The sequence below is a fragment of the Roseofilum sp. Guam genome (genome assembly GCF_017746735.1).
GTDB lineage: Bacteria > Cyanobacteriota > Cyanobacteriia > Cyanobacteriales > Desertifilaceae > Roseofilum > Roseofilum reptotaenium.
On record NZ_JAGHZN010000002.1, the window covers coordinates 57,505 to 114,788 of the forward strand.

Annotated in this window: 58 protein-coding genes and 2 pseudogenes (2 of these 60 only partly in view); 37 read left to right on the forward strand and 23 right to left on the reverse strand. The window is 44.7% G+C overall.

Features of this window, described 5'->3' with window-relative positions; all coding sequences use genetic code 11:
* The 5 genes and pseudogenes from J7529_RS00860 to J7529_RS00875 form a co-directional block, all read left to right on the forward strand.
* On the forward strand, window positions 1–774 hold the 3' portion of the coding sequence (locus J7529_RS00860) for a hypothetical protein (protein WP_318727427.1). It extends 810 nt beyond the left edge of the window; the window shows 774 of its 1,584 coding nt (coding positions 811–1,584); the start codon falls outside the window, past its left edge; it ends in the stop codon at window positions 772–774.
* 19 nt (window positions 775–793) lie between these two features.
* Window positions 794–883: pseudogene (locus J7529_RS24590) on the forward strand (signal peptidase I); the annotation flags it as partial.
* Window positions 884–1,006: a hypothetical protein gene (locus tag J7529_RS00865; protein ID WP_318727428.1), complete on the forward strand. Its 123-nt coding sequence runs from the start codon at window positions 884–886 to the stop codon at window positions 1,004–1,006.
* 53 nt (window positions 1,007–1,059) lie between these two features.
* Complete coding sequence (locus J7529_RS00870; RefSeq protein ID WP_318727429.1) at window positions 1,060–1,287, forward strand: hypothetical protein; 228 nt, start codon at window positions 1,060–1,062, stop codon at window positions 1,285–1,287.
* A complete protein-coding gene (locus tag J7529_RS00875) occupies window positions 1,284–1,706 on the forward strand; it encodes a type II toxin-antitoxin system VapC family toxin (RefSeq protein WP_318727430.1) in 423 nt (140 codons plus the stop codon). The genes J7529_RS00870 and J7529_RS00875 overlap by 4 nt, the downstream gene beginning before the upstream one ends.
* Before the next feature lie 131 nt (window positions 1,707–1,837).
* On the opposite strand, the gene J7529_RS00880 is transcribed toward J7529_RS00875, so the two are convergent.
* Window positions 1,838–2,392 carry a Uma2 family endonuclease gene (locus tag J7529_RS00880; protein WP_318727431.1) on the reverse strand — a complete coding sequence of 185 codons (555 nt, stop codon included), beginning with the start codon at window positions 2,390–2,392 and terminating at the stop codon, window positions 1,838–1,840.
* 134 nt (window positions 2,393–2,526) lie between these two features.
* Between J7529_RS00880 and J7529_RS00885 the strand changes: the two genes are divergently transcribed.
* The 6 genes from J7529_RS00885 to J7529_RS00910 all read left to right on the forward strand — a co-directional run bounded on the left by J7529_RS00885 (window position 2,527) and on the right by J7529_RS00910 (window position 6,923).
* Window positions 2,527–2,931 (forward strand): DUF3119 family protein, encoded by a 405-nt coding sequence (locus J7529_RS00885; protein ID WP_318727432.1) that lies wholly within the window; start codon window positions 2,527–2,529, stop codon window positions 2,929–2,931.
* A 25-nt stretch (window positions 2,932–2,956) separates the two neighbouring features.
* Entirely contained in the window at window positions 2,957–4,270 is a 1,314-nt protein-coding gene (locus J7529_RS00890; RefSeq protein WP_318727433.1) for a DUF3086 domain-containing protein, read from the forward strand.
* Between the two features lie 83 nt (window positions 4,271–4,353).
* A complete protein-coding gene (plsY, locus tag J7529_RS00895; RefSeq protein WP_413038789.1) occupies window positions 4,354–5,082 on the forward strand; it encodes a glycerol-3-phosphate 1-O-acyltransferase PlsY in 729 nt (242 codons plus the stop codon).
* Between the two features lie 28 nt (window positions 5,083–5,110).
* Complete coding sequence (gene gshB, locus J7529_RS00900) at window positions 5,111–6,085, forward strand: glutathione synthase (protein WP_318727435.1); 975 nt, start codon at window positions 5,111–5,113, stop codon at window positions 6,083–6,085.
* A gap of 16 nt (window positions 6,086–6,101) precedes the next feature.
* Window positions 6,102–6,242, forward strand: coding sequence for a hypothetical protein (locus J7529_RS00905; protein WP_318727436.1), 141 nt, complete (start codon window positions 6,102–6,104; stop codon window positions 6,240–6,242).
* A gap of 15 nt (window positions 6,243–6,257) precedes the next feature.
* Window positions 6,258–6,923: a GNAT family protein gene (locus tag J7529_RS00910; RefSeq protein ID WP_318727437.1), complete on the forward strand. Its 666-nt coding sequence runs from the start codon at window positions 6,258–6,260 to the stop codon at window positions 6,921–6,923.
* 155 nt (window positions 6,924–7,078) lie between these two features.
* Here J7529_RS00910 and menA read toward each other — a convergent pair whose 3' ends face one another.
* Window positions 7,079–7,978 (reverse strand): 2-carboxy-1,4-naphthoquinone phytyltransferase, encoded by a 900-nt coding sequence (menA, locus tag J7529_RS00915; RefSeq protein ID WP_318727438.1) that lies wholly within the window; start codon window positions 7,976–7,978, stop codon window positions 7,079–7,081.
* Between the two features lie 250 nt (window positions 7,979–8,228).
* Between menA and J7529_RS00920 the strand changes: the two genes are divergently transcribed.
* From J7529_RS00920 to J7529_RS00975, 12 genes are all read left to right on the forward strand, one after another.
* Complete coding sequence (locus J7529_RS00920) at window positions 8,229–8,564, forward strand: cation:proton antiporter subunit C (protein WP_271939536.1); 336 nt, start codon at window positions 8,229–8,231, stop codon at window positions 8,562–8,564.
* The gene (locus J7529_RS00925; RefSeq protein ID WP_318727439.1) at window positions 8,561–10,000 is read left to right on the forward strand and encodes a cation:proton antiporter; all 1,440 of its coding nucleotides are present in this window, start codon (window positions 8,561–8,563) and stop codon (window positions 9,998–10,000) included. The genes J7529_RS00920 and J7529_RS00925 overlap by 4 nt, the downstream gene beginning before the upstream one ends.
* A complete protein-coding gene (locus tag J7529_RS00930; protein WP_271939531.1) occupies window positions 9,997–10,407 on the forward strand; it encodes a Na+/H+ antiporter subunit E in 411 nt (136 codons plus the stop codon). Before J7529_RS00925 ends, J7529_RS00930 begins: the two co-directional genes overlap by 4 nt.
* A 70-nt stretch (window positions 10,408–10,477) precedes the next feature.
* Window positions 10,478–10,729, forward strand: coding sequence for a hypothetical protein (locus J7529_RS00935; protein ID WP_271939528.1), 252 nt, complete (start codon window positions 10,478–10,480; stop codon window positions 10,727–10,729).
* The gene (locus J7529_RS00940; protein ID WP_271939526.1) at window positions 10,726–11,004 is read left to right on the forward strand and encodes a monovalent cation/H(+) antiporter subunit G; all 279 of its coding nucleotides are present in this window, start codon (window positions 10,726–10,728) and stop codon (window positions 11,002–11,004) included. The genes J7529_RS00935 and J7529_RS00940 overlap by 4 nt, the downstream gene beginning before the upstream one ends.
* Before the next feature lie 132 nt (window positions 11,005–11,136).
* Window positions 11,137–12,576, forward strand: coding sequence for a cation:proton antiporter (locus J7529_RS00945; protein WP_318727440.1), 1,440 nt, complete (start codon window positions 11,137–11,139; stop codon window positions 12,574–12,576).
* 76 nt (window positions 12,577–12,652) lie between these two features.
* Window positions 12,653–13,192, forward strand: coding sequence for a DUF4040 domain-containing protein (locus tag J7529_RS00950; RefSeq protein WP_318727441.1), 540 nt, complete (start codon window positions 12,653–12,655; stop codon window positions 13,190–13,192).
* A gap of 87 nt (window positions 13,193–13,279) precedes the next feature.
* Entirely contained in the window at window positions 13,280–13,942 is a 663-nt protein-coding gene (locus J7529_RS00955; RefSeq protein ID WP_318727442.1) for a Na(+)/H(+) antiporter subunit B, read from the forward strand.
* A gap of 139 nt (window positions 13,943–14,081) precedes the next feature.
* Window positions 14,082–14,333 (forward strand): hypothetical protein, encoded by a 252-nt coding sequence (locus J7529_RS00960; protein WP_318727443.1) that lies wholly within the window; start codon window positions 14,082–14,084, stop codon window positions 14,331–14,333.
* Complete coding sequence (locus J7529_RS00965; protein WP_318727444.1) at window positions 14,330–14,518, forward strand: PIN domain-containing protein; 189 nt, start codon at window positions 14,330–14,332, stop codon at window positions 14,516–14,518. The genes J7529_RS00960 and J7529_RS00965 overlap by 4 nt, the downstream gene beginning before the upstream one ends.
* Window positions 14,519–14,814: 296 nt before the next feature.
* Window positions 14,815–16,275, forward strand: coding sequence for a cysteine--tRNA ligase (gene cysS / locus J7529_RS00970; RefSeq protein WP_318727445.1), 1,461 nt, complete (start codon window positions 14,815–14,817; stop codon window positions 16,273–16,275).
* 83 nt (window positions 16,276–16,358) lie between these two features.
* Window positions 16,359–17,453, forward strand: coding sequence for an AI-2E family transporter (locus J7529_RS00975; protein WP_318727446.1), 1,095 nt, complete (start codon window positions 16,359–16,361; stop codon window positions 17,451–17,453).
* Window positions 17,454–17,494: 41 nt separating this feature from the next.
* Here J7529_RS00975 and J7529_RS00980 read toward each other — a convergent pair.
* Window positions 17,495–17,710 (reverse strand): annotated as a pseudogene (locus J7529_RS00980) (hypothetical protein); the annotation flags it as partial.
* A 233-nt stretch (window positions 17,711–17,943) separates the two neighbouring features.
* On the opposite strand from J7529_RS00980, the gene J7529_RS00985 reads away from it, so the two are divergent.
* The 3 genes from J7529_RS00985 to J7529_RS00995 all read left to right on the forward strand — a co-directional run bounded on the left by J7529_RS00985 (window position 17,944) and on the right by J7529_RS00995 (window position 20,221).
* The gene (locus J7529_RS00985) at window positions 17,944–18,801 is read left to right on the forward strand and encodes a D-alanyl-D-alanine carboxypeptidase family protein (protein ID WP_318727448.1); all 858 of its coding nucleotides are present in this window, start codon (window positions 17,944–17,946) and stop codon (window positions 18,799–18,801) included.
* A gap of 30 nt (window positions 18,802–18,831) precedes the next feature.
* Window positions 18,832–19,554, forward strand: a complete 723-nt coding sequence (locus tag J7529_RS00990; RefSeq protein ID WP_318727449.1) for an ATP-dependent Zn protease — start codon at window positions 18,832–18,834, stop codon at window positions 19,552–19,554.
* Window positions 19,555–19,627: 73 nt separating this feature from the next.
* Window positions 19,628–20,221, forward strand: coding sequence for an Npun_F5749 family FMN-dependent PPOX-type flavoprotein (locus J7529_RS00995; RefSeq protein WP_318727450.1), 594 nt, complete (start codon window positions 19,628–19,630; stop codon window positions 20,219–20,221).
* A 23-nt stretch (window positions 20,222–20,244) separates the two neighbouring features.
* Here J7529_RS00995 and cysE read toward each other — a convergent pair whose 3' ends face one another.
* Window positions 20,245–21,048: a serine O-acetyltransferase gene (gene cysE / locus J7529_RS01000; protein ID WP_413038786.1), complete on the reverse strand. Its 804-nt coding sequence runs from the start codon at window positions 21,046–21,048 to the stop codon at window positions 20,245–20,247.
* A gap of 131 nt (window positions 21,049–21,179) precedes the next feature.
* Between cysE and J7529_RS01005 the strand changes: the two genes are divergently transcribed.
* Window positions 21,180–21,338: a hypothetical protein gene (locus J7529_RS01005; RefSeq protein WP_271939856.1), complete on the forward strand. Its 159-nt coding sequence runs from the start codon at window positions 21,180–21,182 to the stop codon at window positions 21,336–21,338.
* 49 nt (window positions 21,339–21,387) lie between these two features.
* Here J7529_RS01005 and J7529_RS01010 read toward each other — a convergent pair whose 3' ends face one another.
* Window positions 21,388–21,810: an anti-sigma regulatory factor gene (locus J7529_RS01010; protein ID WP_318727451.1), complete on the reverse strand. Its 423-nt coding sequence runs from the start codon at window positions 21,808–21,810 to the stop codon at window positions 21,388–21,390.
* 652 nt (window positions 21,811–22,462) lie between these two features.
* Between J7529_RS01010 and J7529_RS01015 the strand changes: the two genes are divergently transcribed.
* Window positions 22,463–23,599 (forward strand): PP2C family protein-serine/threonine phosphatase, encoded by a 1,137-nt coding sequence (locus J7529_RS01015; RefSeq protein WP_318727452.1) that lies wholly within the window; start codon window positions 22,463–22,465, stop codon window positions 23,597–23,599.
* An 11-nt stretch (window positions 23,600–23,610) separates the two neighbouring features.
* Here J7529_RS01015 and J7529_RS01020 read toward each other — a convergent pair whose 3' ends face one another.
* On the reverse strand, window positions 23,611–23,934 hold the full coding sequence (locus tag J7529_RS01020) for an STAS domain-containing protein (protein ID WP_271939859.1): 324 nt from the start codon (window positions 23,932–23,934) through the stop codon (window positions 23,611–23,613).
* Window positions 23,935–24,290: 356 nt separating this feature from the next.
* On the opposite strand from J7529_RS01020, the gene J7529_RS01025 reads away from it, so the two are divergent.
* The 3 genes from J7529_RS01025 (at window position 24,291) to recR (ending at window position 26,737) form a co-directional block, all read left to right on the forward strand.
* A complete protein-coding gene (locus tag J7529_RS01025) occupies window positions 24,291–24,761 on the forward strand; it encodes a glucosyl transferase (RefSeq protein WP_271939860.1) in 471 nt (156 codons plus the stop codon).
* 81 nt (window positions 24,762–24,842) lie between these two features.
* Window positions 24,843–25,838 carry an anti-sigma factor antagonist gene (locus J7529_RS01030; protein WP_318727453.1) on the forward strand — a complete coding sequence of 332 codons (996 nt, stop codon included), beginning with the start codon at window positions 24,843–24,845 and terminating at the stop codon, window positions 25,836–25,838.
* 287 nt (window positions 25,839–26,125) lie between these two features.
* Window positions 26,126–26,737, forward strand: a complete 612-nt coding sequence (gene recR / locus J7529_RS01035; RefSeq protein WP_318727480.1) for a recombination mediator RecR — start codon at window positions 26,126–26,128, stop codon at window positions 26,735–26,737.
* Window positions 26,738–26,744: 7 nt separating this feature from the next.
* Here the strand turns inward: recR and J7529_RS01040 are convergent, their stop codons facing one another.
* Window positions 26,745–27,353, reverse strand: coding sequence for a response regulator (locus tag J7529_RS01040; RefSeq protein WP_271939963.1), 609 nt, complete (start codon window positions 27,351–27,353; stop codon window positions 26,745–26,747).
* A gap of 233 nt (window positions 27,354–27,586) precedes the next feature.
* Here J7529_RS01040 and lipA point away from each other — a divergent pair, with 233 nt between their 5' ends.
* Window positions 27,587–28,510, forward strand: a complete 924-nt coding sequence (gene lipA, locus J7529_RS01045) for a lipoyl synthase (protein ID WP_318727454.1) — start codon at window positions 27,587–27,589, stop codon at window positions 28,508–28,510.
* Between the two features lie 231 nt (window positions 28,511–28,741).
* Here lipA and J7529_RS01050 read toward each other — a convergent pair whose 3' ends face one another.
* From J7529_RS01050 to J7529_RS01060, 3 genes are read right to left on the reverse strand one after another with little or no spacing between them, the layout of a single operon-like run.
* Window positions 28,742–34,513 carry a DEAD/DEAH box helicase gene (locus J7529_RS01050; protein ID WP_318727455.1) on the reverse strand — a complete coding sequence of 1,924 codons (5,772 nt, stop codon included), beginning with the start codon at window positions 34,511–34,513 and terminating at the stop codon, window positions 28,742–28,744.
* Between the two features lie 3 nt (window positions 34,514–34,516).
* A complete protein-coding gene (locus tag J7529_RS01055) occupies window positions 34,517–35,893 on the reverse strand; it encodes a hypothetical protein (RefSeq protein WP_318727456.1) in 1,377 nt (458 codons plus the stop codon).
* A 28-nt stretch (window positions 35,894–35,921) separates the two neighbouring features.
* Complete coding sequence (locus J7529_RS01060) at window positions 35,922–37,616, reverse strand: hypothetical protein (protein ID WP_318727457.1); 1,695 nt, start codon at window positions 37,614–37,616, stop codon at window positions 35,922–35,924.
* Window positions 37,617–37,789: 173 nt separating this feature from the next.
* On the opposite strand from J7529_RS01060, the gene J7529_RS01065 reads away from it, so the two are divergent.
* Complete coding sequence (locus tag J7529_RS01065) at window positions 37,790–38,173, forward strand: GxxExxY protein (RefSeq protein WP_318727458.1); 384 nt, start codon at window positions 37,790–37,792, stop codon at window positions 38,171–38,173.
* A gap of 34 nt (window positions 38,174–38,207) precedes the next feature.
* On the opposite strand, the gene J7529_RS01070 is transcribed toward J7529_RS01065, so the two are convergent.
* From J7529_RS01070 to J7529_RS01090, 5 genes are all read right to left on the reverse strand, one after another.
* Window positions 38,208–38,390, reverse strand: a complete 183-nt coding sequence (locus tag J7529_RS01070) for a hypothetical protein (protein WP_271939864.1) — start codon at window positions 38,388–38,390, stop codon at window positions 38,208–38,210.
* Between the two features lie 90 nt (window positions 38,391–38,480).
* Window positions 38,481–38,741, reverse strand: coding sequence for a MoaD/ThiS family protein (locus J7529_RS01075; RefSeq protein WP_318727459.1), 261 nt, complete (start codon window positions 38,739–38,741; stop codon window positions 38,481–38,483).
* Window positions 38,742–38,746: 5 nt separating this feature from the next.
* A complete protein-coding gene (locus J7529_RS01080) occupies window positions 38,747–39,514 on the reverse strand; it encodes a YebC/PmpR family DNA-binding transcriptional regulator (protein WP_318727460.1) in 768 nt (255 codons plus the stop codon).
* An 84-nt stretch (window positions 39,515–39,598) separates the two neighbouring features.
* On the reverse strand, window positions 39,599–40,252 hold the full coding sequence (locus J7529_RS01085) for an HAD-IA family hydrolase (RefSeq protein ID WP_318727461.1): 654 nt from the start codon (window positions 40,250–40,252) through the stop codon (window positions 39,599–39,601).
* 55 nt (window positions 40,253–40,307) lie between these two features.
* Window positions 40,308–40,835: a hypothetical protein gene (locus tag J7529_RS01090; RefSeq protein WP_271939868.1), complete on the reverse strand. Its 528-nt coding sequence runs from the start codon at window positions 40,833–40,835 to the stop codon at window positions 40,308–40,310.
* Window positions 40,836–41,087: 252 nt separating this feature from the next.
* Here J7529_RS01090 and purN point away from each other — a divergent pair, with 252 nt between their 5' ends.
* Both purN and J7529_RS01100 read left to right on the forward strand, forming a co-directional pair.
* Window positions 41,088–41,738 carry a phosphoribosylglycinamide formyltransferase gene (gene purN, locus J7529_RS01095; RefSeq protein ID WP_318727462.1) on the forward strand — a complete coding sequence of 217 codons (651 nt, stop codon included), beginning with the start codon at window positions 41,088–41,090 and terminating at the stop codon, window positions 41,736–41,738.
* 89 nt (window positions 41,739–41,827) lie between these two features.
* Complete coding sequence (locus tag J7529_RS01100; RefSeq protein WP_318727463.1) at window positions 41,828–43,315, forward strand: GAF domain-containing sensor histidine kinase; 1,488 nt, start codon at window positions 41,828–41,830, stop codon at window positions 43,313–43,315.
* Window positions 43,316–43,419: 104 nt separating this feature from the next.
* On the opposite strand, the gene J7529_RS01105 is transcribed toward J7529_RS01100, so the two are convergent.
* The 7 genes from J7529_RS01105 to J7529_RS01135 form a co-directional block, all read right to left on the reverse strand.
* Complete coding sequence (locus J7529_RS01105; RefSeq protein WP_271939871.1) at window positions 43,420–44,451, reverse strand: SGNH/GDSL hydrolase family protein; 1,032 nt, start codon at window positions 44,449–44,451, stop codon at window positions 43,420–43,422.
* A gap of 17 nt (window positions 44,452–44,468) precedes the next feature.
* Window positions 44,469–46,307, reverse strand: a complete 1,839-nt coding sequence (locus J7529_RS01110) for a serine/threonine-protein kinase (RefSeq protein ID WP_318727464.1) — start codon at window positions 46,305–46,307, stop codon at window positions 44,469–44,471.
* 71 nt (window positions 46,308–46,378) lie between these two features.
* Window positions 46,379–48,073: a methyl-accepting chemotaxis protein gene (locus J7529_RS01115; RefSeq protein ID WP_318727465.1), complete on the reverse strand. Its 1,695-nt coding sequence runs from the start codon at window positions 48,071–48,073 to the stop codon at window positions 46,379–46,381.
* A gap of 589 nt (window positions 48,074–48,662) precedes the next feature.
* A complete protein-coding gene (locus J7529_RS01120) occupies window positions 48,663–48,866 on the reverse strand; it encodes a hypothetical protein (RefSeq protein ID WP_318727466.1) in 204 nt (67 codons plus the stop codon).
* 201 nt (window positions 48,867–49,067) lie between these two features.
* The gene (locus tag J7529_RS01125; protein ID WP_318727467.1) at window positions 49,068–51,815 is read right to left on the reverse strand and encodes a zinc-dependent metalloprotease; all 2,748 of its coding nucleotides are present in this window, start codon (window positions 51,813–51,815) and stop codon (window positions 49,068–49,070) included.
* A 50-nt stretch (window positions 51,816–51,865) separates the two neighbouring features.
* Complete coding sequence (locus J7529_RS01130) at window positions 51,866–54,370, reverse strand: GH116 family glycosyl hydrolase (protein ID WP_318727468.1); 2,505 nt, start codon at window positions 54,368–54,370, stop codon at window positions 51,866–51,868.
* Between the two features lie 10 nt (window positions 54,371–54,380).
* Entirely contained in the window at window positions 54,381–54,845 is a 465-nt protein-coding gene (locus J7529_RS01135) for a GUN4 domain-containing protein (protein ID WP_271939877.1), read from the reverse strand.
* Between the two features lie 136 nt (window positions 54,846–54,981).
* On the opposite strand from J7529_RS01135, the gene J7529_RS01140 reads away from it, so the two are divergent.
* Window positions 54,982–55,521: a GIY-YIG nuclease family protein gene (locus tag J7529_RS01140; RefSeq protein WP_271939878.1), complete on the forward strand. Its 540-nt coding sequence runs from the start codon at window positions 54,982–54,984 to the stop codon at window positions 55,519–55,521.
* 166 nt (window positions 55,522–55,687) lie between these two features.
* Here the strand turns inward: J7529_RS01140 and J7529_RS01145 are convergent, their stop codons facing one another.
* Window positions 55,688–56,203, reverse strand: coding sequence for a 2TM domain-containing protein (locus J7529_RS01145; protein WP_318727469.1), 516 nt, complete (start codon window positions 56,201–56,203; stop codon window positions 55,688–55,690).
* Between the two features lie 309 nt (window positions 56,204–56,512).
* Here J7529_RS01145 and J7529_RS01150 point away from each other — a divergent pair, with 309 nt between their 5' ends.
* On the forward strand, window positions 56,513–57,284 hold the 5' portion of the coding sequence (locus tag J7529_RS01150; RefSeq protein ID WP_271939880.1) for a site-2 protease family protein. It continues 359 nt past the right edge of the window; only the first 772 of its 1,131 coding nucleotides appear in the window; it begins with the start codon at window positions 56,513–56,515; its stop codon lies beyond the right edge, outside the window.

A 57,284-nucleotide genomic window follows, 5' to 3' on the forward strand; every position in this document is an offset into this window, starting at 1 on the left:
CTAATTCTGGGACTAACCGGGGGGCTAATCGGGGGGCTAATCGAGGGACTAACCGGGGGACTACTTTGGGTTCTAATTGGGGGACTAATAGGGGGGCTAACTTTTGCTCTAATTTGGGTTATCAGTAAGATTATGGGTGCTATAGAATGTCCATATATTATATTAGAAGATCCAATAAGATTTTCGCGCCAAAAAATAAATAATAATCTTATTTCCTCCTTAATGATAGCACTAATATCAGGAATGATCTGGGATGTGTCGATCCTAATAGCCTCGTTAATTTCTGGGGTAACTACATATAAGAGTATGGGGCTGATTTGGGCACCCATTCTAGGGCTGATTTGGGCTATTATTCGGGGTATAAGTTCTGATTTTGTCTACCGATCAAAACCCAATCAAGGTATTCTAGAATCAGGTAAAAAAGCTGTGATTTTATTTCCGATTACGCTCCCCGCAACGATGCTGATGTTTGTTTTTTCTTACTTGGGTACTGGAGTATCAATAAACTTAACTGATGTCCTGATTGGAGGTTTAGGAATGAGTACATTTATAAGTCTCTACTTTGGGGGAGCAGCTTGCATTCAACATTTGCTCTTGCGGGTGATGCTGTGGCAAAAGGGAGTCATTCCCTGGAATTATAGCCGGTTTCTCACCTATGCAGCAGAGCTACGACTGTTAAACCAAGTGGGAGGAAGATATCGATTTCTGCATGATAAACTGCGCGAACATTTTGTGGGCAGTGAACCTGTTCTGGAACCGCTCTCCATAGAATGAATTTGCAATTCGGCGAATAATTGCATTACCAGGTGATTTTGTTGCGTTCCCACAAGGTCAGTTATATGTTAACGATACTCCGGTAGGATGGCCCATAGAAAAATCGGTGATGGCAGAAAACCCGGAGTACGATAACCTAGGGGCAGCCTGGTCTTTAGTGGAGCAAGATCAATTTCGCGGAGTGGTGTTTTTCCATCTTTATCCGTTTAGTCGCATGGGAGGGATCAATTAACAATTATATTCTCGCTAAGTAGTGTCTCCGTGTCAATCATCTTAAACCCCATCATGGTTATCCCAGAACTCGAACAACAACTCTTACAGCTTTCGCTTAACGATAAACTGTATATTATCCAACTGCTCGCCCAAAGCCTTACAGCACCTAATCATAAAACCTACCCAGATGAACCCAGTAAACTCTCAGCATTTTTCCGCCAATCCCCTCTAACCGAATTAAGCGACGAGTTGGACTTTAGCCGCGATCGCAGCCTACCCCGCGATACCTTTACCCTATGACTTATCTCCTTGATACTTGCCTGATTTCTGAACTTGTTGCTAAACACCCAAATCAACAGGTTCTAGATTGGCTAGATGCCCAATTCCCAGAAACACTTTACATCAGCACTATTACCATTGGCGAAATTGCTAAAGGAATCAGTAAAATTACTTCCTCTAAGCGAAAAGAATCTTTAACGAAATGGCTAAATGAAAGCCTACCCAGTCGTTTTCAAAACAGAATCTTAAGTATAGATTTTTCAACAATGGTATTGTGGGGAAACTTAGTAGGACAATTAGAACAGAATGGGCGACCTATACCTGCTATGGATTCTCTGATTGCAGCGATCGCAATTCATAATTCTCTATCACTTGTCACCCGCAATGAAAAAGACTTTGCCGGGACAGGGGTTATCATTATTAATCCTTGGTCTTTTTAACCGGACTTGATATAGCAGAGAAAGAGTCGGTTAGGACTCCGGTTCAATACTGAAACCTGGCTACCATAACCTATTCCCTATTCCCCATTCCCTATTCCCTAGCGCGCAGCGCTATATAACCAGCTTCAGGATTATCCCAGAATTTCCTCAACTGAAAACTGGATATCGGGAAACAATTGCACCGCAACTTCTCCTTCTTCTAAGCGTTGCACCTGCTGATAGCCTTCTAGAGTCGGTTGTCGATAGACTTCTAAACACCGTTCGGGAATATTCAGCAGCCAAACTTCCGGAATTTGGGCTTGTGCATACAGGGGAATTTTGATGTCGCGATCGCCCCGAAGCGTTGTATCCGCCACCTCTACCAGTAAAAAAATATTCTCCGGTTGCGGATGTCCCCCCTGATAAAAATCAGCACGGGGATGCGCCAGGCATAAATCTGGTTCTGGCTCAGAAGTGTTATCTAACATGACTGGATCTTGTACTCTCACCAATACTCGTTTGCCGAATTGCAATATAAATAACTGAGTCAGGCGAGTGACATAAGAGGCATGAATTGGGCCAATAGGTGACATTTGAATAATTTCTCCTCGGATTAGTTCTGTACGATCGCCTTCAGACAGAATCCCAGTCGTGCCCATCCTATGGTACTCTTCCACCGTAAACAACCGCTTCAATAAGACTGACATCGCTCCCTCCTAAACCTCAATCTCAGGCTAAATTCAATTTTACTGGGGATAGGGAGATGGAGAGATGGAGAGATCGGGCATTACCAGCCACGGCACGATAAAATAGTCAACCATAGGTGATTTAGAACTTCGTGATGACCTCAACTCCCTTTTCATCTTCAACCTCAAGCACTACCCTAGAAACGGTTACCCTGAAGCCCAGTTACCGGATACCCTTAGTGCTGGTGCTATTGGCGATTCCTCTAGCAGCCGTGCAAATTGGATTAAGTGTGGCGATCGCCCTCTTTGGGTTATTCTTAACCATACAAACCACCACTATCCGGCTCACCTTTACCCCAACGGCTCTTGAGGTTTACCGTTCAGGTAAAAAGTTTCGTCAATTTCCTTACCAAGAATGGCAAAATTGGATAATCCTCTGGGAAAAATTCCCCGTCTGGTTTTATTTCAAAGAAGTTAACAGTATCCATTCTCTGCCCATTATCTTTGAATATTCAACCTTCAAGCGTTGTCTGGAAGAACGTTGTCCCCGTTCTCGTTAATACCTGTAGAACTGATGAATAACTGATGAATACCGATCCATTGAATCCTTGGGACTCCAACCCCGAAACCCCTTCAACTCCCGTTCCTGAATCTGACGTTCCTCAACCCTCAGCCTCTCAAGAGACGGGGGAAAATGGCGATCACCATGGCGATCGGAAAACAGAAGATGAAACCATAGAAAATCAAAATAGTGAAACGGGAGATAGCTTACTTCCACTTCAGCTTGATACCAAAACCCCCGATCATCCCGAACCCCGTGAAGAAAGGGCAGCTACAGACGGAGGACTAGATCGGGAGGAAGGAGTGGAGGAACAAGACTCGGAACCTCCCAGGGATGAAGAAGTGGATGAATGGCAAGCGCGGATTGAGGATCTACGGTTTACCGAGCAAGCGCTGCAAAACCAGGTGGAGGAACTGCGACAGGAAGTCGAAACCCTGCAAGAGCAACTGACAGCCCAGCAATCAGCCATGGGACAATTGGTACAAGCAGGTTTAAGTGAGCTAGAACATCGCAAACATAAGCTAGAAGTTACGATCGAAAAACTGGAAAGACGTGCAGAGCGCATCCGTGCGGAAATGCGGACAAGCTTTGCGGGTGTTTCCCAGGATCTCGCTATCCGCGTTCAAGGCTTTAAGGATTATTTGGTCGGTAGCTTGCAGGATTTGGCCAGTGCGGCGGAAAATATAGAGTTAGGGGCAGATGCTCGCGAACCCGTCGCTCCAGTGGAAGTGCCGATCATGCGTTCCCGTCGAGAACCAGAACGCCCCCCAGAATTAGAAAATCCCCAATTTACCAAATCCAAGTTTGGCGATCAAGTGCGCCAAATTCGCCATCTATTGGATCAGTATCGCACCCGTCCCGATTATTATGGCCCAGCTTGGCAATTGCGGCGCACGTTTGAACCCATCCATGCAGAACGGGTATCCCAATGGTTCTTTACCCAAGGGGGACGGGGTGCAGTGCGTACCATGGGATCTCGCCTACAAAATATTTTGGTATCCTCGGCAGTAATTTCAGTCGTCTATAGTTTATATGGCGATCGCCTCAGACCGTTGATTTTAGTCAATACTCCAGAGCGCTTGGGCGAATGGCGACGGGGTTTACAAGATTGTTTGGGTATCTCTCGCATGGATTTTAGCTCGGACAGAGGGATTACTATGTTTGAAGCACCTGAACCCTTAGCCGTAAAAGCAGACCGAATTACCCAACAGAAGCAACTACCTCTCATTATTATTGATGAGTCTGAGGATAAGGTGAGTGTGTCCATGTTGCAGTTTCCCCTATGGTTGGCGTTTGCACCGAATCCAGAAGCACCCCCGATGATTGATAATTGGTAAGGTTTCCCTGTTCCCTTCGACTCCGCTCAGGGAACAGTGGGATGAGAACGTTAGATAAAGTAGATCGAGAAAGAGGTGAAGGTATGCAAGGGGCGATCGCCGTTGGTGTCTTGATTGGGGCTTATTTATTGGGTTCTATTCCGACAGGATATTGGTTAACCAAAGCACTCAAAGGCATTGATATTCGCGAGTCGGGTTCGGGTTCCACCGGTGCAACCAATGTGTTGCGAACAGTAGGCAAAGGTGCGGCGTTAACGGTGCTATTGGTGGACGTTCTTAAAGGAGTAGCAGCTATTTTTCTGGTGCGCTTTGCCTATCAATGGGGTTGGCTCACTTCGACTCCGCTCACTTCGACTTCGCTCAGTGAGCATTTCCAAGATGGGATAGTGGTGTTAGCCGGATTTTTAGCCCTGTTTGGCCATAGTTTATCGGTTTGGTTAATTTGGAATCAACCCGAAGGAAAATCCTTGAATAAAGGAGGAAAATCGGCCGCCACCAGTTTAGGGGTATTGTTAGCTTTATATTGGCCGGTGGGTTTGCTCACCTTTGCCGTATTTGGCAGCGTCATCGGCATTACCCGAATTGTATCACTCGGCTCGATGAGTGCGGCGATCGCCGTTTCTGCTCTCATGGCAGCCTTCCATCAACCCCTAGCCTACGAGATCTTTGGCATTATCGGCGGCTTATACGTCATTTGGCGACACCGCAGCAATATCGAACGCCTCCTAGCCGGAACCGAACCCAAAATTGGCACTTCGGCTCCGCTCAGTGACTCCCAAATTAACCCCAAAGTCTCCGAACCCTCCAACTAACCCCATTTTTAATGATTAATTGAAAACCATGGATTTTGCCTTTATTATCGACCCCATTCACCGCCTCGATCCTTGCCATGATACCAGTGTGGCGATGATGGAAGCCGCTCAAAAACTAGGCCATCAGGTTTGGATTACTGAAGCTCAAGACTTAGAAGTCAGATCCGGTAAAGCTTGGGCAAAACTGTCTCCGCTTCACTTAACCCCAGTCGAATTAAAAGAAGACCATTGGGTAGCTACCCATCCCTGGTTTCAAGTCGAAAACCCAGTTATTCGCCCCCTAGAAGAGATGGATGCGGTGTTTATGCGCACCGATCCACCGGTGACGATTTCCTATTTATATGCCACCTATATTTTAGATTATGTTGACCCGCAAAAAACTCTGGTGTTGAATAATCCCAAAGCCTTGCGCAATGCCAATGAAAAAATGTATGCGCTCCAGTTTCCCCAATTGATCCCCGAAACCCAGGTAACAGCAGATAAAACCACCATTCGCGAGTTTGTCCAAACTCACGGAAAAGCAATCATGAAACCCCTGGGAGGCAAAGCGGGGGAGGGAATTCTGATATTGGAGCCTGGCGATCGCAATTTCAACTCCCTCATTGAACTCAGTACCCAAAACGGGACATTACCGGTGATGGTACAGCAATTTTTACCCGCAGCCAAGGACGGAGATAAACGAATTATTCTCCTCAATGGAGAGCCAATTGGTGCAGTCAATCGGGTGTCCAGAACTGAAGAATTCCGCAACAATATGGCCGTTGGTGGAGATGTAGAAAAAACAGAAATCACCGACCGAGAACAAGAGATTTGTTCCCAATTAGCCCCAATTTTACAGAAAAATGCCCTCTATTTTGTTGGCTTAGATGTCATTGGTGGCTATTTGACGGAAATTAATGTCACCAGTCCCACCGGTATTCGCGAAATTGACCGCTTAAATGACGTGCGCTTAGGAGAAGAAGTGATTGCTTGGTTAAGCGATTATGTGAAGTTTAGTTTATAACGATTAAAACAACAGTTTGTCGATTACCCAAATTTTAAAAGTGACGCAACAGAAAATGCAAGAATATCTAGACAATGGTACTCGTTTAGCCTGGCTTATTATTCCTTCATCGCGGAAAGTGGCAGTTTATTGTCTGAATCAAGAGATTGAAGTGTGAGAGTTTCCAGGTTGGGTGTCTGGAGAGTCCATTTTACCGGGATTTATATTCAAGCTGGAATCAATTTGGCAAACGAAAATTTTTGTGATGAATGAAATAGCTTGGGATCTGACGATCCAGACTAAACGCCTTATCCTACGTCCTCAAAAACCTAAGGACTATCAATCTTGGTATGTTGCGTTATCAGAACGACTGCCTCAGCAGTACCCATATGACGAAGGACAGATTAATTTAGATGACTATGAAGCTAACCGTTTTGCCGATATATGTAATAGCCATCAGGAACAAGCTTTCAATGATTACGCATATATTTGGGGCGTATTTTGTCGGCAAACGAATCAACATCTGGGTAACCTTGACTTATCTACTATTCAACGAGAGGAAAAACAGTGGGCTAACTTGGGCTACAGTATCCATAATCAACACTGGGGACAAGGATTTGGGAAAGAATCTGTAAGAGCCGCCGTTATTGCTGGGTTTGAGCAGCTTGGGTATCATCGTATCGAGGCCGCTATCAATCTTGATAATTATCCTTCGATTGCACTCGTTGAAAGTATTGGCTTGCAGAAGGAGTGTATTCGTTATGGCTTTTATTACGAAAACGATCAATGGGTCGATCATGTAATTTATGTAGCATTCCCTAGGGATTTCGGGCTGGATGAAAAGCCACCAACCTCCTGATGAAACAGTAGATTGCGCCAGTCTAACGCTCAATAAAAACGTATTATACTTAACTAAATATTGTTTAAAAGCTATATCAAACGATGGCTTATGCTCAATCAAAGCTTTTGTCCATTTCTAGCGTCTTTATTGCTTAGGAAAAACTGCTATATAACCTATCCTAAAATAAATCCTAAACCCAATAAAAATCCACTAATAAAGTGAAAGTTAACGGCGATAAACTTACAGTTTTTTACTTGTTCCGGTTGGTCATGATACATCAGAACATGGTAGCATAGTTGCACCGCAACAGGGATACTGAGGAAACTTAAGGCTGTCCATTGGGGGAAATAGCCTTCAATAGTGAAAAGGGTGATCGCCGCAAAAACAGCTACACAAGCAGTCAAAAGCAGTTGAGCGCCTTTTGTTGTGCCAATACGGACAATGGGAGAGCGTTTTCCAGCGGCGATATCATCTTCCACTTGATGGAAATGGGAGCACAGTAAAATAATACTGGTGGTAAGGCCAATAATAATGGATGCCTTCAGGCTAGTAGTTGACCAAGTGGGGTTTTGGGAGTAGTATGCAGCAGAAACAGCTAAGGGACCAAACGTAATGAAACAGATGATTTCTCCTAAACCTAAATAACCCAAACGAAAGGGTGGACCTTGATAGGTATAGCCCAGAAAAACTGCTAAGGCAATCAGTTCTAGAATCATCGGACTATGTTGCCACCAGGCAATCAAGATCAATTCTAGAGCAGCGATCGCTAAGAGTCCATTGGCAATCCAAAAAACTAAGGTTTTATTGCCAGTTAAATTAACAACAGAATGGTGTTTATTAACGTCGATTCCCGTTTCAGAGTCAAATACATCATTAGTTAAATTCAGCCAGGCTATAATGAGGATAGCTGCCGTAATGAAAGTGCTAAAAATTGCCCAATTGAAGCTTTCTGTTTCCGCAAAAGCAACGGCACTGCCTACTCCAATGGGAATGACCGCAACACTATACATGGGTGGCTTAATGGCGGCTAACCATAGCTTTTTTCGCGAAATAGGAAGGGTGGGCGTAGTCATGGAAAAGCTTCAATATTGAGAAGTAATTAGTTTATAGAGTTTACCTTAAAAGGGTTTTGTCCTGGTAATCGGTACAGCGATCATATTGCCTCTAGTGTAAGCTGAGGCGATCGGTACATCAATGATAACCAATGGTTTTCCTTACGAATAACTTAAGTCCCTAATGGTTCTCAACGACCGGAAATTGTGTATTCTTATTAAAAAGCTTTCCAGAGCATAGCCCATTCCCCTGACCCCCTAAGCCCTGTCGATGTTACAAGCCTGCATCCTAATCACCCTATTATTCGGATTTTTCGGAATTATCCTGAAAAAGAACCTTGTCATGAAGATCATCTCTATGGACGTGATGAGTACCGGAGTGATCGCCTATTATATCTTCATTGCCTCACGAGAAGGGCTGTTTACCCCCATTCTCGATCCCACCAAAACTGTTGAATATGCCGATCCTGTGCCACAAGCAGTGATTTTAACGGCGATTGTGATTGGCTTTTCGATTCAAGCGCTAATGCTTGTGGGAGTGATGAAGCTGGCAAAAGATAACCCCACATTAGAAACTAAGGCGATCGAGAAAAACTATACACCATGACCTTTTTAACTATCGCCTGGCTTGCACTTCCCTTTATTGTTGGATTAGGGATTTACCTCCTACCGAGGCTTGATTGGGTTCTAGCCTTTGGGGTAACTCTAGTCTCCCTTGCCTATGCCACATTTGTATTTCGGCAACCTGAACCCATTCCCCTGGAACTCCTGGATAGTTTCGGGGTGACCCTGATCGCCGATCACCAGACTGGCTTCTTTGTTTTAACCAATGCTTTGGTCTGTATGGCAGTGTTGCTTTACGGTTGGAGAAGCAACAAAAGTTACTTTTTCTATACTCAGCTCATTATCTTACAGGGTAGTGTAAATTCAGCCTTCATCTGTGCAGACTGGATTACTTTATATGTTGCCTTAGAAGTTATTAGCATCGCCTCGTTTCTGCTGATTACTTATCCGAGAAGCGATCGCTCCATCTGGGTAGGGCTACGCTATCTATTTGTTAGCAATGTGGCTATGCTCTTCTATCTTGTGGGCGCAATCCTAGTTTATCAAGCCAACAACTCTTTTGCGTTCATTGGCCTAACCAATGCTCCCACCGAAGCCATTGCCTTAATTTTCCTCGGACTGCTTGCCAAAGGGGGGATTTTTATCTCCGGACTCTGGTTACCCCTGACGCACTCGGAATCCGAAACCCCCGTTTCTGCCATGCTCTCAGGGGTCGTGGTGAAAGCTGGCGTTTTTCCCCTCGTACGCTGTGCCCTAATGTTAGACGACATTGAACCCATCGTACGCTTCTTTGGCGTGGGCACTGCCGTATTGGGAGTCGGCTATGCCGTGTTTGAAAAAGACATCAAACGGATGTTAGCTTTTCACACCATTTCCCAATTAGGCTTTATCCTCGCAGCCCCGGAAGTCGGAGGATTCTATGCCCTCACCCACGGATTGGTGAAATCGGCCCTTTTCCTAATCGGAGGGAATTTACCAAGTCGTAACCTAAAAGAATTGAAACATAAACCCATTCCCAATCGTATGTGGATTGCCCTAACCTTGGCCAGTTTTTCCATCTCCGGTTTTCCCCTACTTGCTGGTTTTGGTGCGAAAGTCCTGACGATGAAAACCCTAATGCCTTGGCAAGTCATTGGCATGAATATTGCTGCCTTGGGAACTTCTATTTCCTTTGCCAAACTCATCTTTCTACCCCATGAAGCGGCAAAAGAAGGGGATAAAAAGCAATCGATTGGCTTTTGGTTAGCTGTCGTAGTCTTGATTGGAGGACTGGTGGGAGCCAACGTAGTCTATTATCAAGCCTATACCCTAGCCAATATTGTTAAACCTCTGGTGACGATCGCCCTCGGTTGGGTCGCCTACTTTCTCATCTTCCGCAACGCAACGGTCAAACTGCCCCGAATGCTGGAACAGTTCGATCATCTGATGGGGATGATGAGTTTAATGTTGTTGCTGCTGTTCTGGATGGTGTGGGCATGATTGGATATCTGGATCTGATACTACGATTGACCATCTGGTTTTTACTCACCTCCGATCTGAGCCTAGCCAATATTGTTATTGGCGTAGCCGTAGCCTTTCTCCTACCGAGATCGGTTACTGCTCCAGCAGTCCTCAAAGATTGGTTACACGCTCTTTGGGAGATTGCAGTCGCCATTCCTCAAGCTTATATAGAAGCGATCGAGTTGATGGTTCGTCCCCATCAGGAAGAAGAAACCACCCTGGAGCAAGTTAAACCCAACCGGACTCCCGGATTGATCTTTTTAGATATTTTCGTAATTACCTTTACCCCCAAAACCATCGTGGTGAAGTATCACGCTAGGGGGTCGTATGAAGTTCATTGGGTGAGACGAAGAAGGCGGGGACGCACAGAGACAAACGCTCCCTGAGCGGAGTCGAAGGAAGCACAGACACGGAGATCGGGAGACTTAGAGATATGGGGATGGAGACTTTTAAAAGATGACTGTAATTTTGGTTTTGATGATTTTTGCGCTATTAATTCCCATGTATGAGGCTTGTCAAGATAGTGATATTTGGCAGAAAATGTTGGCCTTTGCCAGCATTGCGACCAAAACTTCAATGATGATTTTAATTGTCTCGGTGTTACGCGATGATTTAATGCTGGGTGTGGTTGGCATCATTATCTTAAGTGTAGGGAATGCAGCATTAATGTTGTTAGCTCATGTAATTAAACGAGTGGGGGAGGGATGATTACAACCTTGAGTTATATCTGTATGGGAGTGGGGATCGTGTTCTGGTTTTGGGGAACCTTTCCTTTAATTGGCGATCGCTCCGTTCTCTTTAAACTCCATAGTCTCTCTGTCGCTGATACCCTCGGTTCCATGAGTATGATTATTGGTTTACTCCTGCAAATTCCCAGAGAATGGCCCTTACTGGTATTGGGTATTATTTCTCTCGCCATTTGGAATACCGTTTTGGGATATGTCTTAGCCTATTGTTCTAGTGGGGGGAATGATGACGAGTGATATTTAATCATGGCCCTCTTGCCTTTTATGGTTATTTTCCACCCTGGCAGATAAGGTATTATACGTAACGTTGTAATGTATCCGTACCGGTGACATTATTAGAAACCAAGGAGATTGGGAAAAACTCACACCATGACCATCCTCACAATCGCTTGGCTTCTCCTCCCTTTGATTGTTGGCTTAGGAATTTATCTCCTACCAAGGCTCGATTGGTTTCTGGCCTTTGGGACGACCCTAGTCTCGTTTGCCTATGCGACCTTCGTATTTCAGCAACCCGAACCCATTGTCCTGGAATTGCTCGATAATTTCGGAGTTACCCTGATCGCCGATGAACAGAGTGCCTTCTTTATCTTAACTAATGCTTTTGTCTGTGTGGCAGTGCTGCTCTACTGTTGGCGGAGTAGCAAAAGCGCCTTCTTTTATACTCAGCTTGTGGTTTTACAGGGCAGTATCAACTCAGTCTTTGTCTGTGCTGACTGGCTGAGTATCTATGTCGGCATAGAAGTGATGACCATCGCCGCATTTCTGCTGATTTCCTATCCAAGAAGCGATCGCGCCATCTGGATAGGACTGCGGTATCTATTGCTTAGTAATACCGTTATGCTCTTGTACTTAGTGGGAGCCATCCTCGTCTATAAAGCAAACAACTCCTTCGCTTTAACCGGTTTAATCAATGCTCCCGCCGAAGCCATTGCCCTGATCTTCCTCGCACTTCTAGCCAAAGGCGGTATCTTTGTCCCCGGATTCTGGTTACCCCTGACACACTCAGAATCAGAAACCCCTGTTTCTGCCATCCTCTCAGGAGTCGTCGTCAAAACTGCAGCCTTTCCCCTAGTGCGCTGCGCCCTGACTTTAGAAGCAATTGACCCCATCATACGCTTCTTTGGCGTAGCTACTGCCCTATTAGGTGTAGGGTATGCCCTATTTGAAAAAGACATCAAACGCATGTTAGCCTTGAGTACAATTTCCCAATTGGGCTTTGTCCTTGTAGCCCCGGAAGTGGGAGGATTATATGCTCTTACCCACGGACTGGCCAAATCTGCCCTATTCCTAATTGGGGGTAACTTACCCAGTCGTAACCTAAAAGAATTGCAACAAAAACCCATGGCCAATTCCCTGTGGATCGCCCTCAACTTGGCAAGTTTATCTATCTGTGGTTGTCCCCTACTTGCCGGTTTTGGCGCTAAAGTCCTAACCCTGAAAAACCTGATCCCTTGGCAAATGCTGGGCATGAGTTTCGCTGCCGTGGGCACAGCAACCGTCTATGGACAATTCATGTTTTTGCCCCATGAAAGGTCAGAAGAGGACACTCAAAAGCTATCCATCGGTTTCTGGTTGGCAGTGGTCATTTTAATCAGTGGACTCATCGGCGCAAACGCCTTTAATTATCATACCTATACCCTGGCAAACATAGCCAAACCCCTCGTCACGATCGCCTTGGGTTGGCTTGCCTACTTCATCATCTTTCGCAACTCAACCGTTAAACTCCCTCAGACACTCGAAACGCTTGACCATCTGATTGGCATGATGAATTTAATGTTGTTGTTTCTATTCTGGATGGTTTGGCAATGATTGTTGTATTGGAGTGCCATAATCTCTCTATTACCGATAGGATATGTTTTAGCCTCTTGTTCCAGTGGGGGAAATAATGACGACTGATATCTCTCTATTATTAATTGTTGCCCTATTGCCATTAGCCGCAGGTCTAGTGGTTCTGCAAAAAAATCCCTACCATGCGCTAGTTATTCGGGGGATCTTGGGAGCTGTAGCAGCACTGGTATATGCCGTGTTAGGTGGGGCAGATGTGGCCTTAACAGAAGCTCTAGTGGGGACAATGTTAGCCATTACTTTATATGCGGTAGCCGTGCGATCGTCTTTGGTGATGCGTCTGGGCACCATTTCTGAAGACATGGAGCAGGAAAATCCCCAATTTGAAGCCTTAATTAACAGCTTACAGAAAACCTTAGATAAATATCATATGCGCCTCGATCTGGTTCCCTATAGTGATGATGCCAGTCTACATCAGGCGCTGATGGATAAGGAAATTCACGCCACTTGTATTTCCTCTTCAGCCAGTCAAGAGACAAAACCCTACCATACAACCATTCGGGTAGAGCGACTTTATAAGATTATGCAGACTGAGTTACCCAGTGAAGTAACCAGTTTATCGATGAAAAATCATGTGTAGGGTTAGGCAAAAGACAAACAAGGGGCCCCTTGCCCAATTAGTGACAAAGCTCAAGAGAAATAGCGATCAGTGGAGGAAAAACAGCAGATGAAATGGCTTTATTTGGTAGCAGGCATTATCTTTTTAGTCAAAATGTTAGTGATGCAAGATCCCACATTCGAGGGGGGCGAGATTTCGATTGTCGAGTCTGTGGTTGCAGATAGTGGCATCCCCAACGCTGTTTCCGGGATTATCTTTAGAAATCGGATCTACGATACGATATTTGAAGTAGTGGTGTTTACGATCGCCATTATGGGCGCAAAATTCTTATTAGCCAATGAGCAACCCTCAGCCATAGTTCGCCAGTTTACCGACCAACCTTCCATCGTTTTAGCTCGTTTAGGTGCAACTATATCCGCTTTGGTTTGTATCGAGTTAGCCATCCGAGGCCATCTGAGTCCAGGAGGCGGATTTGCTGCCGGTGTCGCTGGTGGAACGGCGATCGGTTTAATTGCCATTACCTCCCCTTCCGAACGGATGGAAGAGATTTATGAACGTTGGAGAGCATCCACCTGGGAAAAGATTTCCGTTTTAGTCTTTATTGTGTTAGCAGCGATCACATTAGTCGGCCTACAACTTCCCCAAGGAGAGTTAGGTACACTCCTAAGCGGTGGCATGATTCCAGTTCTGAATATCTTAGTTGCCCTAAAAGTGGCTTTAGGCTCATGGGCAGTCATTCTAGTCTTTATCCGCTATCGGGGTCTCCTTTAGGGCGATCGCTTGACTGTCTATGAATTCTACAGTTCACGGATTGGATTATGTATTAACTTGGAATTGTAAGTACATGATAAGAAAACCAGATTGGGTATGATGAAAGTTGAACCCAAATTTTTTCTATGCTCTAACGATCATGAATGTCAATCTAAGCGCAAGCTCTCAAGAGCTATTACTTAAAGCCGCAGCAGAAAAGCAAATATCCCTAGAAGAATTGGCTTCAGAACTTTTAAATGAAGCGATTCAGAATTACCTCTCTGGAAGTGTTAAGAGCAATCACTTACCCTTGATGCCAGAACAACCCTATGCCTACTATGCTGATCCAGAAGAACCCGCTATCCCTTTAGAAGACTGGAATATAGAGAATGAAGATCGAGGGATTTCATGATAATTTTGGACACTCATATTTTAGTTTGGTGGATACAAAATGATCCTCAATTAACTTCCGATCGCCGTGAAGTTCTTGAACAGAAAAGAAGCAATGGATTAGGCGTTTGTACAATCAGTTTAATTGAGATAGCCAGATTAGTCAGTGCGGGCCGAGTTATTCTGCCCATACCGATCGCTCAATAGTTCGAGATTGCCCTAGCGCAACAAGGTGTAACTCTGATATCTATTGCACCAGCTATAGCAATTGAGGCTCAAACCTTACCCGGTGATTTTCACACAGATCCAGCAGATAGAATCATTGTTGCCACAGCCAGATTATCTGATGCTTCTATTGTGACCATTGATCGGAAAATACTCAATTAGCCCTATGTTCAAGTGATTCCACCAACGACCCCTTGATGGTTTTCTCTGCGATCGCGGGAAGAAAACTAGATTTGGTATGATGAGGGCTGACCCCTTAAAGAGTGTGCAATCGCCCCATGACCCTAACGTTGACCAATACCCTCACGCGCAGTAAACAACCCTTCGAGTCCCTAGAACCAGGGAAAGTACGGATTTATTGTTGTGGAGTCACCGTTTATGACTACTGTCATCTCGGTCATGCACGGTCTTACATTGCTTGGGATACGCTGCGGCGCTATTTGCAATGGCGAGGCTATGAAGTGCGCTACGTACAGAATTTTACCGATATTGACGATAAGATTCTCAAACGTGCTAGAGAAACTGGGTCAACAATGGAAGTAGTAGCCGAAACCTATACTCGAACCTATTTTGAAGATATGGCTCGTCTCAATGTCCTGGAAGCTGATGACTATCCCAGGGCAACCCATACCTTAAATGGTATTTTACGCCTTATCCATGAATTGGAAGCCAAAGGATATGCCTATGCTTCTGACGGTGATGTGTATTACCAAGTACGGCAATTTGAAGACTATGGGAAGCTCTCCGGGCGCAAGTTGGAGGAGATGCAAGCAGGAGCATCGGGGAGAGTAGGAGAAAGTTCGGAAGACTCTAAGAAAAAAGACCCCTTTGACTTTGCCTTGTGGAAAGGAGCAAAACCCGACGAACCGAGTTGGGAGTCTCCCTGGGGAAAAGGTCGCCCCGGATGGCATATTGAATGCTCCGCTATGGTGAGGGAGTGTTTGGGAGAAACTATTGATATTCACTGTGGTGGCGCGGATCTGGTGTTTCCTCACCATGAGAATGAGGTGGCGCAGTCAGAAGCAGTGACCGGTCAACCCTTGGCCCGGTATTGGTTACACAATGGCTTTGTGACGGTGAATGGGGAGAAAATGTCCAAATCTTTGGGTAATTTTACAACGATTCGGGATTTGCTGGACTCTGAAAATGGCCCGGAACCGATGGCGCTACGGTTATTTGTTGTTCAGGCCCAATATCGCAAACCGATTGATTTTACTCCAGAGGCGATCGCCTCTGCACAGCGCTCTTGGAATACCCTCAAAGAAGGGTTATCTTTTGGTTACAAACATGGGGCAGCGTGGGGATGGGACTTGCAGGCGAAATCTGAGGATCTCAACCCGGAAAGTGTGGCAAATTTCAATAGTGCGATGGATGATGACCTGAATACATCAGGCGGATTAGCCGTATTATTTGAATTAGCCAAAGGATTGAACCGTGAAAACAATCGCTTGATTCATGAAGGTAAAACAGAGGTCGATCCAGAGCAGTTATATCAACAATGGCAAACTTTAGTTACTCTCTCTCAAGTGTTGGGGTTAGAAGTGGAAGCCGAGAGAGCACCTGAGTCTCCAGGATCGCAATTGAGCGATCGCGAGATTGAAGAGGCGATCGCCGCTCGTCAAGCTGCCCGCAAAGCCAAAAACTTTGCCGAAGCGGATCGCATTCGCGATGACTTACAAAGCCAAGGTATTACGCTTATCGATCAACCCGGTGGCATCACCCAATGGCATCACAATTAACGCCCTAAAGAGGGAAAATTGGGTTTTTCCGATTTCTGATTCCCTCTTTCTTTTTCCCTTTTCCTTATTCCTTCTTCCTTTTTATGCGCGAACAACGGATTGCTTTTTCCCTATCCACGTTCCTATTAACCTTACTCTCGGTTTTGTTAATTGTCTTATTTTGGCAATTACGGGGACTCGTGCTTTTGTTAATGATTTCGATTGTGCTGGCTGCTTCTATTGCTCCCTTAGTAGATGCGGCTGAACATTTACGCATTCCCCGATGGTTAGGTGTAATTTTAGTTTATCTTACCCTGCTTTTTGGATTAACGGGTCTGGGCTTATTAATCGGCCCAACCGTCTTTCAGCAAATTGAGCGTTTGCTGCAAAAACTCCCCTCCTATGCTGATGTTCTCTTACAATTAACAGAAGATTCACTCAACAATTGGACCAATACGCCTCCCGAACTCCTTGAACTTGTAGATTTTCAACAAATCACCAGTTGGCTGATCCGCTCAAGTCAACAATTGGTCCTGCGATCCTATAGCATTACGCGGGGCATTATTGGAGGAGTCTTTAGCTTAATTTTATCTCTCTTTATTTCCGGTTATATGGTCGCCGATAGCCAAACCTTAATTAATAGTTTGGTGCGCCTACTTCCTGAACCTTGGGACACCAAAATTGCGTCCCAAATTCCCACGATTAGCTACCGTATGGGTAGCTATATTCGCGGTCGGTTAGTCGTTTCTTTTATCCTAAGCATTGTCACCACTCTAGGCTTAGGTATCCTGGGATTACGGGAATTTTCTCTCGGTTTAGGAGCGATCGCCGGAGTCACCAACCTAATCCCCTTTATCGGCCCGGTTTTAGGCGCTATCCCTGCCCTTGTAGTGGCGATCGCTTCCGGAGGCTGGACCTTCTTATGGGTGTTATTATTTTTTGTTATTATTCAAAATCTAGAAACCTATATTCTCGATCCCTTCCTAGTTGGATCATCGGTAGGCGTTCATCCTCTCTATCAATTACTCGCCGTCCTTGGCGGAACTCAAGTCTTAGGAATTATTGGAGCCTTAATCGTGCCCCCTTGGGTAGCAGGGGGAGCAACCCTCTTGGAAAATCTTTATATTCAACCTAAACTAGAAGCCGAAAAACAAACTCACATGAGTTCTCAGGCGACAGAAGACTTGGGGGAGACATAAACAGTATTGGTGCGATGAAATAACGTGGAGTAAGGAGAATAATAAACCGCCGAAATTTCAGGACTGATCTTCACTTTTCCTTTGATCACCGATCGTAATAACCGATTCATCGATCGCTCATCTTCTTCCGTTAAGTGTTCATCTAAGGTCGCAGCCATAAGACCATAGCGATCAGCCAGAGTTAACACCCCCGTTTCTCGTGCAGAAACTAAAATTTCGGAGATCGCTCCAGGTAGGATTTGGTGTTTTATTAACATAATCAGTCCATACACGAGTCATCTTCACTTTACTATCAACGATATCTAGCATTTTAACTGTGATTGATATCGCTCTTCTCAAGTGATTTAGATCGCTCTGAGCGCCTCAAAATTCACCCCAAAATCATCAATTTATCCGTGTGATTTTGTGCTTTAATTATCTCGATTTGGATCTAAACCCCTAATCTTTGGTAAGGTTAAGAAGAATAATTCCGTGTTGGAGTAAGTCACCGATGAGTGAAAATCTACCCAATTTTTTCACCTCCCAGGAGGAAGAAGTAATTACCGATGATATCCCAGAAGCTTTACGGGATACTCCTGTACCGGTGGCTGAGGTGCAAGAAACTGCATCATCGGGTTCTGGGCGCGGAATGTGGATCGGATTTGCAGGAGTAGCGATCGCCCTCAGCACCGGTATTTTCATTTTCAGTAGTAATTTCCTTACCCCAAACACTGCCTCAGAGTCTAGAGTTCCCCTATCCTCAGCCACAGAAACCAACGAGTTGGGTGAAGATGGAGCGGAAGAAGCTGAAACCCCAACAACGCCCGATCGGGGGAACTTACTCGGTCATTTGGCTTATGAAGAAGCCCCAGTCGATGATTTAATGGCGATTACCGCTGATGGTAGTTTACGATTACGAAAAATGGCGGCGATTAAGTTCCAACAGATGGTGAATGCAGCCCAAAGAGATGGAGTGGTGTTGGTTCCTTTGTCTGCCTTTCGTAGCTTAAACGATCAGGAGTATTTATTTTTTGACGTTAAAGCTCAACGGGGACAAGTCGCGACTCAACGGGCAGAAGTGAGCGCTCCTCCAGGTTATAGTGAGCATCATACTGGGTATGCCATCGATATTGGGGATGGCTATGTACCGGCAGTTGATTTTTCTCCAGAGTTTGAGAATACTTCTGCTTTTAAGTGGTTAGAAGAAAATGCCGCTTATTATAGTTTTGAGTTGTCCTTTCCCCCGAATAATCCTCAAGGCATTAGCTATGAACCCTGGCACTGGCGTTTTGTTGGAGATCGCCATAGTTTGGAGACGTTTTATAAGGCCCGAGAGGAGTTCCAGACTGACGAGGCATCAGAGGAATGAGGGGAAATTATTCGTTATCGAGAGAAATTCATGAATCAACTGAGCTTAAATTTGATCGCGATCGCCGTTTTTACCCTGACCCTGTCGAGTCTGTTGGGGCCCATAATCCATTTAAATCCAGCAATTCCAGCAATCATAGCCTTTGGAATTTTGGGATTTATGGCGATCGATAGCCTTCAATGGCAAGGCCAAGGCAGTAATCTAGGGTTAGGCTTAATTGCCAGTTTATCGCCTGCATATCGCGATCGCCTCTTACACCACGAAGCCGGTCATTTTCTCGTCGCCACTCTTCTCGATATTCCCATTACTGGCTATACCCTCAATCCCTGGGAAGCCCTGAGAGCGGGGCAGCGGGGACAAGCAAGTGTAAGTTTCGATCAAGAAACCATCACTGAACAACTCAAATCGACAGCCCTCACCCAACAATGGATCGATCGCTATTGTCTCCTGTGGATGGCCGGTATTGCAGCCGAAGAACTTGTTCATGGCAATGCTGAAGGGGGAGCGGATGACCGACAAAACCTCAACATGCTCCTGAAACTCTATTCCCCTGGAACTGTTGATTTTACCCCTAAGCAAAAATGGGCCAAATTACAAGCCCGAACCTTAATTGAAAATCAGTGGGATGCCTATCAAGCCTTAGTTGTCGCCATGGGTCAACGTTTATCTGTTCCTGAATGTCAAGACCAAATTAAACAACAGGCTTGTATAACCTCAACGGATCTAGCTCCAATTGATATCTGCTGCCCATAATAGATGGACGATGGAGCCTCAGATCTCCCTAAATTCACTAAAACGATCCCATTTTCCGCGTCTTCCTTTCCCCATGTCCTCCTCATTTTCCCCTCCTCCCCTCTGGCGATCGCTTCTAGAGCAAGCCTTAAAGGATCACCGAGATCGTTCAGAATCCCGTTACTTTCAACTGGCTACTGTTCGCCCCAACGGGAAACCCGCCAATCGGAGTGTTGTATTTCGAGGATTTCTCGACTCCACCCATCAACTCCAAATCGTCACTGATAACCGCAGCGATAAAATACATCAATTGCATCGCAGTCCTTGGGCAGAAATCTGTTGGTATTTCAGCCTCACACGCCAGCAATTTAGACTTTCAGCCCAAACCACTTGTATTGATGAAAATACTGATCATTCTTTCCTACTATCAAAAAGAATTCAAGTTTGGCAACAGCTCTCGGATGCCACTCGACAACAATTTACCTGGCCCGCTTGTGGAACAGACCGAGACAAAAACGGTTTTCCAGGAACTTATCCCAATCCTGATACTCCCTTACCTAATTTTGTCTTAGTCCTATTCCAGCCCATTGAGGTCGATCTCGTTGATTTACGAGAGTCTCCCCCACAAAGGATACACTATCAGTTGCAACCCAATGGTGATTGGAGTGAGCGACCCCTTAATCCTTAAGCGATCGCTCATGACTCCTTGCTTCAAATCCCCGATCCATCTAAAAACTCTTCAAGCGCTCGATCTTTCAGGGCACAACTACTGTAATTAGAGCGATGGGATGGGGATTCTAATTCTTCCTCCTGCAAAGCAGACTGATTCCAGGAATCCCAACTCGCTGAACTAATACATTGACTCTCTAGACTAATGCCCTTACTTTCCTGAAGCAAACGCACCTGTTCTTCTAATTGCTCAATTCGGTCTACCAAAGTCCGAATCATCTCCGCTTCCGCATCTGGTAGTCGTCCATGCTCTAGGGGATTAACACGAACTCCAGAACGATAAACAATGCGTCCCGGAATACCGACCACCGTACAATCTGAAGGCACATCCCGCAAGACCACCGATCCCGCACCGATGCGGACATTATTGCCAATTAACAGATTACCCAGAACCTTAGCTCCCGCACCTACCACTACATTTTCGCCCAGGGTAGGATGGCGTTTACCACTTTCCTTACCCGTTCCACCTAGAGTTACCCCTTGATAGATTAGACTATAGTCTCCGACGATCGCCGTCTCACCAATCACCACACCCATACCATGGTCAATAAAGACTCCTTTACCAATGGTCGCTCCTGGGTGGATTTCAATACCCGTAAACCAACGAGCCAGATGGGAAATCAGCCGGGGAATAAAAGGAAGTCCTAGGACATGGAGCCAATGGGCCAAGCGATAAAACAGTAGCGCTTGTAGTCCAGGGTAGCAAAACAAGACTTCCAGCCAATTTCGGGCAGCGGGATCGCGATCAAAGATGATACGGAAGTCAGCAACAAGATTACTTAGCACGATTGAAAGTATCCAACGCTTCATCAAACAGATCACTGTAGATCTTAACGTTTAGTGGCCAGTTTACCCAAGTAATTGGCGTTAAGTTAAAGTGAAATCGAGTCATCTTTTCCTGAACCTAAAAGCGATCGATGCCTATCCTGATTTTGCTCATCGTCTTAATTGCCGGATACTTCGGCAGTGAACTCATAGCACTAGAAGCCATCAGTCTTCTGAAAAGCCTCTCTCTTTCTCCTTGGCTACTGATAACCCTCATCGTCTCCTTATTCATCTGGTGTTTTGGAGACTAGCTGAGAGAGTCCACTACACTCGGTCAGCCCCAATTTAAAGCGTGCTGCTCTAGTAGTATTTGATCAACTTCAAACAATTGCGTCGATCCTCTGTATGGGTATAGCTGAGGTGATCGGCAATATCGGACATCATAAACCAACCCCGTCCCCCTTCCTGATCAGGGGTTGGGCGAGGTTGGGTTCTGAACCATTGCTCAATATCAAACCCTTGGCCATAATCCCAAATCGATATGGTGATTGAATCAGCAGCTAAGATCACTTCAATATCAATAGTCGTATCTTTAGCCAAATGATGATGGGCATGTCGAACAGCATTGGTTAATCCTTCATAAAATGCAGTTTGACACTCAATCCAGGTGTCTTTAGGAATGGGTAAGGAGGGAGGCTTAAGCTCTTCAAACCAGGCCAAGGCATGGGATAAAGCCTGGCCATTAGAATGAACTTGCAGATAAGCTCTATGGGGCAATTTCAATGGTATAACCCTTAAATCAGGCAATCAGCACAGGTGAAGAAGCATTCAAACCCTTGAACCCGCGAACCCAAAGGCTATGATTTCATCATAACCATGGGTTTGGAATCGGTAAGATAGAGACGGACACTAAATCGAGGGTCACGCTTCTTACTCAATTGTGGGTTTGGTGCTTCTGTTTTTGACATTCCCCGGCCATTCGATGCGGGGATTCTTGGTTCAACGAGTCCACTTAGACTAAATCCCTTGCGAAATTCAATCCAGAGGTAGGTCTCTCCTCAAGCGTTACTTTCCGAGTGCCCCTCGGTAGTTGGATTATTCCAAAATTGGTTTTTATTTCAATCCTGTGTTGTCTAGCTCCTTTGAAGATTTTACCTATTCCTAGGGGAAAACTAGAACAATGGAATAGAACCCCATATCTTCAATTGCCAAGGTACAGATTGCCTTTAGGCATTTAGGTTTTTATACAGGTTAATTACCATTCCTGTGAATCCCATTGTACCATAAGGGCAGGTTAAAACCTGCCCGCTCGCCTTCATCCCCGGAATGAATTCACGGGGTTTTCAGCATATCTCTTATAAGCGATCAAATAGGCTATCAAAGCGATCTCACTTTTGTCAGATTTTCCAGCTCCCAGTCTGATGACATTTAAATCATGTACAAAGTTTTGATTATAGAGGATGACCCTTTGTTTCGGTTAGTGTTGACCAAAGCACTGAAGAATCAAGGGTATGATGTGACCGTTGCCACGAATGGTGAAGACGGCTTAGAACAAGCAGCCAGTCTGCGCCCTGGATTGATTTTGTGCGATTGGATGATGCCTCGCATGGATGGATTGGAAGTTTGTCGCCGCATTAAGGCTAATCCTGATTTAACAACGACGTTTTTTGTGCTGCTGACGGCCCGTGAGGGAGTGGAAGACCGGGTTCAGGGTCTCGATAACGGGGCAGATGATTTTTTGTCTAAACCCATTGAGGTGAATGAGTTACGGGCGAAAGTGCGGGCAGGTTTGCGGCTGCACCAGCTCAGTCAAGATTTACAAACGGCTAAACAGAGACTGGAAGAAGAGTTGACAGAAGCAGCAGATTATGTTAGATCACTTCTTCCCGGCCCTTTGCACGAGTCTGTTTCGATTGATTCGAGGTTTATTCCTTCTCGTCAATTGGGAGGGGACTGTTTTGATTATTATTGGCTCAATGAAAATCAGCTCGTGATTTATGTGGTGGATGCGGCGGGTCATGGTGTGGGCAGTGCCCTGTTATCGGTTTCTGTCTTGAATTTATTGCGCTCTCAATCTCTCTCTGGGGTTGATTTTTCTCAACCCCATCAGGTGCTAATGGGTCTCAATGATACATTTCAGATGGAAACTCAAGGCGATCGCTACTTTACGATTTGGTATGGGGTTTATCACCGAAAGGAACAGTCTCTGGTCTATGCCAGCTCCGGTCATCCTCCCGCTATCCTCTTATCTCCTAGTCCCAAGCAGGATATAGAGGTTCAACATCTGAAGACACCCAGTTTCCCGATTGGTATGTTTCCTGGAGTAGAGTATGGGGTACATCAGTGTCATATCGAACCCCAGAGTATCCTCTATGTGTTTAGTGATGGGGTCTATGAAATTCATCAGACCGATGGCACACTCTGGGGACTTGAGGCGTTTAGTGAGTTTTTGGTCACCCATCAACACCTCTGCTCTGAATTGTTAGATCATTTACTCCATTGCATTTATACATTAAATTCCAATACCATCTTGAATGATGACTTATCGTTACTTCAGATTAAGTTTCATTAACGGCGAGGCACTCATGAATTCTGCAACTTATTCTCGCACTCCTCACGGCTAGAATAGACCTCAAATACCCGATCCATGCTGGTGAGTTCAAAGAGCATCCTTACTTGCTCATTAATGGAGCAGATCAAGAGTTTACCCCCCGCAGAGCGTACAGTTTTTAAAGCCGCTACTAGGGCCCCTAGACCAGAACTATCAATAAAGGTTACCTCTTTGAGGTCAATCACGATCGCGTCAGCACCCGATTTCACTAATGCGCTGACTTCATCTCTAAACTGACCTGCTTTGGTACTATCTAAAATGCCGGAGGGTTGAATGTGTTTAACAGTTTGACTCATAGCTCTGGTTGACAGAAGTTGCTAAGTTGGTTAATAATCCCGATTTATTGGATTTAGTTCAATAGGATACTATAATTTTCGATTCGGGTTAATCTGATTCTATCCGGATTAACGAAGAACTCAAAGGGGTGCTAAGATCCTGGATATTTGTGTGTTTAAGGCAATCTCTGCAATCATTGTGGGATTGTCCTTAGAGTCAAACCAAGGTATTTTGAGGGGAGTAGGGTAAAGGAATGACGTAGGTTGCTCCTCAAAACCCAAGCGATCTTTGACCAAAATAGGATCGCAATTATAGCTAAATGATTATGGGAAATCAATGCATCTATAACAATATAGAGAGATCGCCATTAAAGAGAATGATTCTAACTACAGTTGGCACTGAACCCTATCCCTTTAATCGTTTGATGAGTTGGTTGCAGGTTCTGGTGAACCGAGAATTGATTCAGGAAGAACTCATTGTACAATACGGCAGTTGTAGCGTTTGGCCTGAAAGCAAAGACTGTTTTGCTGATATTCCAGAGACTGAATTAATCCAGTTGGGTAAAGATGCTCGTCTGATCATTGGGCACTGTGACCCTCATTGGCTCAAGTGCTTCGATAAAACGGCTAACCCTTATATTTTAGTTCCCCGTGCCCAATGCTATAAAGAGCATATTGACGATCGCCAAATTGAGTTGGCCAGTAATCTAGCATTGGCAGGAGTTCCCATTGCTTGGTCTCCTGGAGACCTAGTACGGTTTCTTCATTCTCCTCGAAGGATTTCTCGGTCTACCCTAATGACAGTCGCCAATGAAACGGTGAAACGCTCTCTAAAAAAGGGCCGTTGACTCAGCCCTCTGATTTTCACCATAGGGTATTTTTTCTGTTTTGACAGAATAGAACTGCAATAGACTCCCCTTGAGGTGTTTATGAACAATCCAGTTAATCCCCCTGAGTTTGCCATGACTTCTTTTGGGGCTTGTTGTTTGGTTCAATTATCCAAAAATTTTACCGTTACCCAAGCGGTGGCGTTTAAAGACTATTTTAAGCAGGTCTGCGATCGGCAACCGGGTCTCGAGCGGGTGATTTTGGATTTAGGACAAACTACATTTATTGATAGTAGTGGTATTGGCGCTTTAGTAGGCTGTTTGAAAATAGCTCGTGCCCAGCAGATCGAATTGATTATTTGGAGTCTTCATCCTCAAGTGAAGATGGCTTTTGAATTAACGGGACTTACGGAGGCCTTTACTATTGATAGGGGTACAGATGCTCTGTTAACACCAGTCACTGAGATTCCTCAGAGTGCCCCAAAGATTCATCCTTCGGTACGATCTCCCTTCAAGCGGTTATTAGATATTATCGGTAGTTTGGTGGGCTTAGGGATTACGGCACTTCTATTTCTCCCGATTGTGATCGCCATTCAAATTGACGATCCTGGGCCCATATTTTTCGGTCAAATTCGCTGCGGCTGGATGGGGAAACGCTTTAGAATTTGGAAGTTTCGATCTATGGTGGCGAATGCTGAAGCCCTGAAGCATCAAGTTAAAAATGAAGCAGAAGGAGCCTTTTTTAAAAATAAGGACGATCCGAGAGTTACCCGTGTGGGGAAATTCTTACGTCGCACGAGTCTAGATGAACTACCCCAGTTTTGGAATGTTTTAAGGGGAGAAATGAGTCTTGTGGGAACTCGTCCCCCTACAGCAGATGAAATTGAGCGCTATGAGATTCCTAAATGGCAACGGCTTGATGTGAAACCAGGCATGACTGGAGAATGGCAGGTGAATGGGCGATCCTCTATCCGAGACTTTGAAACCGTCATTCAAATGGACTTGCGCTATCAAGAAAACTGGAGTTTATTGCATGATATTAAACTCATTTTGAAGACCATTGTGGTCTTATTTCAAAAAAATGCGGGAGCGATGTAGAACTCACAAACCCCCAGCTAATAATGATTAATCGTTAATGATTAATGAGGAATCTATCCACCAGCGGCAAAGGTAAACATTACCAGAGCAGATAAAAGAATTCCAGGACTGAGCAGTAAAATCAACGTCAGTAAATCATGAACTGTCATACCCAATGGCTCTCGTAAAGTAAACACTACATTTTGTTAGGGTATCTCATTCCTTCCAAAAAGCAACCCCAGAGTGAAAATTCTTAATCCTCGCTTAAGCTCATCGGTCAGTGTTACCCTGGAGAAGCATCTGTACGAATAAGGAGCAAGAAAACGGTTTATCCTAGTCCTTTAGCTCGTCTGATCGAGCAATTCCAACGGTTACCTGGTGTTGGGCCAAAAACGGCGCAACGTCTAGCTCTTCATACGATAAAGCGGCCAGAAGCAGAAATCAAAGCTCTCGCACAGGCTCTACTGGATGCGAAACAACAAGTGGGGTTGTGTCAGAAGTGTTATCATCTTTCCGCCGATCCTTTATGTAGTATTTGTCGTAATCAAAATCGCGATCGCCAAATCTTGTGCGTAGTCGTAGACTCGCGAGATGTGATTGCTCTGGAAAAAACCAGAGAATACCGAGGACTCTATCATGTTCTCGGAGGTGTAATTTCCCCCATGGATGGAATTGGCCCAGAACAACTGACGATTCAATCACTGGTGCAACGAGTGAGCCAAGAAAACACCCAAGAAGTGATTTTAGCGATTAGTCCTAGTGTAGAAGGAGAAACCACTACCCTCTATATCGGTCAACTCCTGAAACCCTTTACACGGGTGACCCGCATCGCCTTTGGATTGCCCATGGGAGGAGATCTAGAATACGCTGATGAAGTCACCCTCGCTCGTGCCTTAGAAGGTCGCCGAGAACTCGATTAAAACCCAATTATTTCAGTTTTTGCTTAACAAAGTTGAAAATTTTCACGACCTGTTGTTTCAAAGGTTCAATTTGAGCAACTTGTTTCTTCAGTGCGTTAATTTCAGCTTGCATTTTCTCAATTTGCTCTTTTAGGGCGGCAACTTCGGCCCCCGATGCTCCGGCTGACGGTGCAGCACCTGTAGGAGTCGATCCTGTATTACCAGCCGTTGTGTCTCCTCCCCCTAGAGCAGGTCGAGGCTTTTTGGCTTTAGCCATAGCTGACTTAATCGCAGCAATCAAATCTTTTTGTTCAAACGGCTTGGGGATAAATTCCCAAAATTCAAAGGGTTCTTTAATTTTTTCGGTAACCTCTTCCTTACGTCCTGACATTAAGACCAGAGGAATTTTACGCAAATCGCTATTACCCTGAATTTGCTGAAAAACCTCAAATCCGCTGACTTTGGGTAAGAGGAAATCGAGCATAATCAAGTTAGGGTGTTCTTGGCGGATCAAATTGAGTCCTTCTTCACCATCTTTGGCTTCAACGACTTCAAAGTTACCTTTTGGTAACATATCCTTAACTCGCGCTCTGATGACACGACTATCATCAATGACTAGAATTTTATGTCCCACAATGAACTCCTTGAAAAGGTGACGATTGAATAGCAATCCTGAGTTGAGCAGGGGGGCGAACGGTGGTGTTCAGAGGTCTAGGTCAATCCAGAAGAGGAATGGGGTGAGGTCACGCCCATGATGATGATTAGAAGATCATCAAGGCAATTCCTCTCTTTTTTGCTCTATCTATCAATAATAATAGAATTCTGACCCTAATCACTGGAGTCGTTTGAGAACCCTATTGATCGTTAACCATGAATTCTAATCCATCTGATGTATCGGTTACACCTGCTGCTGTTTCGGCTGCTACCCAGAAGAGAGAGCGATCGCCTTTAGCGACCCTTCCCCCTTGGCTACGGCGCTCTATTGGTAAAGCGAGCGAGCTGTCTACGGTACAAAAAATTATCAAGCAACGCCAAATTTATACTATTTGTGAGGAAGGGCGATGTCCGAATCGGGCTGAGTGCTATAGCCAAAAAACGGCAACTTTTTTACTCATGGGACCGACTTGTACCCGTGCTTGTGCCTTTTGTCAGGTGGATAAGGGACATGCTCCCATGCCCCTCGATCCAGAGGAACCGGATAAAATCGCAGAATCGGTACAGCTCTTGGGCTTAAAGTATGTGGTGTTAACATCGGTTGCTCGCGACGATCTCCCCGATCAGGGGGCTGGATGGTTTGTAAAAACGATGGAGCGAGTGCGCGAAGTGAATCCAGGGACGGAAATTGAGGTATTAACTCCTGATTTTCGGGGACAACGGGATTTAGTCGTTCAGGTGGCTGAGGCGAATCCGGCTTGTTATAACCATAATATTGAAACCGTCAGACGTTTACAGCGTCCCGTGCGCCGAGGGGCAAAATATGATCGCTCTTTGGATGTGCTGCGCTGGGTGAAAGAGGTGAATCCTGATCTTCCCACGAAATCGGGGTTAATGCTGGGCCATGGGGAAAGTGAAGCGGAAATTGTCGAGACACTGGAGGATTTACGGGGGATTAATTGCGATCGCCTTACCCTAGGTCAATACATGCGTCCTTCTCTGGATCATCTCCCCGTGCAGCGCTATTGGCATCCTGATGAATTTGAGAAATTAGGCGAAATTGCCCGCAATATGGGCTTTAATCACGTGCGTTCTGGCCCCTTAGTTCGCAGTTCCTACCATGCGGGACAAGAGGCCTAGTTGGGCGGGTTTACAACACCCAAAATCCCGTAGGGGCGGGTTATACCCAAATCTCGGACACCCACAAATCAATCATCTAAACCCGTCCCCACCCCACAAATAAACCCACCGGAAGGATGGTATCGACAACGGGTTGGGCGGGTTTACAGAAGTTACTGGTGGGTGTTGTTTATTTGGGTAAAACCCGCCCCTACAGGTGATAATTGATTACCCGGACTTGATATCGCCCCCTTAAGAATATTCTCCTGGACGGCGCAGTAAGCCAAAGGGGGTGATAGGTTTGATGCTTTCGGGTTGATAGCGATCGCCCTCCATTTCATGTAACGCTTCACAAGCAGCTAACCATTCAGGATGCTCATTTGTCCAGAGCGGATGACGGAGTAAAAGAGCTTCGTTATAAGGACGATTATGAGTTGTTCCCCACAGGCTTTGGTATTTTTTCAGCGAACCATACTTTAAGCTTTGTAGCAGTTTTCCGACCGTAGAATCTTCGCCCTCAATCAGAGATAACCAAGGATTGGCAATATCCTGCCAAGGAGTTTCCAAATCAATCACGATATTAGAGTCTGTAATCAATCGCACCATTTCTAAAGCTAATCGCCAATCAAGCAAACCGTAATAGGCTTGATTCGCATAATCTCGCAAGCAACCATTACAAGAAGTATCGCAATCCTGACTATGGTCTAGCCAATGTTTCGCCAGGCTCTTGGGATCGTTCCAATCTCCCTCTTTTAGGAGTTCTTCAAATTCATTCGGTTGGGCTAAAAATCGGCAGTAACCTGCCCCATTATCCAAACTATCACATAAGAAAGCTTGACCCACAACACGCCCTGAAAATTCATCTTTAATTACGCGAAATCCGGCTTGTAATTCCTGTTGATCCACATCTAGGTGAGCGGACGCGGCAATGCGTAGCCAGAAAGCCAGAGAATACCAGGCGGCGCGACCTTCAACCGTTGTCGGATCGGCGAATACTCCATCTGGCCAATCCTTGATACTCACCAGTAGGATATCAGTGGTTCGTTTCGAGAGTAGGGCGATCCGATAGTCCCTGCCACTGATACTCATTTTATTATTTTTATTTGTAGTTTGAATGGAATAAGCACCAGGATAGCTTTTTTCAGAAACTTTTACAGTATCATAAAAATCAAAACCTCCCTTCCCCCCATTATCATTAACGGAAATAATCTGGTCATTGGCACTAGAAATGCTGGCGTTATTCACCGGATGTTCAACTAAATCAGTTAACTTGGCATCAAAACTTAATGTGGGACGAGTCGCGTGAGGTTGCCACTCAAATTGGCCGGTGTAATCTTCAGGTTTTAAATTTGTGAAAAATCCGGCTGGTTCGCGGGCATCAATCTGACGCAGTTCTTTAGCTCCACAAACGGGACAATCTGTTACTTCCGGCTGATTTCCGCCATGGGGAGGATCGATGTCTTCATGGGGAAAAGCGACCGCTTGACAATTGCGACATAAACCGACGGATTTACCGGGATTAGGAAGGGGTGGACTTAAGCCAGGATCAGACTGCAAATAGGGGCCACTACGATACAGATTAACTACTCCACAGGCAGTATGGATTTGTTTATCCTTCACCGTTTGCGAGCCAGGAGCAAATTGACCCAAGGCAATATCTAAATCGCGATCAATAACTCCAGTTTCTGGGGGCCATTGCTGAATGTTAGGAGCGGGCCATTTGGTGTAAAGATTACGAGTTCGAGTGGGGAAACCAAACATCGGTAAAAGTCCCGCATTCGCCAAGCGCTCGCTAAGTTTGTCTTGAGTGTAGTTGTTATTATCTTCAGCAATTGCTCTAATTTTTTCCACTAACTGCTGATAGATAAAGCGTTCCATACTCATCAGTTCAGTGCCCAGATCGGTTTTAACACTCAGAGCCTGGATAATGTCAGAAACTTGGCTTCGGTTATTGGTATCATTGAGCCATTCTTGGATGTAAGGTTCATACCTTGACCATTCTCGACAATTACCAAATTCACCATGAACTTGATCGGAACTGGCCTCTTTGACTCCTTCTCCTTCAGCATTAGCGCTTAGTCGTGACATCGAAAACGCTAACCGGAGAACCTCTTTAATTAAGACGCGCCGTAAAATATCGGGGCGACGCAGATCGACATAGGGGGAAGGGGGAGGATCGCCGGTCATTTTTTCGAGGCGTTGGAAATAATAGTCATCATGGCTGCGACCCCGACAGAAGGTAACTGCTAGGGAAACACCGGTAGAGCGTCGTCCAGCCCGACCCACGCGCTGCTGATAATTGAATCGACGAGGGGGCATATTAGACATCATCACAGCCAGCAAGGAGCCAATATCTACTCCAGCTTCCATGGTGGTGGTGACACTGAGCAGATCGATCCCTTGTACGCGGGCAATTTCCCCAGGAATAAAGGCATCTTGAAACCAGCGCTGGCGGTTGGGGCGATCGCCGCGATCGGTTTGTCCAGTTAATTCTGCTGCATTCATCCGAAAGGGTTGCCCAGCATTGTTAATCAGGTAGTCATAATATTCCAGATCGGATGTTGCTGTAGCCTGAATTAGAGGTTGAGCCTGTACTTTTTCTTGTCTACTGCTACTACAGGCAAGACAGTATCCTGTGGCCGGATGTAGATAAAAGGTATTACATTGCTCGCAACGATAACCTGTTTTAGTATTAGAAGCAATCAGGTATAGCTTGTTGGGATCGATCGCCAAATTATTCAGACTGGGAGTAGCGCAACTCTCGATGAGGTATTTTCGTATATTTTCTACATCAAGATTTAGGCTAGGATTAGCTTTATTCACCTTCTGTATATAGTTACGAACATAGCCCGGTAGGGTTTGGTCGCTCCCTGGATAAAGGTACTTTGAATAGAGATAGATACGGCGAATTGCTAGTTCGCGAATAATAGCATTTAATGCTTCAATTTCCTGGAGCTGTAACTCGCTTTGCCACTGAGCAGAAATCCAACCTAACCCGATGCTTTCTACCGTTCTGGATCGGTGGGGAAATAAGCCATACATAATTTCTGCAAATAGCTCTTCATTCATGGTGCGAATATGCCGCTTTTGATTATCATTTAAATTAATCCCTTCGCTAGGAACTTCTCCCGCTTTTAGACCATACCAGTTGTAGCATTGAAACCAAGGTTCATTCAGATCGGGAAATGGATAAAATAAAACATTCGGTAAAGCTCCACCTGGACAAATACCGTAGCACAGAAGCTCATCTGTAACTTGATTACGCAAAGTAGAAAGGCGAACCCTACTAGGATAATTCTTGAGAAGAAGTAGCCATTCTTCTAGTAAATGCTGGTTAGCAACTCGTTTACCTTGTAACCATTTAGATCCGGTCGATGTAATGCGTGGATAATTCTCTTCAAAAAGATCGCTTCGCTCTAGGTCATTGCCTTGTTCTGGCTCTAGAATCTTTTTGTATAAAGCTGAATAAGGTTGCAATTTTTCTAGCTGCTCTTCATCTCCTGCACAAGTAACGCGCAAAAAGGAAACTAAATCATTGCTAGAATCATCCAATTTCTGAAATAAGATAGACCTTACCATGTCTTGATGATGATCCCGTTCCATTCCCGCAGCTAATTTAGCGGCATCTTGGCGACTATCAGAAAAAATCACTAATTTTCGAGAAGAACCCCGATCTACATTTTCCGGTACAGGCATTTCTCGCAATAAGGCACTGGCTAATACTTGACTGGCTTTAGAAAATCCCGTGCGGTGCGATCGCATTGGACTAGAAATTTTGCGTCTGGCATAATCAGCATCGCAGCGCGGACATTTTGTTGGTAGTGCAGGTAATGAATTTTGATTATTGGTTGCTGAAGTTCGATCGAGATCCGGAATGGCATAGAGCCATCCTGGAATTTCATCATTGCCGATTTTTCCCCTCTTTGCATCTGTTCCATTAATCGGTGTGAGAACTCCAGTTGTAGGATTGAATGTTGCATAACGCCAACGTCGCTTGATCTTATCAAGTGTCCACTCTGGATCTACAGGTTCTGTTTTTGTCCAAGGCTGGGTAACTTTTGGAATCGGCCAGAAAACGCGATAACTGCCATATTTTTTACTGAATTCCACTTGATCGGGTATCCCTTCTAGATCCGGTTGATCGGGGGTTAAAACCTCTTCTTTCCCTTCTTGCTTTTTCTTGCTAAAGCCACCCAACAAAACGTCGCCACAGGATTCACAAACAAGCAGATCTAAAACCCGTGAGCCACAACTACAAGTGAGGCGATGATTGCGATGCAGTGCGCCAATGGTAGGTTTATGGGTTTCCTGTTGGCGTTGCTCATGGAAGCAATTGGCATCGCTACACTCTGGATTAGTACAAGCCCAAATATTTTCTAGGTTGTGAAAAAACAGGTGTCCGCGCACGGGTTGGGGCGATCGCCCATTGGCTAATTTAGCCACCCCCAATGCGGTTAAGAACCCTCGCAAAGCATCAGACGCGAGTTGTTCTGAAGACTTAGCACCAGGGAAAAGCTCTCGATCTAAATGCTGAATATAAGTGGCTTGCACTTGTCCATTATTGACCGCTTGACAAGCATCTCGTAGGGCTTCTTGAGCTACTCCTTCCAGGTTGCTCAACGCTTCCCCTAACTGACGTTCTGGAGACAGGGTTTCATCGCGATACCCTAAAGCCTCAGCTAATTCGCGCATAGCTTCTCTAGGAACTTCCCCTTGAGTTAGAGTATCTTTCTCTACTGCATCAGGTTCAACGGTTTGAGCAAACTGGGCAAATGCTGCTTCATAGGGTTTGAGCCAATGACGTGCATTTTCAACCGGTTTAACCTGTTCTTCTTGGATAAACTCAAAGTTATCTCGGCCAAAAAACTCTCGCAAAAAGGTTCGCCCCGCATCAGAATCATCCAAACTCGCGGTAGTCGTGAGAATGCGAAGTTGGGGAGAGTCTGGGGTTAACCCCAAACGGTGATAGAGCAAGCGCAAGAGATAGGCAACTTCGGTTCCTGGTGTCCCCCGATAGGAATGGAGTTCATCCACAACGAGGAAAAATTGATTATTGGAGTCACTCACTAACCAATCGCGAGTTCGATCAAAAATACCCTCTTCAATACTTCGCATCATCATGATATTGAGCATGGAATAGTTGGTAATCAAGATATCGGGGGAAGTCGCTTGCATATCCCACCGCGATCGCATTTCACCCCCATCTAAACGAGGAAAGTAATAACGAATTTCTGGATTTTGCTCTAAAATTTGAGGGTCTTGAATCGATTGCCAAGCCTTTTCCTGTTCCTGTAACATTTGACCGAGGCGTTTTGTTCTGTCTGGTTTCTGGTCGCCAGAAACTGGAGTTAATCCGGTATATCGCCCAAACGTAATCCTATTTTTACCGCGACTTCGATCTAACCAACTATGGACTTCATTCGCTTCTAAAGACTGCCGTAAACGCCGCAATTGGTCTTCAACTAAAGCATTGAGCGGATAAAGAATGAGGGCGCGAACGGCTGCCGGTCGTTTAACATGTTCCCATTGCTTTACATAAGTTTTATTAGGATTAACTTCTGCATCCCACCAGCGATGGTTATCTGGAGCAGGTGGACAACTTTCCCAAGTCCGAGATTCTTTAGCCAATTGTGCCAATAAAGGCAATAAGAAACACTCCGTTTTTCCTGAACCTGTTCCTGTGGTTACAACAATATCTTTTTTCTGTTTACAAACTGCTTCCAGGCTTTTCCATTGATGTCGATAGAGTTCCAAACCTTCTTCAAAAAGGGTTTGTCCTAAATCAGCTAAATCTTCATATCCCGGTAATTCTTGTGCTGCTTGACTCAAGGTTTTACCAGAAGAGGGATAAACCGGAACCGGTTCAATGAGAGGCGGTTGACTTAAAAATCCTGGACGATTGAGAATTTTTTCGCGCTCGTTGGCTAAGATGCGATAGCGCATGGGGAAAGCACTGCGAATATAGAGTTTATAGATATGGTCTAAGCGTTGATAAGCTCCGATAACATCATGAATTCCAGCCATTTTTTAAAGTCCTCCACAAGTCAATTCTAGTTTTTCAGTCAGGGATTGGGCGAGTTCTGGGGTGATATTGTGATAGCGTAACCATTTATGATCTGTGGAAAATTGGGGTAAATATCCTGAGGCCAAAACTAGCGCCTGTTCGTAGAGTTGTGGCCAGCGTTGCTCATACAAAATAGCCAGTTGTTTCTGTTGTTGTTTATAATAACATTGCCTAAGTGCATGGCTATGATACAAACTTAATAATCGTAAACCATACCAATCTCCCTCCTTCCATTGTTGAGTGTTCGCTTCATAAAATAGCGTCCGGTCTAGATAGCTTCGATCTCGATCTCGTCGCATTTCATAGAATCCAGTCTCATCAGGCAAGCTGCATTCTCGAAAGTTTCCATCTTCAAACTTTTTCCATTCATATTGAGTGCTGACGATACCACCAGAAATGGGTAATTGATTCTGCCATTCTCGAAGAGTAGGAAGAGAGTCAGCAACCTGTTGAGCGAGATTGCCAGGTTTATGAATTTTTACACCGCAAAGAGTGTCTAGTTGTTCATAGGCGGTACGATTTTTTAAGATAACCTTAAATCGAGGTAAGCCAAAGACAACCGGTTGCCCTTCTGGTTTGACTTCTCCATATTGTCCAAGTTGTTGGCGTAAGCGGGAATTTTGTTGCCCACACAGAATGAATTCTAGGTTATCAGGATGATGATTAAGGGGAATCAGGGATGTGGGAGCGATCGCCCATTTTTTGCCATTTTTAGATATTCCTAAATGTCCCAATAGCTTGAGGTTTCGTAACACTCGCTTGGGTTCTTCAATGCCCAAATTCTGACAAATGTTCTGACAAGATTTCCAAGTGCCATTCCCTTGGCAAGAGAGATAATCGAGCAACCGATCTAAGTTAGGACTAGATGGAGCATCGTTTGCTTTGAAGTCTGAAACAAAACCAAATGGATCTGAGTGTAAATTGGCTGATTTTTGGACATTATAAGGAATTGGATTTGTATAGTCTTGTACTTTATGAACCTCACCAACCATACTTTTTATTTCCTCATAGGTAAAGCTATTTTTACCTTTGACGGCTGGATTCTTAAAACAGGGCAATCCCTTCAGATGAAGCTTTAATTTTTCTGGTATTATGCCAGGTAATTCACTTTCAATAGCAATAAAAAAGTAAAAGTATTTTGCAGGTTTCTTTTCTAATCTAACTAAAAGTAGAATCTTGTTCAATTCAAACTTCTTGACTTTATCTGAGATAATTTTAATGAGTTTTTCTGGTTTTCCTCGATATTTAAATCCTGCATACCATCGCTGTTTTTTCAGAGGTGATTGTCTGTGAATAGGATGACGAAGCTGGCGATTGAGTCTAGGTTGAGAAAGAGCCATGATGGGAAACTAGCCTAAAGAGGATAAACTAGGGTAAATCATCTGAATAGAAAATGATTGGGGATGCTTGGTTTTGAACATTAGGGTTCAGTTCAAGATCATCCCAACTTATGATTTTGATCATCTGCTCCCGAATGTCAGAGTTACTACTGGCACGAATTAAATAAGTTCCTTGATCGGGTAAATAAAGCTCTTGAGGTTGATTGGTTAATAGGGTTTTCGGTTCAGCAATACATTGCTCATCCGGCCATCGAAATATCTCAAGATCAACTTCAGGCATAAATCCAAAGACGGTAATTTGTGGTGGATAACCAGAGAGCCAACTTTTTTGATGAGGAGCGCGTAAACCACCAGAGAAAGAAATGGATAAACTCACTTTGGGTTGTAGTGCGTCTTTGAGTTCCCAGTTATTAATAAATACAGCATCCCAAGCTTGGGACAAGACCATAAAGTTACTTAGTTCTTGCCAGTCTTGTTCTTCTCCAAAGGCAAAACTTTGTTCTTCCCAATTGACTAACTGCTCATTTTTTAAGTGATTCAGGTCTTTAAGTAATGACTGTTTACAGAGGAGAATAAATGGTGTTCCTAGTTCTGGAGTGCCCCAAGAACCATAAACTCCGGTATCGGGATCGTCAGGATCGGGAACTAACAGCCAAAAGTCACGGGTGGGAAGTTGGAGGGTTTTGAGGAATTCTGATTGAGTAATAGGGCAACGAATACCTCGGTTTAAGTCTTGTGAAGTAAGCGGAGAACCAAGGGGAAGATACCAACCAGGGCGATCGCTCTCTAGCTCCTGTTGCTCACCTTGAAACTGAACTTGGATCTCTTCGTAGCTCTGTCCGCGCTGTTGCTTCGGATAGAGATAATATTCAATTTCATCATCTTCTTCTGAGCGATATAGTCCGGCGAATAGAGTGGAGCTAGGTTTTCTCTGCTGCGTAGATCGATCGGGTTCTGGACAACCATCTTCAACCCACTGTTGATGCAGTTGATGGATCGCGTCCATCAATACTTCGTACCGCTCTCCTGGTTTTTTGATTAAGTTCCTTAAATATTCTGGGAATGTTAGGTTGTTCCCTCGCAAGCGACTAAAGAGGGTTTGAGCGTCTACAGAGCTTGTCCACTGTTGCTCGTAGAAGTATCTTTCCAGGCGATCGCAGTCCCCATGACGCAATAAGCACTGAGAAATAGGGTAATTAGTATACTTCTTGCGACGACTTGAACCGGCTCGTGCTGAAGGCAGATAATCTTTCTTGAGTAGCCACTTATTCCAGGTTTTCCATAAGGGTTCTTCTTTACCTGCTTCCATCCCCCTAGGACGGGGTGATGTTTCTTTCAGGTGAGGAGCATCATCAAAGGTGGGCAATTGAAGAACTGCCCGCAACCTCTTAAAGTAGTTGGTGTCCGTTATGTCTTCATCGGTAGCCATATTGTAAGCCGCTAAGACACAAATACCCAGAAAGGCTACGCAGTTGGGAATACGAGCAGAATCGTTACCTTCAATACGCTCTAGCATAATGCGATCGCCTTTCACCACGCGATCGCGAACCACAGCGATAAAATCCTCATACCAAGAGCGCTTACAGGGCTGAATGCTGAAATATTGTTGAGCAATCAAGTCTAGAACTGTGTCATCTACACTTAGATACACGCGAGTTCCCCTAGCTACACCCTGTAGAAAATAGTCAGCTAGGGCCCGATTCCAATCTTCATAAGTCAGCATTGATGACTTGCCCAATGATAGATACTGAGTGTTAGATTATCATCTGACGGGAATATTAGTCAATTTAGATTCTTTGGATGCAGTTCCTACCATGCGGGCCAAGAGTCTTAGCTGGGAAGGTGTAGGATGGGAAGGGAGAGGAGATGAACCACGGAGGCACGGAGGACACAGTGATGGAAGGTGGTGATTTGAATAAGATATCGGGGGAGGTGATTGGGGGAGCAATTAAGGTGCATCGACAGTTGGGGCCGGGTTTGTTGGAGTCGGCGTATGAAAATTGTTTAAGGTATGAATTGCAGCAGCGAGGACTACGAGTTGAGCAGCAGGTCGCCCAGCCTGTTTTCTATAAGGGATTACAGTTGGAATGTGGTTATCGTTTAGATTTACTGGTTGAAAATCAAGTGATTGTGGAGCTAAAAGCTGTTGAAGCTATCCTACCGATTCATCAAGCCCAACTTCTGACCTACCTCAAACTCCGTCAACTCCGCCTAGGATTGCTCATCAACTTCAACGTTCCTCTTCTCAAAAACGGCATCAAACGCCTGATCAATGGCTAATCCAAAACCCAGTGTACTCTGTGCCTCCGTGGTTTTATGTATAACCTAGGGACAAAAAAGAAGGGAGAACATCACATTCTCCCTTCTTTTGTTCACCCTTTAAGCGCTTGCGTAGCATTTGGGTTTGTTTTTTCAGTTGTCGCTGGCGGGCCGATCCGCCTTTTCCTTTGTCGTTTCTCCCTTTACGGCGGGGAGATTCCCATCGCTTGAGCCTCATAAACCCTCCGTTCAGTGGTCTGACTTTTTGCAGTCTCTCCGTATCTTAGCACAGTTGAAAGAAAGGTAGAGAGCTTCTCCCCCCATTCCCCTACCCTCCGCTCACGGGAGGAATTAAGACGACTTCATCGCCAGATTCTAGGATTCGATCGCCCTCTACAAACTGTAAATTAATCCCAAACCGGGTTAGGGGTTGCCATGGGGCTAATTGGGGATATTCAGTAATCATGCGATCGAGTACAGCAGAAACGGGGGTATGGGGGGGAAATTCCCAGACCAGTTCAGGCACACCATAGGCTTCTTGATAAACAGCAAAGAGCTTGATGGTGATTGGAACAGAAGATGGAGTCATGATTGCTAAACGACACTTAAAGACATGAATCGATCGCTCATTTCAAAGTTAGGAGTGACAGTTTGAATATCATCTAAGTCTTCGAGAGCATCTAATAATTTAAGCAGCGATCGCGCTAAGTCTTCTTCTTTTACATCTACCGTCATATTCGGTATCCAGCGTAACTCTGAGGTGATAATCTCTAGTTTTGCTTCTTGTAGGGTTTGCGTCAAGTTTTGCAGATTGCCTGCCTCGGTAAACACTTCTACAGTTGCCTCATCATCAGGATCGTCAACCCATTCGTAGGTTTGCGCTCCTGCTTCGATGGAGATTTCTAATAACTGATCTTCATCTACTTTACCGGTAAGTCGCACGACTCCATTCTGGGTAAACATCCAGCTCACACATCCAGTTTCCCCTAAGTTTCCCCCATTTTTATTAAAGGCTTCCCGCACATCTGCGGCTGTACGATTACGATTATCGGTGAGAGCTTCGATCAGGATAGCGACTCCACTGGGCCCATATCCCTCATAGCGGATAAACTCATATTGGTTATTATCGGCTTCCCAAGTACCGGCTCCTTTGGCGATCGCTCGCTCAATATTGTCATTGGGGATTCCCGCTGCTTTTGCCTTCTCGATCGCCGTCCGTAACTGAAAATTCCCTGCTGGATCGGCACTACTGCGAGCCGCTACAATAATTTCTCGCGAAACTTTAGTAAATACTTGTCCTCTTTTCGCATCTACCCGTGCTTTCTGACGCTTAATATTTGCCCACTTACTATGTCCTGCCATAATCCGGTTTAGGGATTTAATTATCTAACTTTTCTTAATCTTGAATTATAACATATTCCAACTTTCAAATCAACCCATCCAAACCTATTCAGACCCCTTGAGCGCCGCCACTACGTCAATCAACTCCCGAGGTTCTGAGAGCAAAAAATCTGGATCGTACTCTGATAAAATCTCTGGCCACTGAAATCCCCAACCAACGGCGATCGCCTTAACTCCGATTTGATGGGCCGCTTGAATATCACGCACTTCATCCCCTATATAGATTACTTGTTCTAGAGACCAACGTCGCTTTTTGATTATCTTCTTAATCACCCGACTTTTTCCGAATACATTTAACTCCGATTCAATAAACTCAAATAAATGATCTAACTGGTATTTTTTCAAAAAACTATTGACATTCTCTCGTCCATTTGAGGTCACAATTCCCAAGGTATACCCTTGATGCTTGAGGGTCTCTAATACGTCTGCCATACCCTCAACTAAGCTCAAAGTATGAATGGCTTGATTCATTTCCCGTCTTAGCCGCAGCATCAGGAAGGGAAGCTTATACCAAGCCACTCCTACTTTCTTGAGAACCTGTTCCGTAGAGTTGTTTCTGAGGTAATGGAGTTCTTCTGGCGAAGTGGAGCGATAGCCAAATTCGGGAGCAAGACGGTTGCTAATTTCAACCACCAGATCCAAAGATTCTGCTAATGTACCATCAAAATCAAAGATGAGGTGTAGAGTATTCCGCACCACAATTACAAGAGAATATGGGGACAACCGATCGGGATAACATCAATAGAAGTCAGAATTATGGACAGGGGCGATCGCTCAGGGGACTGGTCTGGAGCTGAGTGAGGGAGGCTGGCGTAAGGGTAATTGGGGTGATGGGCATCCACTTAAAGACTGTAGTTTTATCAGCCTCTTGGGAGATGTAAATGGGAGCAATTCGATCGAATTCCTCTTGGTTCAACTCTAGGGAGAATTTATGGAGGGTATAGACAGTAGGTAAATTATAGCCTTTAGAGATCTTTTGGCATAATTCAGTTCCTAGAGATAAAAAGCGATCGCTTGAGAGCGTTAAATCTAATTCTTCCCGAATTCCCCGCATTGCGGCTTGAATGGGTTCTTCACCTGATTTGAGCTTTTCAGATACGCCCGCGAGATCTCTTTTGCGGGTATCCCCTTGATCGAGAATTTGATAGGCTTCAAATAACTGAAGTTCGGCTGGCAGATACGTCACGCGCACGCAAGCGACTTGAATGTAGCGGATACCCTCTTGGATCACGGATTCTCCTGATTGAATCTCTTGTTGGAGTTGTGCTATTGTTCGTTGCATGATTTTACCTCGGGCAATTTTTAAAGATGATTTTTATCGGGTTGTGATCCTTCTGCCATTGTCCTTCCCTCTTTTGCGTCAGTACAACAAACAAAACAGGACTATTTAAGCAAAGGTTTTCAGGAATATCAGTCAGAATTAAGATTTGTTTTATAAATCTTCTAGAACCTTAGGAATCTTCTGTTTTCAGGAAGACGACCTATGTTAAACTACTGATTCAGGACTATTTTAGAGTTACCGGGGGCATAAAAAATGAAAACTGCTGCCATCGATCGGAGTTTAGTTTCTCCAGAGTGCGATCGCTATCCTCAATTTACGGAACCTCTGCAATTAGGGGTGATGGCATCGGGGAGTGGCAGTAATTTTGAGAGCCTATTAGAGGCGATCGCCGCCGGGAAACTACACGCCCGAATCAATGCCCTGATCTACAATAACCCAGGGGCAAAAGTTGCCGCTCGCGCTCAACGGTGGGGCATTCCTGCTATTTTACTCAATCATCGAGACTATAAAAAGCGTCGTCAAGAATTTGATGCTGCCATTGTCGAAACCCTAAAAGAACACGGAGTACAATGGGTAATTATGGCAGGATGGATGCGGATCGTTACTGAAATAATCCTCAGTGCTTTCCCTAACCGTGTGATTAATATTCATCCCAGTTTATTACCCAGTTTTCGCGGAATTCGCGGGATAGAAGATGCCTTAGAAGCCGGGGTGAAAATTACAGGATGTACCGTACATCTAGCGGATTTAGAAGTAGATACAGGGCCAATTTTAGTGCAAGCAGCGGTTCCCGTGCTACCCGATGATACTCCAGAAACCCTACATGCCAGAATTCAAATACAAGAACATAGAATCTTACCCCAGGCGATCGCCCTAGCTGCCCAGCAATATAGTGCGTTGTAGGGAATGGGGAATACCAAGATATAATAAGAGAAAACCCGGATCGGTTTAAAATCTCTAGTCCCTAAAAAAAAACAAATGGCTGCGTAAAAATGACAATGGATGAGCGTGAGAATCAACAGGCATTTGCTGTAAGTGGCGATCGCCAAAGGGAACACCATCGATTACAGACCTTACAAAAACTTGGCTTACTTGACAACAGTAGTGTACCCATCTTTGAAGAAGCCACCCAAACCGTTGCCCACTATCTGCAAGTTCCCATTTGCATTCTAGGCATTGTCGATCGTAAAGTCGAATGGCTCAAAGCCGCCTTTGGCCTCTCGCGCCTGGGACTCATGAACGATCTAGCCGCTCAACGCTCGATTCCCCTACAACATTCCCTCAGTCGTCAAATTGTCGAAACCCGCAAAAAATGGCTCATTACTGATTTAGCTAATCATGAAGAACTCAGCCAAAATTTCCTCTATCAAGAATATGGAATTCACTCCTATTTAGGCATTCCCCTCATTCTCTCTGAAGGCGAATGTATTGGAGCCTTAGCTGTTTTAGATCTTGAACCTCACAGATTCACCTCGCAAGAAATTTCCTATCTAGAAATGACAGCTCGCTGGAGTTTGAGTGAATTTGAACGTGCACATATACTAAAAATACCCTCTAACCAAACTGGATTAGTCGGTGTGAGTGCAACGCCCCAAAATTCCTCTTCTCAAGAGTTCACCACCCACTCTTCCAGACCTGCTCCGGCTATGGCAAGTAAAAACAAACTCCTAAATCAACTGAGCCAAGAGCTACGCACGCCCCTAACCTCAGTCCTGGGAATGGCTAAAATGCTCAACACCGAAACCTATGGCCCCCTAACCCCAAAACAAAAAGAATACATGACCATTATTTACGATAGTGGTCAAAATTTACTCTCTTTGATTAATCAAATCTTAGAATTAGCTGTTCTTGATGACCTCGCTCCACCGCTCAAAATCAAACCTGTTGATGTAGAAATGCTCTGTCAGCAAGCCACCAGTCATTTAGAGACTTTAGCTAACGATCAAAACCAACAAATTCGTTTATCTATTGAACCCGGAGTCCGCATTTGGCATGTTGATAAAGTATTAGTCCAACAAATTCTCTACCATCTGATTGCTAGTGTCATGGAGGGTGCAGCCGAAGAAAGTATCATTCGCCTTCATGCCTCTCATCGGGAAGATCAATTGTATTTTTCCATTTGGATTTCCCATCCTTGGCTTGGAGAAGGACTTCCTAACCTAGATGAAGTGAAACACTGGTTTAAACAAAAAGCATTAAGAGACTCTAAGCACAGTGTAGCTCCTCCTGATAGCTCTTCTGGTTGGTCTGAATCTCCTGCATATGATTCTGTAAAATCTGATGGGTTCACTGAGGTTTCGTCCCCATTAGAAACTCTAGAAGAGCAACGAGAGACTTCTAGTAGCTTCAAAACTAAAATGCAGTTTCTACGTTTAGAGTTAAGTTTTAATCTGGCTCAACTCCATGGAGGACATTTAGAGATTCAAGGGAAAAATGCGGCTAGTTATCGGTATATCGTAAAATTGCAAGAATATGTATAGCGCTTTACGCTAGGGAATAGGGAACAGGCAATAGGCTATAGGGAATGCTCTATCTCCATATTGCTGTGTTTCCTTGTTCTCCCCATTCAAGACCTTTATCGTGATTACGGTGTGCGTTGTAAGTATTGGAAAATCAGTTCAGCCGCGAGTTCATTACCGGCAATATTCCAATGACTATCATTAGGTTTGTAGAGTTGTTCAAATTCTGAATATCCTTGAAAGTAAGGGAGGAGATCGATAAAATTAATCTCCGCTTCATTCAGTTCTTCTTGTAAGTATTGATTGGGTAAGCTAAAGTCAAAATCTTGGAGATTCATCTCTTGTGAATCAATGACTTTACTTTGTAGATTTGGATTGACTTGCAGTTCATCAGGAATCAGAATCACAAGCAGCTCAATATTCTGGCGATCGCACAACTCTTTAATTTCTCTTAAATACGTCATGGCTCCCCACACTTTGGATTCTAGTTCTGAATTATCGACCCGAAACAAGTCACTTCTGCCGATTTCAATTTGTAAATATTTCTCATCCGTGAGTGTGGGTAGATCGTCCTGATACTCTAGGTTGCCATGAATGACGGTTCCTTCATAACTGTTCTGAAGATCGATGAGGAATTTCCAAAACGAGAACACATAAGAATAGGATTCAATACTGCGTTTTGAATCATCAAAATCATTACCGATAAAGAAGCTCAGGATGACTCGATCTGGATTTAAGGCTAATCCTTCAGTCACTAGCAGAGCAAGATAATCTTTTGGGGAAAGGTTAGGAATTCCCATGTTAATGATTTCCACACGATCGTCTCGTTGTTTGAGTTTCTCTTCCAAGCGAGTATAATAGTTGTAGTTATAGGGAACGACACCATAAGCAAAAGAGTCTCCTATGCCCAGAATGCGGAAAGTGTTTGGCGCTTTTTCAACTTGAAACTCCACATCTTTGAATCCCTGAGAATTCAAGCGAAAGTTATATTCAGGTGCTAAGGGTTGGCCGCGAAAGCGATTGTAGGAGTTATCATGAAAAATGAAACTGGGATGCAAGTAGTTGTAGACTCGAAAGATAATTTCTGTTAATCCTAGGGAGATCAAGAGAATTAAGCCGATTTTAGCGAACGTTTGACTTGGTTTTTTAAATCTCATGCGATAAAAAACAGGATTTATTGATCCGTCACACTAATATCTAAGCTAAAGTCTGTGGACTCGGTAGCTAGGACATCAATGATATACTCTCCACTTTCGGGAACTTGAGATTCCCAATAGAGTAAATCATAGGCTTCTGGAATCAGTTCTCCTGTAGGATAGCGGATATTCAGGGTTACATTACCTTCAATTACCCTGACTTGCATGATCTGATCTTTTCTTACCCTGAGTAAATATCGCTGAATTTGCTCGCGATCGCTCTGAGAGTTGATTTCTATTCCTGTGGTTCCCGGTGCAAACTGAATCGTTTCACTGTTAATTTCTGGTTCTGGTTCAAGAGTGGGTTCCGGCGTTGGCTCTGGTTCTGGAGTCGGTTTAACGGGAATATTCAACTGCTCAATTTCCAGTTGATAATCTGTTTCCTGTAAGCCTCGCAAGGGACTAACGATGACGGCATATTCTCCAGAAATAGGAAATTCTCCTTCCCAGAGGGAAATATCGGTGGAGCGATCGCCGATCTCGTCTCCTTCGGGAGTCAACAGCGTCATCAACACTCCATCCCCAGTAATAAACATCGAAAACCGATCCCCTTCCTGGGCAGAAATCAGATAATATTGGACTTCATTGGCTTTGAGCGATCCTTCCACCCTTGTCACGTCCCCCGGTTCAACCGTTAACCGTTCCTGATACGTGGTGGGTAAACTAGGAGGGTTAGGGGTTTGAAGGGGAGTTGGTGAAGGGGAAGGGGATAGAAACGGTGAAGGAGATACAGACGGTGAGGGAAAGGGAGATGGAGACGATGAAGGAGATTCTACCCCAGGATTGACCATTTCCACCCTATCCTGACGCAACCAAGCACTCACCACCATCCAAGACGTAATCCCTGCAACCAACGCCACAATCGCCCCAATCATTGCTATTTTGGAACCAGACATAGGCTCGGTACCTGAAGATACAGAATTTTGATATTGAGATTGAGTATATTGAGGGGTAAGTGCTTGGGTGTGTTGCTCCGACAAACGAGGGAGAACGGTTGCACCACCAAGCGTCTGTAAAATGCGATCGGCACTTGGGAAGCGATCTCCCGGTTGTTCCGCTAACAGGCGCTCCAAAATCTGGGTAAACTGGTGACTCAGGGAAGAACTTGGCAGCTTCCAACTCAGGGTTTGCGGATCGAACAATTCCCCTGGTTCCTTCCCCGTCAACAGCACCAATACCGTCACCCCTAGAGCATAAAAATCACTACTTGGGTAGGCTAAACCCATCTGAAGTTGTTCTCTGGGAGCATATCCCACTTTACCCACCGTTGTTGGCAAAGTTCCCGTTTCACTGCATAACTGTGTCGCTAGTTCTTTTCCTACCCCAAAATCAATCAACACCGGCAACCCATCCCGTTGTCGCCACATCATATTATCCGGGGCAATATCGCGATGGATTACCCCTTGAGAATGGAGATATCCCAAAACCGGCAACACTTGAGCCAGAAACGTCTTGACTTCATCTTCCGAAAACACGTGCCCCTGTGCTTTGCGCTCATCGAGCAGAGTCTGATAGGATTTCCCCTCCACATAATCTTGAACTAAAAACAAGCGTCCCTCTTCCTCAAAATTGGCGCGAAACTGGGGAACTTGGGCATGTTGCAGTTTGTAGAGAATCGTTGCTTCCCGTTGAAATAACTCCTCAGCTTTCTGAAGTCCTTGAGGATTTCTGGAACTCGGGACAAACTCCTTAATGGCGCACAGTTCATTAAAGCGCCCCAAATCTTCCGCCAAGTAGGTACAACCAAACCCTCCTTGGCCCAGAAGTTTCACTAACCGATAGCGATGTTGTAGAATCAAGCCCAAGGGTGATGACATAACAGACGTTTCCACTCACAACTCAATTGGATCTAGCGATCGCAATTGTTTTATTTTATTATATTTCCCCATCAATCCTCTTTTGCACCGGAAAATCGATTGATTTCTAATTGCAAATCTTCTACAGCTTGCTCAAGGTTCTGTAAAGCAAAACTGGTTTGTTCAAAGGTTTCTCTAAGATAAGTCGCTGTATGTTCAGAATCTGAATTGAGTTCATTTACCGCTTCAGTAATCTGATTCGCTCCTTCTTTTTGCCGTTGAATATTGTCGCGCATGGACTGAATTTCTGGCCCCAATGCTTCCATATACTCTTTCGTAAAACTTTTCATTTGATCCACCCCATTTTTAACCGAATTTTGCATCTCTTTCACAATCGGCTGAATCGTTTTAGCAATCATTGCAGCTTCTGTTGCCAAATGACTAATTTCTCTCGCAATCACCGTAAATTCCTGACTGCTTTCACGGGTGTTTGTTCTAGCTGCTTCAATCGAAGCATTCAGAGATAACATCTTGGTTTGTGTGGCGATTCCTGTTATCCTGTTAACAATCTGATTGACGCTTCTAGAGTCATTATCAATTTTTTTTAATTGCCCCGATAGAATATCAACTGAGTGATTAAGAGCAGTAAATGTAGTTTGAAAATTTTCAATCTTATCCAATAAGATATCAGACGTTTCCGCTATAATCTCAGTATTTCTCCCTACCTTCTGACTGCCCACCACTTGGTTATCAATCATGCCTTTGAGCTGGCGACTAGAATCTCGAATAAGCTGAGTAACTTGGGTTGATTCTAGCACTTGACTCCCCAAAACTTTTAATAAATTAATACTGTTGTTGAGATCTTTAGATAAATATCGAGTTTTAGTTTGATAGGTTTCTATGTATTCTAAGCACAGTCCAGTTAAAGGAACAAGATAGGCAATAATTTTCAGGAAATGGGCAATATTAAAATTATTGTCAAATAAAGAAGTTGAGCCAAATGCCATATAAACTTGCGTAGCGACATTGGGAATTACACTAATGATTAATGAATCTGCAAAAATACTCGGTTCCTTTCTGTAAAACATGGGATATAAGACCCAGCCACTCAACAGAAATAACAGTAAAGGAATTACATCCCAGGGACGCGTAATTAGCGAATTGGGAAACATTGTTTCTGGAAGATGGTGACTGGTGGCAGAAAAGTAAATAATACCATAGGCAACAAAGCCAAATACGATACTGACTGAAAAAATAAGTCTAAATCGTTTTTTAGAGTTTTTTTTAGCTGGGGAATCGATGGAAGTATTCATCAAAAGAATCAAAACTCCACCGATCATAATTAGGGCATGAAATAAACGACAAATCGCCCAAGTAAAGGGGATTAAATTTTCAGGATCGGCGACCGTATTAATTAAGCGATCGGAGGCTAAAGTATGAAAAGCATCCATAACTCCTGCAAAGAATAAAGCAATTCCTAATGTAGGAGTAATCGGATTGCCTTGGATACTATAATTGAGAAAACTTAATAGAACAATTAAAAGCGCCACACAACAAGCACTCCATTCTAAAATGGTATGTACAAAGCTACCGGCTAAGGCATAGTGCATGGCATCAACGACTTGACTATTTTCCCAATTTAGAGCATCTTGGAGATCGAAAGATTGGCCGGGTGTTCCAAAGTCGATTCCTAAGAGATTTAAGCCGAAAGGAAGGACACAGATAATGACGATTATCCAGGCGATCTGACTAGGAACTTTAGGTTTAGTATGATGGGTGGATGACATAGTATATTTTTCTTCTTCAATTCAATATTCCTTTTAAAATACAGTATTTGATAATTAATATTCATCGAACCATACAGGCAAGAGTGATTTTGTCTATATTGAACAATTGTAAGATAATTATTTCTGGTTTATGACAACCTGAAAATAAAGTGAGTTTTATCGCAGACAAAAGGAGAGTTAGGACATTTTCTAGTGCGATTCGTGACTATTACCTATTGCCTCAAACCATAACTTAACTGTCTTAACCATTTTTTATCTGCTATATGATTATACCAATAATACTCTTGAAAATTTTAATTAATATAGTTCTTCTTTCTTCTGGAAGAGTACAACGTGAAGCCTTAGATTCTAAGCAATACAAGTTATAGTGCTACGTTTTATGGTTAGGACATTTCTAAATCCTATAAGTCTTCCATCGTCTACGATTGCCTGTTGCCTGTTATAGCAGAGAACGGGAGAGTTAGGACATTTTCTATTGCCTATTACCTATTACCTATTGCCTATTGCCTATTGCCTTAAACCATCACCTAACTGTCCTAACCAACTCCTTTTCTGCTATACCTGTTCCCTAGCGCGAAGCTCTCTATGGCTAATCAACTACTTTTAGCCATCCGTTTTGGAGTGCTTCAAAGATTCGTTGAATTACGGTACGTTGTTCTGTAGTTAAGATAGATTCTGATTGTAAGGTACGCATGAGGAGTTGTTGATCTAACCGTGAAATTCTGCCACGGGCAAAAATTTGGGCGAGGACTTGCTCTATCATGAACTCAGAGAAAATGGCTTCAGCAGGCATGGGATTAGGTTGAACTCTATAGTTTGAGTATCTCCCGGAAGCCTGTGCCTAGCCGTGATGAGTTTCTCTGAGCTGGCGTGACACTTAGGGATCTTAAGGGTGATTAACTAGGATAGGGATAGTGATCGAGATCGCTCGATAGGAGTATCTAGGGATAACTAACGTATCGAGCAGACTCGATAGGACTAAAGTCCAGAGCTACTATTTCACCGTTGACTTGGACTCTAGGGGAGCATCAAGAACCTTGGCAATGCGATCGCGAGTTTTTTCTAAGTGAGCCTCAGTATAAGGTTCTAAGCCTCTTCCCCGTCGGCGCAAGGTGTTATCAATCCGATCTTCTAATTCCCGTAAGTTATACCAAGCTAGGGTAACGGCATCTTCAGGAACTCTAACTTGTCGTAAGCTCATCTTGCTTAAGACGGACACATACTCCCGTTGTAGAGCGCGACGGATACTGGAGAGGTTGGCGATATCTCCATCAATAACTTCCGTCCAAATACTCTCTTGCAAGGTGGTGAAGAGTTCCGGTAATTTCAAGACTTCTTCCATCGAATCAGTTTTTAACTCTAGATCTTGCAGACGGGAAAGACGAGTGGGAGAGAGGAGATTTCGCAAGACAACCGTCTGTAAGAATAGGAGGCGATCGCTAATTGGATAATCCAACTCAAACAAATCCGGGAATGCCCCCCAATGAGACCAACGAGAGGGCGCTAATTGGTTCAGCAACTGGGGTGAAAACTCAAAAGCTTTTGCGGAAAACACATTTTCATTGATCGCTTCTAAGGCTGCTCGTTGCTTCTCTACTGGCAGGGGTTGAAAGGGCAAACTGCCATTCGGATCGCCCGCATAATGGCGATTAAACGATTGTCCCCCCACATAGAGGGTTAAATTCATCGCATTGCGGAAATAGTAGAAAAACACAGCATCAAATAAATCCCGCATTTCACTGAAACTCTCTCCCGGAGCAGGCGATCGCCGATTTAACCGAGACCACATAGCTTGGGCATTTTCAAATTGCCATTGGGCATAGGTCAGGGGATCGCTACTGAGATCGAAAATATTCACCGCTGGGTCAAGACCACTGATAAAATCCTCATCCGTACCATAGGCTAATTCTGGTTCTGCCGCCCGTTGAGCAATTTGGCGCAATTCTCGCAATTCTGCTTCTGGAGAAACTGCATTTAGAGGTTTATATCCATATTCAATTGCCCAAATATCATAAGGCCCTAATTTGGTGGGGAAATAATCCCCTTGCGGTTTTCCTGGGGGCGCTAAATTCGGGGAGACATAATCCATCACCGACCCCACCATTCCCAGTGTACGGGTGATTTCTGGGTTTTGTAATTCTTCTGGACTCAGGAGGGTACTGCCATGGAAATTATGCCGTAATCCTAGGGTATGACCGACTTCATGGGCGACTAAAAAGCGGATAAATTGCTGTACATAATTCTCCATTTCTGGGCTACTGGGCAACACATTGTGCATCAAAGAAAGGGAGGTTGACCCGATCGCCAATTGCCGATTAAACTCCTTGGCAAAGCAAACATCCCGATCTAAGAGAGATTTTGCTAAGGGAAACCCAGAGAGAAGATCTTTTTTCTCTTCCGATTCTTCCGAAAGGTCAACCCCCCGTAAATAACTTTGTTCTAGGGTGTTTTGGCAAAACCGTTGCAGTAAATTCTGTTGTTGTCCCCCTCCTGCGTCAGGATTGACTAAGGTTTGATATTGTCCTTTGATTAAGCGCACAACATTGGCATCAATCAAAATATCTGCATCTAAAATTTGTCCAGTTAGGGGGTTCGTGCGGGAAGGACCAATCCCATAAAAACTGGGTTCAAAGGAACTTGACCAGCGCACCACATTGTAGCGAATATCGGCTGGAGTCCAGTCTGCTTGATCGGGCATTTGTCGCGCTTCGATCGCCTGAGGTAATCCTGCTTGGGCAAAGGCTTCATTCCACATCAGAATCCCTTCTTTGACCACCTGGCGATATTCTAGGGGAACGGTATTTTCAATCCAAAAAACTAAGGGTTTTCCTGGTTGGATATTCCAACGATTAATGTAACGCACAAAGGGATCGCGGCGATCGCTATTGCCAAAGTCCTTATAGGCGGTTAAAAAATAACCCACGCGCTCATCCGCTAACCGAGGCTGATAGTCATGGGTTGGCAATGGGGAAAAACTATAATGCACGGCTAAATTGAAAGCGCGGCTGTCCGGCAGGCTGGATAACCCAAAGCCTCCCCCTCGAAAGCCATAGAGGGCTTCAATTTCCAGATTTTCGGGAAAATTCTCGACTTCTGTAATATAAGAACTATCTGGAGCGACTGAATAGGTGCCATCGAGCAGATAGGGTAAAAACGTGGATAAGCCACTGAGATCCCCTTCTCCCATGACTAGATTGCTGACATCAATCAGTAAGGATTTCCGTTCTGGATGAACACTTTTAATTTCTAAGGAATACAGCACCGAATCGCTAAAGCCGTCCTGGAGCGATCGCGCCAAGGGATCGCCCGGATTCGTGCGAAAATTGGTTTGAGGAACCACAAATTGCACCCGGTCTTGCACTTCGCGAAACTGGAATAAAATCTCACCTATGGGCATTCCATTTAATAAAAATCCTTCGCCAATGCCACTCGATAGAGTCATCACGCATAAGAAATTCCGGTTCAGTTGTTCGGGGGCAATTTCTAAATAGAGATGCTTATTTTTTTCGGCTTTGTAGAGGGGAAATAAACCATCTTGTTTCTGAGTTCCTTCAATCACCTGATCGAAGGATTTAGGTGCTTTAGACTCTGATGCTTCTTCGGATTTGATCCGATCTTCAATAGTCTGGGAAACCTGTACCACTGGTGTAACTGGCCGATCGACAAATGTTCCCCAACTGGGCAAGATCGTGACCGCCAGAAATCCCAGAATTAAACCGGCAATTAGATATAGTCTTTTCATACCCCAATCCAACAGTTAAGCGTTAGTTTTGATTCCATGATTAGATCCCCCTATCTCCCTATCCCCTCATCCTCTTTCCTTACCCAAACTTGGTAGAGTCCCCAAATGGCCATGGCCCGCAAATAATGACTAGCGCGGAAGGTTCGGGCTGCGGTAATGGCTTCTGGGGTGCGAAATTGTAGCCCATGGGTATAAATTTGATTGACTACAGCTTCCGCAATAGTAAAGGCTTCGGCTTTCATTCCCTGTTGTAACATAAATGCGGCTAATCCGAAGTTAATTCCTGTCCAGATTTCTAGGGGATGGGTTGCCTTGGGGTTTTCTGGCGAGCCATCGAGGTTAACACCATTGGCTACACCTAGAGCTGCTCGATCTGGGTTTTGGCTCTGATTAAATTGGGTGAAACAAGTGTGATAGATGGTTTGTAGGGTGGCTATCGTGCAGTCAGCGGGCACAATGGATGGTAAATTTAATAACTGGGTATAAAATTGACCGCAGAGCTGATCGGCCATCACGACTTGCGATCCACTTTGGCTATCCAAGTTATAATATGCTCCATTCCAGAGCGTTTTTTGATACAGAGGTTTAGATTGGTTTAACCAGGTTGACCATTGTTCAATTTGAGCTTGGACGTTGGTATCTGGGGAGTCTTGAGCGTCTTGCAGATGTTGACCGATCGCGATCGCCCCTTCTAAAGCCGCTAACCATAACCCCCCACAATAGGCGCTGATCCCCTTAAGCTGCCAATCATCAAAGGTTTGGTCGGGCGCTCCTGAGTTTTCGGGGATGCCATCACCATCTTCATCAAAGGTTTTGAGATAATCCAGGGTTTCCACAAGAGCGAACCAGCACTCTTGCAAAAACTCTAGATCCTCTGCTCCCGTCCACAGAAAATAGCGATAGACTTGCAAGACAAAATCGCATCCTAAATCTTTCCATAGGTTGCAGTCCTGATAGCTGGTATAGTTGCTTTTCTGCCAAGGATGTTCGTTGGGAGCGCCTAGATCGTGGGGGGTAGCACTGGCAATTTTGCGCACCGCTTGCGCTTGATTATAACCAATAATTCTCGGCGTACTATCTCCCTGGGGAATGGCGCGAGCAAAGGCTAACATCACTGCTTTTTCCAGTTTCGGCCACAGTAAAGTTAAGGCAAATCCACCATAGAGCCGCACGTCTAAGCTTTCATACCAGCGATAGTCTAAGCATTCGAGTACCCCAAATTGACCGATGGGGTCATTTTCTGTGCCTGCTGTCCACAGGGTTCCACCGTCGGCAAGTAGGTAAAGTTCATTAAACAGAGCCATTTTCAGGGGTTCGGGAAATCCGGAATCGCCTAAAATCGGTTTGCGCCAATCTGCGATCGCCTCTTTCCAAGTATCTGAATGTTTCAGAGCTGTGCGTACCATTGACCAGGCATTTTTACCATTGCGCCCGAAAAAGTCGGTATAGCGTCGATAGTAGCCAATCGCTTGCCCCGCGGTTGCTTCATCGGTTGAGGGAACTTGTCCAGCAGAGTCACCCTTGGCTTGGGTATAGCCAAATTGGGTAACGGGAAAGTCCCAAGCGAGGATAAAGGGAATTTTGCGAGTCCGTCCAGGTCTGAGGGTAAAGCGGACGGCGATCGCACAGGCGAGACGTTCCCCAGATGCGGCTGGGGTTTCGTCTTCCGAGTCGGACAAAGACCCATCGGTAGCAAAGGGAGACCAAACCGCCTCCCCACTACTGGTAGGGTCCCAACGGGTATGATAAAAGACTTCGACGGCTGGATTGGCGATCGTGGCGATCGCCCATTGCCCTTCTCCTTCTTCGGGGATCTCATGGGTACTCAGGCGACTCATTAAGCATCCCACCCGAAAGTTATTTTCAATCCACCGGTTATAGTTATCCGTACTTTCTCCCCATTGGGGTTGATAGTCATAAACCGGCGATCCATCATCCCGAACCCGGATTTCAGGGGTTTTGATCGCATTCGTAAACCAACCCACCGTATTTTCCCAGGTGAGCAGAATACTCAGAGTAAGGGGTTGATCGGTCGGGTTATGGGCAGTCCATTCAAAGATGGCGAGGGGATAGCTTGTTTCTTGGTAGTTGTGGGGAATAATGGGCGAAAACTGTTCGCACAGCAGTTGGGACTGATAAACTCCTTCGTAGTGGTACCAGCTTTGGGGATAAAGGGCACTGTAGGTTCCCGTTTGTTGGACAGTGCTGGTGGGGGGATACCATTGCCAACTGCTTAGGCTTCCATCTGTGGGGGGTTCGGTACTTAAGGCATAGGTTTTGCTGCGCCCATCTGAGGTTTCTTCAAAGACACTAAATTGACACGCGGGTAAGGTTTTGAAGATATGTTCTCCCCCATCAATATGCCAGAGGTTAAAGTCTCCCCTGGGCGATCGCCCGATGCATCCTGCACCTAAGCCACCGAGGGGCATTCCATGCCAAGGGCCATCATCTAAATTGGAAGCATAACGCACGGTGTAAGGGTTGTCCCACCCTAAACCGAGAGGGCGTTGCCATGCACAGGAAGGAATCTGGGGTTGAAAGGGTTGGTTGGTCATAGGGTTTATTCTACAAGTCTCGGCGCGATAGTAGGGCAATTCTCCAGGTGCCGAGGACAAAGGAGAAACAGGGATGATCCCCGACAGGAATCAGGAGTTTGGCGACGGGTAAATGCCCCAATGGAGCTTCAAGGCTAAAGGTTAATCGATCATAATCTAACCAGATTTCTTGCGATCTCCATCCAACTCTCTGGCCAAATTCAGCATAGTTTTGATAGCTGAGGTTCCAGATTTGCTGTTGGATCGAAAACCCAAAATGATTGTAGCTATGTTCTCTCCACAGGCGATCGAGCCATTGGAGATCGGAGGTAGGGATAGCCAGAGCATGGGACTTGTTGATGTAGCCTTCTGAAGCGCGATCGCTTAACTGCAATAATATCCTGCCGGTTTCTTCATCTGCTTCTTTCCACTGTTGTACTACCAGCAGATCTTCTAGTGTTTGATAAGTTGACTCATGAGGAATTACGGTTTTCATGGGTATTTTTTCTTCATTGCTCCCTTAATTTATGATAGCGCTTTTAGGCTCTTTTGCTCAATAGGCTACCCTTGTTCTCCGTGAACTCACTATGATATAAATCAAGAAACTTGACGTGATAATCTGGCACTAATTTATGTCTTCTCCGTTGGAAACCTGTCTCCTAGAAAACTTGGATTATATCCCCTACCTTGACGATCAAGGACAATTCCCCGAACAATTCTCTAAAAAAATTGGAGTTTATGCTATTTTTAACGAAAATAAAACATTACAACTGGTTCATTATTCACGGGATATCTATCTAAGCCTAAAACAACATATGGTGCGACAACCTCAAGGATGTTATTGGGTGAAAGCCTATGTGATTGACAAGCCGAACCGCAGCCAATTAGAACAAATCAAAGAAGCTTGGATTACCGAAAATGGATCAATTCCCCAAGGGAATGACACACAGTTCAGTCAATGGACCGATCCCATTGATGCTACGGTGTCCATGACAGATGAGGAAAAGGCAAGTTATGAAACCAGTGATGAATTAGGAAAAATCAAGCTTTTAAAAACGGTAGCTCGCCGAGTTCAAGAGGAAATCTTAGCGCGTTTAGAGCCTCGGAAAATTCAAGATTCATTTCGGTTTAATCCGAAATTAAAAGAAAAAGGATTATTGGACTTGAAGTAATTCCATATCTTTATGAAGATGGGCTTAAGCTCGTTGCCTCTCAAGTGGCAAGGTTGAATTTGTAGGTTAGGTTGAACGATAGTTAAACCCAACAAGGTTTGACTGACGTTAAGTTGAGGCACGAAACCCAACCTACATTCTTAACTCTTGCCTATTTGCCTATTGCCTATTGCTTTTCACTGGGCTTCCAAAGAACTTGACTGACTTTCTCCCAAGTTTTCTGGGCTGCCTCCTTAATTTGATTGCGATTATACCATTTCTGAAACTCTTGCTCATATTCAACATCAGTCATCTGGTAAGTATTCCAGGTTTTCAGACCAAGGAGTAGTCCCCAGGTCAAAATTACATAGAGCGACCAGGACAACGTGCCAACACTGACTAAATTAATAACGACGAGAAAACTATTAGCAATAATATATTTGCCAGCATCTTTCTTTAAGGTTTGATAACGCTGGATATCAAATTCTTTACGATGTTTCAGCTTACCTTGTTGATCTAGCCACTCTTGCTCGGCAGCTTTTAACTGTTCAGGGGAAATTTCTAGTTCTGTGGCAATTTCCACTAACTGTTCATAGGAAAACTCTTCTAAATGATTTTGGCGGGCGATCGCCAACTGCAAAATCTGTTGAAGATCCTCTTGGCGATAGGAACGAGAGATAGGCGACGAAGAACCAGACATCATCTTAAAGTTATAGGAGAATCAGAATCCAATCATTGACCAGGGGAGGGGGAGTGAGAGTGAAGGTGGGATAACATTTGCCCCCATCTATTATGCCGAAGTTTAACCGATCCAGACAAGGGGATGGGGAAGTGTTAACACTAGGACTTAGAGCAAGAGAATAGGCAGATTCTAAACCCTTAAGCCGAACTGTTCAAGGACGGATAATCCCCCCAAAACGTCCTTAACCCTCAATGAGCCGACGATTACAATAGAGAGAGCGAGGCGCACCCCTCCCCTTATGTGATGCAATCTCAAAATCAGAGGTGTCTTATGAACGGCAATATTCGTGTGGGCAGTCTTTTTGGCATTCCCTTTTATCTTAATCCCTCCTGGTTTCTGGTTCTCGGTTTAGTGACGTTGAACTATGGAACCAACCTCAGTGCTACTTTTCCCCAACTTGGTTTAGCTTTACCTTGGATTTTAGGATTAGGCGCTGCTCTGCTACTCTTTTCTTCTGTTTTAGCCCACGAACTTGGCCATAGTTTGGTTGCTATCCGTCAGGGGATTGGGGTGAATTCGATTACTTTATTTCTCTTTGGGGGACTAGCGAGTTTAGAAAAAGAATCGAAAACTCCTGCTGAAGCTTTTTGGGTGGCGATCGCCGGCCCTGCGGTGAGCCTAATTCTCTTTGGTCTGTTTACAGGTATCGCTATATATGCCCCTCTGAGTGGCCCTATAGCCGCCATTATTGAGCTTATCGCTTACATTAACCTAGTTTTAGCCCTTTTTAACCTGATTCCTGGTTTACCACTGGATGGGGGTAATATCCTTAAGGCTCTAGTGTGGAAAATCACTGGAAACCCAAACCGAGGCGTGGTATTTGCCAGTCGGATGGGACAAGCGATCGGTTGGTTCGGTGTAGCGATCGGCGGACTCTCCCTGTTTAATATTCAAATGGTTCTGTTCGGTGTGCCCATTGCCGGTAGTATTTGGACGCTCTTAATTGGTTGGTTCCTGTTGCAAAATGCTGGTCGCTCGGCCCAGTCAGCAACCCTGCAAGATATTCTCACTCACCTGAAAGCAGAAGATGCAGTTTATACCG

Excerpts from the sequence above, each read along its gene's own strand:
- J7529_RS00865 (WP_318727428.1), top strand. The coding sequence starts at position 884 with ATGGCAGAAAACCCGGAGTACGATAACCTAGGGGCAGCCTGGTCTTTA.
- J7529_RS00870 (WP_318727429.1), top strand. The coding sequence starts at position 1,060 with ATGGTTATCCCAGAACTCGAACAACAACTCTTACAGCTTTCGCTTAAC.
- J7529_RS00875 (WP_318727430.1), top strand. The coding sequence starts at position 1,284 with ATGACTTATCTCCTTGATACTTGCCTGATTTCTGAACTTGTTGCTAAA.
- J7529_RS00880 (WP_318727431.1), bottom strand. The coding sequence starts at position 2,392 with ATGTCAGTCTTATTGAAGCGGTTGTTTACGGTGGAAGAGTACCATAGG.
- J7529_RS00885 (WP_318727432.1), top strand. The coding sequence starts at position 2,527 with ATGACCTCAACTCCCTTTTCATCTTCAACCTCAAGCACTACCCTAGAA.
- J7529_RS00890 (WP_318727433.1), top strand. The coding sequence starts at position 2,957 with ATGAATACCGATCCATTGAATCCTTGGGACTCCAACCCCGAAACCCCT.
- plsY (WP_413038789.1), top strand. The coding sequence starts at position 4,354 with ATGCAAGGGGCGATCGCCGTTGGTGTCTTGATTGGGGCTTATTTATTG.
- gshB (WP_318727435.1), top strand. The coding sequence starts at position 5,111 with ATGGATTTTGCCTTTATTATCGACCCCATTCACCGCCTCGATCCTTGC.
- menA (WP_318727438.1), bottom strand. The coding sequence starts at position 7,978 with ATGACTACGCCCACCCTTCCTATTTCGCGAAAAAAGCTATGGTTAGCC.
- J7529_RS00920 (WP_271939536.1), top strand. The coding sequence starts at position 8,229 with ATGTTACAAGCCTGCATCCTAATCACCCTATTATTCGGATTTTTCGGA.
- J7529_RS00925 (WP_318727439.1), top strand. The coding sequence starts at position 8,561 with ATGACCTTTTTAACTATCGCCTGGCTTGCACTTCCCTTTATTGTTGGA.
- J7529_RS00930 (WP_271939531.1), top strand. The coding sequence starts at position 9,997 with ATGATTGGATATCTGGATCTGATACTACGATTGACCATCTGGTTTTTA.
- J7529_RS00935 (WP_271939528.1), top strand. The coding sequence starts at position 10,478 with ATGACTGTAATTTTGGTTTTGATGATTTTTGCGCTATTAATTCCCATG.
- J7529_RS00940 (WP_271939526.1), top strand. The coding sequence starts at position 10,726 with ATGATTACAACCTTGAGTTATATCTGTATGGGAGTGGGGATCGTGTTC.
- J7529_RS00945 (WP_318727440.1), top strand. The coding sequence starts at position 11,137 with ATGACCATCCTCACAATCGCTTGGCTTCTCCTCCCTTTGATTGTTGGC.
- J7529_RS00950 (WP_318727441.1), top strand. The coding sequence starts at position 12,653 with ATGACGACTGATATCTCTCTATTATTAATTGTTGCCCTATTGCCATTA.
- J7529_RS00955 (WP_318727442.1), top strand. The coding sequence starts at position 13,280 with ATGAAATGGCTTTATTTGGTAGCAGGCATTATCTTTTTAGTCAAAATG.
- J7529_RS00960 (WP_318727443.1), top strand. The coding sequence starts at position 14,082 with ATGAATGTCAATCTAAGCGCAAGCTCTCAAGAGCTATTACTTAAAGCC.
- J7529_RS00965 (WP_318727444.1), top strand. The coding sequence starts at position 14,330 with ATGATAATTTTGGACACTCATATTTTAGTTTGGTGGATACAAAATGAT.
- cysS (WP_318727445.1), top strand. The coding sequence starts at position 14,815 with ATGACCCTAACGTTGACCAATACCCTCACGCGCAGTAAACAACCCTTC.
- J7529_RS00975 (WP_318727446.1), top strand. The coding sequence starts at position 16,359 with ATGCGCGAACAACGGATTGCTTTTTCCCTATCCACGTTCCTATTAACC.
- J7529_RS00985 (WP_318727448.1), top strand. The coding sequence starts at position 17,944 with ATGAGTGAAAATCTACCCAATTTTTTCACCTCCCAGGAGGAAGAAGTA.
- J7529_RS00990 (WP_318727449.1), top strand. The coding sequence starts at position 18,832 with ATGAATCAACTGAGCTTAAATTTGATCGCGATCGCCGTTTTTACCCTG.
- J7529_RS00995 (WP_318727450.1), top strand. The coding sequence starts at position 19,628 with ATGTCCTCCTCATTTTCCCCTCCTCCCCTCTGGCGATCGCTTCTAGAG.
- J7529_RS01005 (WP_271939856.1), top strand. The coding sequence starts at position 21,180 with ATGCCTATCCTGATTTTGCTCATCGTCTTAATTGCCGGATACTTCGGC.
- J7529_RS01015 (WP_318727452.1), top strand. The coding sequence starts at position 22,463 with ATGTACAAAGTTTTGATTATAGAGGATGACCCTTTGTTTCGGTTAGTG.
- J7529_RS01020 (WP_271939859.1), bottom strand. The coding sequence starts at position 23,934 with ATGAGTCAAACTGTTAAACACATTCAACCCTCCGGCATTTTAGATAGT.
- J7529_RS01025 (WP_271939860.1), top strand. The coding sequence starts at position 24,291 with ATGATTCTAACTACAGTTGGCACTGAACCCTATCCCTTTAATCGTTTG.
- J7529_RS01030 (WP_318727453.1), top strand. The coding sequence starts at position 24,843 with ATGAACAATCCAGTTAATCCCCCTGAGTTTGCCATGACTTCTTTTGGG.
- lipA (WP_318727454.1), top strand. The coding sequence starts at position 27,587 with ATGAATTCTAATCCATCTGATGTATCGGTTACACCTGCTGCTGTTTCG.
- J7529_RS01050 (WP_318727455.1), bottom strand. The coding sequence starts at position 34,513 with ATGGCTGGAATTCATGATGTTATCGGAGCTTATCAACGCTTAGACCAT.
- J7529_RS01055 (WP_318727456.1), bottom strand. The coding sequence starts at position 35,893 with ATGGCTCTTTCTCAACCTAGACTCAATCGCCAGCTTCGTCATCCTATT.
- J7529_RS01060 (WP_318727457.1), bottom strand. The coding sequence starts at position 37,616 with ATGCTGACTTATGAAGATTGGAATCGGGCCCTAGCTGACTATTTTCTA.
- J7529_RS01065 (WP_318727458.1), top strand. The coding sequence starts at position 37,790 with ATGGAAGGTGGTGATTTGAATAAGATATCGGGGGAGGTGATTGGGGGA.
- J7529_RS01070 (WP_271939864.1), bottom strand. The coding sequence starts at position 38,390 with ATGAGGCTCAAGCGATGGGAATCTCCCCGCCGTAAAGGGAGAAACGAC.
- J7529_RS01075 (WP_318727459.1), bottom strand. The coding sequence starts at position 38,741 with ATGACTCCATCTTCTGTTCCAATCACCATCAAGCTCTTTGCTGTTTAT.
- J7529_RS01080 (WP_318727460.1), bottom strand. The coding sequence starts at position 39,514 with ATGGCAGGACATAGTAAGTGGGCAAATATTAAGCGTCAGAAAGCACGG.
- J7529_RS01090 (WP_271939868.1), bottom strand. The coding sequence starts at position 40,835 with ATGCAACGAACAATAGCACAACTCCAACAAGAGATTCAATCAGGAGAA.
- purN (WP_318727462.1), top strand. The coding sequence starts at position 41,088 with ATGAAAACTGCTGCCATCGATCGGAGTTTAGTTTCTCCAGAGTGCGAT.
- J7529_RS01100 (WP_318727463.1), top strand. The coding sequence starts at position 41,828 with ATGACAATGGATGAGCGTGAGAATCAACAGGCATTTGCTGTAAGTGGC.
- J7529_RS01105 (WP_271939871.1), bottom strand. The coding sequence starts at position 44,451 with ATGAGATTTAAAAAACCAAGTCAAACGTTCGCTAAAATCGGCTTAATT.
- J7529_RS01110 (WP_318727464.1), bottom strand. The coding sequence starts at position 46,307 with ATGTCATCACCCTTGGGCTTGATTCTACAACATCGCTATCGGTTAGTG.
- J7529_RS01115 (WP_318727465.1), bottom strand. The coding sequence starts at position 48,073 with ATGTCATCCACCCATCATACTAAACCTAAAGTTCCTAGTCAGATCGCC.
- J7529_RS01120 (WP_318727466.1), bottom strand. The coding sequence starts at position 48,866 with ATGCCTGCTGAAGCCATTTTCTCTGAGTTCATGATAGAGCAAGTCCTC.
- J7529_RS01125 (WP_318727467.1), bottom strand. The coding sequence starts at position 51,815 with ATGAAAAGACTATATCTAATTGCCGGTTTAATTCTGGGATTTCTGGCG.
- J7529_RS01130 (WP_318727468.1), bottom strand. The coding sequence starts at position 54,370 with ATGACCAACCAACCCTTTCAACCCCAGATTCCTTCCTGTGCATGGCAA.
- J7529_RS01135 (WP_271939877.1), bottom strand. The coding sequence starts at position 54,845 with ATGAAAACCGTAATTCCTCATGAGTCAACTTATCAAACACTAGAAGAT.
- J7529_RS01140 (WP_271939878.1), top strand. The coding sequence starts at position 54,982 with ATGTCTTCTCCGTTGGAAACCTGTCTCCTAGAAAACTTGGATTATATC.
- J7529_RS01145 (WP_318727469.1), bottom strand. The coding sequence starts at position 56,203 with ATGATGTCTGGTTCTTCGTCGCCTATCTCTCGTTCCTATCGCCAAGAG.